Annotated in this window: 41 protein-coding genes (2 of these 41 only partly in view); 16 read left to right on the top strand and 25 right to left on the bottom strand. The window is 60.2% G+C overall.

What is annotated here, in order from left to right; genetic code table 11:
- The 3 genes from ACZZ0A_RS12070 to ACZZ0A_RS12060 all read left to right on the top strand — a co-directional run.
- Positions 1–93, top strand: the 3' end of a protein-coding gene (locus tag ACZZ0A_RS12070) for a nitrite/sulfite reductase (RefSeq protein WP_007919004.1). Its footprint begins 1581 nt before the window's first position; 93 of the gene's 1674 nt are visible here — the last part of the coding sequence; its start codon lies off the left edge, out of view; it ends in the stop codon at positions 91–93.
- Complete coding sequence (locus ACZZ0A_RS12065; RefSeq protein ID WP_463543150.1) at positions 90–569, top strand: DUF934 domain-containing protein; 480 nt, start codon at positions 90–92, stop codon at positions 567–569. Before ACZZ0A_RS12070 ends, ACZZ0A_RS12065 begins: the two co-directional genes overlap by 4 nt.
- A gap of 220 nt (positions 570–789) precedes the next feature.
- A complete protein-coding gene (locus ACZZ0A_RS12060; RefSeq protein WP_123375399.1) occupies positions 790–1764 on the top strand; it encodes a hypothetical protein in 975 nt (324 codons plus the stop codon).
- Positions 1765–2109: 345 nt separating this feature from the next.
- Here ACZZ0A_RS12060 and ACZZ0A_RS12055 read toward each other — a convergent pair whose 3' ends face one another.
- Complete coding sequence (locus tag ACZZ0A_RS12055; RefSeq protein ID WP_463543149.1) at positions 2110–4470, bottom strand: tetratricopeptide repeat protein; 2361 nt, start codon at positions 4468–4470, stop codon at positions 2110–2112.
- Between the two features lie 212 nt (positions 4471–4682).
- Here ACZZ0A_RS12055 and ACZZ0A_RS12050 point away from each other — a divergent pair, with 212 nt between their 5' ends.
- Positions 4683–5357 carry a DUF3313 domain-containing protein gene (locus ACZZ0A_RS12050; protein WP_038368954.1) on the top strand — a complete coding sequence of 225 codons (675 nt, stop codon included), beginning with the start codon at positions 4683–4685 and terminating at the stop codon, positions 5355–5357.
- A gap of 49 nt (positions 5358–5406) precedes the next feature.
- Here ACZZ0A_RS12050 and ACZZ0A_RS12045 read toward each other — a convergent pair whose 3' ends face one another.
- The 14 genes from ACZZ0A_RS12045 to ACZZ0A_RS11980 all read right to left on the bottom strand — a co-directional run bounded on the left by ACZZ0A_RS12045 (position 5407) and on the right by ACZZ0A_RS11980 (position 21974).
- Positions 5407–6405 (bottom strand): DUF3829 domain-containing protein, encoded by a 999-nt coding sequence (locus tag ACZZ0A_RS12045; RefSeq protein ID WP_463543148.1) that lies wholly within the window; start codon positions 6403–6405, stop codon positions 5407–5409.
- The gene (locus ACZZ0A_RS12040; protein ID WP_463543147.1) at positions 6402–8021 is read right to left on the bottom strand and encodes a J domain-containing protein; all 1620 of its coding nucleotides are present in this window, start codon (positions 8019–8021) and stop codon (positions 6402–6404) included. The genes ACZZ0A_RS12045 and ACZZ0A_RS12040 overlap by 4 nt, the downstream gene beginning before the upstream one ends.
- 100 nt (positions 8022–8121) lie before the next feature.
- A complete protein-coding gene (locus ACZZ0A_RS12035; RefSeq protein WP_463543146.1) occupies positions 8122–10626 on the bottom strand; it encodes a fused MFS/spermidine synthase in 2505 nt (834 codons plus the stop codon).
- A 183-nt stretch (positions 10627–10809) separates the two neighbouring features.
- Positions 10810–12390 (bottom strand): arylsulfatase, encoded by a 1581-nt coding sequence (locus ACZZ0A_RS12030; protein ID WP_007914401.1) that lies wholly within the window; start codon positions 12388–12390, stop codon positions 10810–10812.
- Between the two features lie 70 nt (positions 12391–12460).
- Positions 12461–13483, bottom strand: coding sequence for an HAD family hydrolase (locus ACZZ0A_RS12025; RefSeq protein WP_273915467.1), 1023 nt, complete (start codon positions 13481–13483; stop codon positions 12461–12463).
- Positions 13480–14922 carry a BatD family protein gene (locus ACZZ0A_RS12020; RefSeq protein ID WP_463543145.1) on the bottom strand — a complete coding sequence of 481 codons (1443 nt, stop codon included), beginning with the start codon at positions 14920–14922 and terminating at the stop codon, positions 13480–13482. Before ACZZ0A_RS12020 ends, ACZZ0A_RS12025 begins: the two co-directional genes overlap by 4 nt.
- Entirely contained in the window at positions 14919–16499 is a 1581-nt protein-coding gene (locus ACZZ0A_RS12015; RefSeq protein ID WP_463543144.1) for a VWA domain-containing protein, read from the bottom strand. Before ACZZ0A_RS12015 ends, ACZZ0A_RS12020 begins: the two co-directional genes overlap by 4 nt.
- A 1-nt stretch (position 16500) precedes the next feature.
- Positions 16501–17493 (bottom strand): vWA domain-containing protein, encoded by a 993-nt coding sequence (locus tag ACZZ0A_RS12010; protein WP_414894327.1) that lies wholly within the window; start codon positions 17491–17493, stop codon positions 16501–16503.
- Positions 17480–18082 carry a DUF4381 domain-containing protein gene (locus ACZZ0A_RS12005; RefSeq protein WP_463543143.1) on the bottom strand — a complete coding sequence of 201 codons (603 nt, stop codon included), beginning with the start codon at positions 18080–18082 and terminating at the stop codon, positions 17480–17482. Before ACZZ0A_RS12005 ends, ACZZ0A_RS12010 begins: the two co-directional genes overlap by 14 nt.
- Positions 18079–19014: a DUF58 domain-containing protein gene (locus ACZZ0A_RS12000; RefSeq protein ID WP_007914387.1), complete on the bottom strand. Its 936-nt coding sequence runs from the start codon at positions 19012–19014 to the stop codon at positions 18079–18081. Before ACZZ0A_RS12000 ends, ACZZ0A_RS12005 begins: the two co-directional genes overlap by 4 nt.
- Positions 19011–19991, bottom strand: a complete 981-nt coding sequence (locus ACZZ0A_RS11995; RefSeq protein ID WP_463543142.1) for an AAA family ATPase — start codon at positions 19989–19991, stop codon at positions 19011–19013. The genes ACZZ0A_RS12000 and ACZZ0A_RS11995 overlap by 4 nt, the downstream gene beginning before the upstream one ends.
- A gap of 23 nt (positions 19992–20014) precedes the next feature.
- Entirely contained in the window at positions 20015–20965 is a 951-nt protein-coding gene (locus tag ACZZ0A_RS11990; protein WP_095112059.1) for a SphA family protein, read from the bottom strand.
- 12 nt (positions 20966–20977) lie between these two features.
- A complete protein-coding gene (locus ACZZ0A_RS11985; protein WP_463543141.1) occupies positions 20978–21175 on the bottom strand; it encodes a hypothetical protein in 198 nt (65 codons plus the stop codon).
- 10 nt (positions 21176–21185) lie between these two features.
- The gene (locus tag ACZZ0A_RS11980) at positions 21186–21974 is read right to left on the bottom strand and encodes a hypothetical protein (protein ID WP_095112199.1); all 789 of its coding nucleotides are present in this window, start codon (positions 21972–21974) and stop codon (positions 21186–21188) included.
- 650 nt (positions 21975–22624) lie between these two features.
- Between ACZZ0A_RS11980 and ACZZ0A_RS11975 the strand changes: the two genes are divergently transcribed.
- Positions 22625–22993 carry a DUF6124 family protein gene (locus ACZZ0A_RS11975; RefSeq protein ID WP_007914378.1) on the top strand — a complete coding sequence of 123 codons (369 nt, stop codon included), beginning with the start codon at positions 22625–22627 and terminating at the stop codon, positions 22991–22993.
- A 92-nt stretch (positions 22994–23085) separates the two neighbouring features.
- On the opposite strand, the gene ACZZ0A_RS11970 is transcribed toward ACZZ0A_RS11975, so the two are convergent.
- Positions 23086–23511, bottom strand: coding sequence for a YciI family protein (locus tag ACZZ0A_RS11970; protein ID WP_463543140.1), 426 nt, complete (start codon positions 23509–23511; stop codon positions 23086–23088).
- A 342-nt stretch (positions 23512–23853) separates the two neighbouring features.
- On the opposite strand from ACZZ0A_RS11970, the gene tpx reads away from it, so the two are divergent.
- The 7 genes from tpx (at position 23854) to ACZZ0A_RS11935 (ending at position 36974) form a co-directional block, all read left to right on the top strand.
- On the top strand, positions 23854–24354 hold the full coding sequence (gene tpx, locus ACZZ0A_RS11965) for a thiol peroxidase (RefSeq protein ID WP_007955056.1): 501 nt from the start codon (positions 23854–23856) through the stop codon (positions 24352–24354).
- 175 nt (positions 24355–24529) lie between these two features.
- Positions 24530–25837: an MdtA/MuxA family multidrug efflux RND transporter periplasmic adaptor subunit gene (locus ACZZ0A_RS11960; RefSeq protein WP_463543139.1), complete on the top strand. Its 1308-nt coding sequence runs from the start codon at positions 24530–24532 to the stop codon at positions 25835–25837.
- The gene (locus tag ACZZ0A_RS11955; protein ID WP_463543138.1) at positions 25834–28935 is read left to right on the top strand and encodes an MdtB/MuxB family multidrug efflux RND transporter permease subunit; all 3102 of its coding nucleotides are present in this window, start codon (positions 25834–25836) and stop codon (positions 28933–28935) included. The genes ACZZ0A_RS11960 and ACZZ0A_RS11955 overlap by 4 nt, the downstream gene beginning before the upstream one ends.
- 145 nt (positions 28936–29080) lie before the next feature.
- Positions 29081–32188: an efflux RND transporter permease subunit gene (locus ACZZ0A_RS11950; protein ID WP_007914366.1), complete on the top strand. Its 3108-nt coding sequence runs from the start codon at positions 29081–29083 to the stop codon at positions 32186–32188.
- Entirely contained in the window at positions 32185–33657 is a 1473-nt protein-coding gene (locus ACZZ0A_RS11945) for an efflux transporter outer membrane subunit (protein ID WP_123375383.1), read from the top strand. Before ACZZ0A_RS11950 ends, ACZZ0A_RS11945 begins: the two co-directional genes overlap by 4 nt.
- A gap of 300 nt (positions 33658–33957) precedes the next feature.
- Entirely contained in the window at positions 33958–36039 is a 2082-nt protein-coding gene (locus tag ACZZ0A_RS11940) for a putative bifunctional diguanylate cyclase/phosphodiesterase (RefSeq protein WP_095112067.1), read from the top strand.
- A gap of 188 nt (positions 36040–36227) precedes the next feature.
- The gene (locus tag ACZZ0A_RS11935; protein WP_463543137.1) at positions 36228–36974 is read left to right on the top strand and encodes an SDR family oxidoreductase; all 747 of its coding nucleotides are present in this window, start codon (positions 36228–36230) and stop codon (positions 36972–36974) included.
- Positions 36975–37123: 149 nt separating this feature from the next.
- Here the strand turns inward: ACZZ0A_RS11935 and mapR are convergent, their stop codons facing one another.
- From mapR to ACZZ0A_RS11920, 3 genes are all read right to left on the bottom strand, one after another.
- Positions 37124–38533 (bottom strand): GntR family transcriptional regulator MpaR, encoded by a 1410-nt coding sequence (gene mapR, locus ACZZ0A_RS11930; protein WP_007919188.1) that lies wholly within the window; start codon positions 38531–38533, stop codon positions 37124–37126.
- Between the two features lie 381 nt (positions 38534–38914).
- Positions 38915–40345 carry a cytochrome c oxidase accessory protein CcoG gene (gene ccoG, locus ACZZ0A_RS11925; RefSeq protein WP_463543136.1) on the bottom strand — a complete coding sequence of 477 codons (1431 nt, stop codon included), beginning with the start codon at positions 40343–40345 and terminating at the stop codon, positions 38915–38917.
- Positions 40346–40540: 195 nt separating this feature from the next.
- Entirely contained in the window at positions 40541–40789 is a 249-nt protein-coding gene (locus ACZZ0A_RS11920) for a DUF3203 family protein (protein WP_007919185.1), read from the bottom strand.
- A gap of 123 nt (positions 40790–40912) precedes the next feature.
- Here ACZZ0A_RS11920 and ACZZ0A_RS11915 point away from each other — a divergent pair, with 123 nt between their 5' ends.
- Entirely contained in the window at positions 40913–41425 is a 513-nt protein-coding gene (locus ACZZ0A_RS11915; protein ID WP_007919183.1) for an MgtC/SapB family protein, read from the top strand.
- Between the two features lie 136 nt (positions 41426–41561).
- Here the strand turns inward: ACZZ0A_RS11915 and ACZZ0A_RS11910 are convergent, their stop codons facing one another.
- Positions 41562–41720: a hypothetical protein gene (locus tag ACZZ0A_RS11910; protein ID WP_003224520.1), complete on the bottom strand. Its 159-nt coding sequence runs from the start codon at positions 41718–41720 to the stop codon at positions 41562–41564.
- A 217-nt stretch (positions 41721–41937) separates the two neighbouring features.
- Between ACZZ0A_RS11910 and ACZZ0A_RS11905 the strand changes: the two genes are divergently transcribed.
- From ACZZ0A_RS11905 to glgB, 3 genes are all read left to right on the top strand, one after another.
- Positions 41938–43935, top strand: a complete 1998-nt coding sequence (locus tag ACZZ0A_RS11905; protein ID WP_463543135.1) for an alpha-1,4-glucan--maltose-1-phosphate maltosyltransferase — start codon at positions 41938–41940, stop codon at positions 43933–43935.
- Positions 43936–44097: 162 nt separating this feature from the next.
- Entirely contained in the window at positions 44098–47439 is a 3342-nt protein-coding gene (treS, locus tag ACZZ0A_RS11900; RefSeq protein ID WP_463543134.1) for a maltose alpha-D-glucosyltransferase, read from the top strand.
- Positions 47440–47441: 2 nt separating this feature from the next.
- Positions 47442–49673, top strand: a complete 2232-nt coding sequence (gene glgB, locus ACZZ0A_RS11895) for a 1,4-alpha-glucan branching protein GlgB (RefSeq protein ID WP_007919177.1) — start codon at positions 47442–47444, stop codon at positions 49671–49673.
- Positions 49674–49795: 122 nt separating this feature from the next.
- On the opposite strand, the gene ACZZ0A_RS11890 is transcribed toward glgB, so the two are convergent.
- The 5 genes from ACZZ0A_RS11890 to ACZZ0A_RS11870 form a co-directional block, all read right to left on the bottom strand.
- Positions 49796–50863 carry an autotransporter domain-containing protein gene (locus tag ACZZ0A_RS11890; RefSeq protein ID WP_414916291.1) on the bottom strand — a complete coding sequence of 356 codons (1068 nt, stop codon included), beginning with the start codon at positions 50861–50863 and terminating at the stop codon, positions 49796–49798.
- 389 nt (positions 50864–51252) lie between these two features.
- Complete coding sequence (locus ACZZ0A_RS11885) at positions 51253–52035, bottom strand: endonuclease/exonuclease/phosphatase family protein (RefSeq protein WP_122661320.1); 783 nt, start codon at positions 52033–52035, stop codon at positions 51253–51255.
- A 375-nt stretch (positions 52036–52410) separates the two neighbouring features.
- On the bottom strand, positions 52411–56109 hold the full coding sequence (locus tag ACZZ0A_RS11880) for a carbohydrate binding domain-containing protein (protein WP_463543133.1): 3699 nt from the start codon (positions 56107–56109) through the stop codon (positions 52411–52413).
- A 359-nt stretch (positions 56110–56468) separates the two neighbouring features.
- Positions 56469–57227: a PIG-L deacetylase family protein gene (locus tag ACZZ0A_RS11875; protein ID WP_007918172.1), complete on the bottom strand. Its 759-nt coding sequence runs from the start codon at positions 57225–57227 to the stop codon at positions 56469–56471.
- A 156-nt stretch (positions 57228–57383) separates the two neighbouring features.
- A protein-coding gene (locus tag ACZZ0A_RS11870; RefSeq protein WP_007918170.1) for a glycosyltransferase family 2 protein crosses the window boundary here: on the bottom strand, positions 57384–57671 show its final stretch. 399 nt of this gene lie beyond the right edge of the window; only the last 288 of its 687 coding nucleotides appear in the window; the start codon falls outside the window, past its right edge — the gene reads right to left on this strand; its stop codon occupies positions 57384–57386.

Here is a 57671-nt window from a genome sequence, read left to right as displayed (position 1 = left end):
CACGAGGAATTGTTTGTCGACACCGTGGCAAGGATTGGCCTGGAGCCGTTCAAGGAGCGGGTCTATCCGAAAACGCTGGAGGCCGCGGTATGAACAATCTGTTGCGGCTGGAGCAGGGCGTGGCGCGAATAGTCACGGATGACCCATGGACGCTGGTGCGTGAGCCATCGACGCCAAGGCCGGCAGGTTTGCTGATGTTGCCGCTGGCACACTGGCTGGAGTCGCCGTCGACTCACGCGGTGTGGCTCGGCCCGGACGATGAAGTCGAAAGCCTGGTGCCGTGGCTGGGTTCGTTGCCGCTGATCGCGCTGGACTTTCCGAGTTTTCGCGATGGCCGTGCTTACAGCCAGGCGTATCTGCTGCGCAGTCGTTTCGGCTGGGCAGGGGAGTTGCGCGCGATTGGCGACGTGTTGCGTGATCAGCTCAGCCATATGCGCCAGTGTGGTTTTGACAGTTTTGCGGTGCGTCAGGACAAATCGGCTGAGGATGCGCTGAAAGGATTGGTTGGCATGAGCGTGTTGTATGGGCGCTCAGTCATCGAACCGCGTCCGCTCTTTCGTCGGCGTTGACGGTTAAAAAAGATCGCAGCCTTCGGCAGCTCCTACATGAGGTCACTGTAGGAGCTGCCGAAGGCTGCGATCTTTTGATCTTGCTTCTGCCACCGGGGAAACCCCTACAACCCTCACTCGTTGGGCATTTTCCCTTGGGTCGATGCTGGCCTTTTGGTAGAGTCGCCGTCGCCAGCGGGTTTTCGGCTGGACGATGGAACCGAAGAAGGGAGTCTGATCAGTGAGTCCGGGCAAAAAAATCCTCGGCCTCACAGCGTTGCTTTTGATGGTGACGCTGTGGGCCAGTTACTTTTACGTATTCAAGGAAAACCGCAGCGGCCAGCTCGGCGGCGTCGGCGAAAGCACCGCGTGGTGCGGCACGCCACCGTCCACGGAAGCGGCGTTGCTGGGCAAGGACCAACTGACCTTGCGCGTCACCAACAACCTGCGCGGCGAGTTCATGCTCAGTGGCTCCCTGGTGGTTTCGGAACGCACCTTCAACCGTTACGACCTCAGCCGCAACGAACTGCGTCTGCGTCTGGAACCGTTGCAGTGGTCCTATGGTGTCACGCCGATCTTCCTTGAACAGGTCAAGGTGCAGCCGCTGAGCCGCAACCTGTCGGCCACCAACAAGAGCGCCTACGCCGAACTCGAACCGCGCCCGATCGGCGTACAGGGTCAGGTCACCGAATTCCCTTTCGACACTTATCGCTACGGCTACAAACCGGTGCTTTATTACCTCAAGGGCAGCGAACGCATCGACCTGCGCTTCAAGAACATCACCACGCTGATGGAGATGTCCAATACCTTCACACCGATTCAGAAATACAACCGCGTAGACTACATCAACGAGAACAACTCGATGATCCGCGACGACGATTACAAGGCTTACGGCCCGCATGAGTGTGCGTTCAGCGTCGAGCGCAAAGGTTCGTTCAAGGTTGTCGTGTTGTTGCTGCTGTTGGTGTTGTGCCTGCCGTTGCTGCTGGTGTTCTACCGTAACGAGCCGGGGATCGACTTCCTTGCCACGCTGTTGGGCGCGGCGATCGTGCGGGTGTTGCTGATCGGGCCGGTACAGGATTTTCAGCTGTACAACATTGATTTCCTGTTGGGCGCGGCGATTTTGTTGGTGGGCACGGTGTCGTTGATCAAGGCGATGCACATCAATAGCCGGCGGGAGATGGCTTTGCGCAGTGGTGAGACTTCGTCCTGGTAATGGCGTGAACCCTGAAAAGCCCCTCACCCTAACCCTCTCCCAGAGGGAGAGGGGACTGACCGAGGTGTCTGTCGTCCTGCACCGACGTGAAAGACCGAGTCGATTATGGATTCAAAGCGAATCGGTCACGTCGGTGCATCTCTTGAATCTCCCCCAATCGGTCCCCTTTCCCAGAGGGAGAGGGGACTGACCGAGTTGTCTGGCGAGCGATACCGACGTGACAGACCGAGTCGATTATGGATTCAAAGCGAATCGGTCACGTCGGTGTATCTCTTGAATATCCCCCAATCGGTCCCCTCTACCTCTGGGAGAGGGTTAGGGTGAGGGAAGCCAATCTCCAGCCAATCACTTAAGCGCCGGATCCCCCATATTCATCCTCTTCCACCCCTGCAACAGCACCTGCGCCTTCGGCTCTTGCCCGCTGTCGAGATACCACTGAATCAGCGACAACCGTGCGTTGCGGTTCGCCGGTTGTACCTTGAGCAAACCTTCCAGCACCGCGCACGCCTCATCGACCTTGCCGCTTTCATGCAGCGCCACCGCCAGCACATAACCGTACTGCGCGTTCTGCGGCTCCAGTTGCGCAGCTTTTTTCAGCGGTGACATGGCTTCGGTGGTCTTGCCGGCGCGGATCAGCGACAAGCCACGGGTGTGCTGCAACAGTGCGGCGTCCGGATGCTGCTTGAGGCTGTCATCCAACAGCGTCTGCGCCTCCTGGCCACGGCCATTGGCCTCCAGCCATTGCACCAGCGTCACCAACGCCGGATAGAAATCCGGGTCGCGCTTGAGTGCCGAGCGCAGCAGACCTTCGACTTGCGAACCACGGCCATTGGCCTGATACAGCATCGCCAGATTCAGATTGGCCTCGGCACGTTCCAGCAGGCTTTTCTGCACTGCTTCGTACTCGGCAATCGCAGCCTCCCAATTGGCTTGCGCCGCGCCAAGACCATTGTTGCGCGCAACACTCAACAGATCCCGCGCAGCCACAATGCGCACGGCTTTCACTGGATCACCCAGTAGCGGCGACAACAATGGCGCACGCTCCGGTGGCGGCAGGAATGCACTGATCGCTCGCGCAGCGCTTTCACGTACTTGCGGCGCCGGATTCTTCAAGTCCTGGGTGGCCAGTTTCAGTGCCTGTTCGCTCGGGTACAGCGGCAATTCAGCGAGCAACGTCGCCCGTTGAATCGCTGGCAAATTGCTGCGCTGCAACTGCTCATATAGCGCATCCGCGGCGCCCGGCTGGCCGTTGCGGATCAACCACAGGCTTTCGTCATAACGCGGTGCCAGCGGCGCGGTAGAGGCGCTCCATAACTTGAACTGCGCGGTGACCTTGTCGCCAGCCTTGCCTTGATGGCAGGTCAGGCAGGCGTCCGGGGTGCCGAGCTTCTGCGCCCGTTCCGGGTTGGGAATGCTGAAGCTGTGGTCATGCCTGAAGTCATTGCCCATGTAGAACTTGCCGGGCATGTGACAATCGACGCACTGCGAACCGGGCTGGCCCATGGTGTGGCGCGTATGCTCGATGGAATCGTAGTTCTTCGCTTGCAGGCCTTTGCCGTCGACACCTTCGATTGAAGTCTTGCCAGCGGTGTTATGGCATTGCAGGCACACCGCGTTGCCCGGTGCCTTCAGCTCGTTGCTGTGCGGGTTGTGGCAGTTGCTGCAACGCACACCCTTGTCGAACATTTTGCTTTGCAGGAACGAGCCATGTTCGAACACCTCATCCTTGATCTTGCCGTCCAGCGCATACAGTTCGCGGGTGAGGGTGCTCGGCAGGTAGTCGTCCATCAGCCGCTTGCCGACGGTGTAGCCATCGCCCAACGGCGCTCGACGTGCATGGCAGCGGGCGCAGGTTTCGATCTCGACGGTGGCGTTCTTGTCCTTGAGGTCGACGTCAAACCCCTGATGAATCAGGTCGGTTTTTTTCTGCGTCCACTCCAGGTGATTCGAGGCCGGGCCGTGGCAAGCCTGGCAACCGACACCGAGGCTGTTCCACTGACTGTTGAAGGTGTTGCTGGCCGCATCAAAATTGCGCTTGAAGCCGGTGGTGTGGCACTCGACGCACATGAAGTTGGCATTCTGGCTCGGCTTGCTCCAATGCAGCGGATTCTTGAAGTTGACGCCTTGGCCGGCATAGAGATGAAACCAGCGATGTTTCTCGGTATCCCAGGCCACGCCGAGCGCCTGCAAACGACCTTCGCCGACTTCGATCAGGTATTGCTGCAGCGGCGCGATGCCGAAGGTGTAGGCGACTTTGAAGTCGGCGTTCTTGCCGTCGATGCCGGGCGTATTGACCCAGAATTCATCGCCCTTGCGCGAGAAACGCGTGGTCTCGTTTTCGCCTTTGAAGGTGACGTTGTTGAAGTCGCCGAGCATCGTCTCAGCGTTCGCCGGCTGCATCGCCAATTGGTGATGTGAACCTTGCCAGTCCTTGACCTGTTCGCTGTGGCAGCCCTGGCATTGTTGTTCATCGACCATCGTCGCCGGTTTGCTCGCCACAACTGGTTGTGGCTTGGCAGCCGGGGCGACGGGGGCGCTGATCGGCGCGGGTTTCAACGGCGCCGGAGCAGGGCTGAACAGAAACCAGCCGATGCCCGCGACGGCGGCGAGCAGTACAGCGATGGTGATCGGGAACAGGTATTTTGAAATGGAAGGTTGCGTCGAATCAGGGTCAGGTTGTGCTGTTTTATTTTTATGCTTGGGCATTGCGACTTCCGTAGTCCAGGTGCATTTGCCGTCTGGCGTGCGTTCAAGCTCGATGCAGCTTTGCCGGATCATCGGCGTCTGTCAAATGACCCTTGTGATCCGTCGCGCAGGTTTGTGTGAATTTTGTGCTTTGCAATCGCAATTACTGAGGTTTTAGCTATACCTGTAACTCCCCCAGGCAAAGTTTTCGGCCTTCTGACAGGAGTTACAGCATGAAGCTAGCAGTGATGATGGGCACTCTGTGTTTTGCCACTCTCGCAGTGGTGGGTTGTTCCAGCAAAACCGTCGACCCGAAAGAGTACTCCGGCTTCCTCAAAGACTACAGCCAGCTCAAGGAGGCCAAATCGCCGTCCGGTGCCGAGGTCATGCGCTGGATCGATCCGAAGGTCGACATCAAGAAATTCACCAGTGTGTATATCGAGCCGACCCAGCTGTACCCGAAACCGCAACCGACCGCGAAGATCTCCCAGCAGACCCTCAATGGCATCACTTCCTACTACGATCAGGCGCTCAAGCGTGAGATCGGCAAAGACCTGCCGTTGGCCACCGGCCCAGGCCCGGGCGTGATTGTGGTGCGTGCGGCGATCACCGCCGTGAGCAGCAAGACTGAAGGCCTGCACGCCTATGAGGTGATTCCGATTGCTCTGGTCGCCGCTGCGGTCAGCACCGCCAGCGGTATTCGCGATCAGGAAACTACCCTGGCCACCGAAGCGGTGTTCCTCGATGGTGCGAATAACAAGGTCGTCGCGCAAGTGGTGCGCAAAGGCACCGGCAAACCGTTGGAAAATGACTCGCAGGCGATGACGGCGAATGACGTCAAACCGGTGATCGATGGCTGGGCTTCGGACATGCGTCAGTCGTATCTTAAGCTTAAGGCTGCCAAATAAGTGTGCCCGGCCGGATTGTCCGCGAGGACGGTCCGGCCGGTGCAACTCCTCAGAAGTTGGCGCGTGCCCGGCGGTTGTAGTGGCTGAGCAGGGCGTCGTAACCACGGGTGACGGCGTAGTAGTCGTCGCTCAAACGTTGCGGTTCGGCGTGTTCCTGCCAGTCTTTGTGCAGGGTGTTCAGCGCGTCGAGATAGTGCTGCGCGGGCTCGCTGATGTATTCCCACAGTTCCTTTGCGTCATCATCCTTGGTGCGGAATCCGCGCTCGCCGGTGCGAATGAAAGGCTCGCGGCGAGACCATGCCTGTTGCAGGCTGGCGGTGGTGTCCGCCACGGTTTGCGGTGTCAGCGTTTGGTGCTTCATCCCGTCTTCCAACTGCTCCAGCGTATTTCGGGCCTGAATCATGTAGGCCAGCAGCGACCAGTGGATCTCCTTGCCCATGCGCGCATCCAGCCGTTTCAGTTGTTCGCTGCGCTGGGCCATATCCAGCGCAAGAAGGTCTTTTCTCAAGGCCGCCGACGTTTGGAGGTAGTCAGCGATGGCGCTCAGGTACCGCTCCCGGTAGCCCCCTGACGGATTCGGGAACACGGAAACGAAGCTGGCACTTCTATCGAATCGTGAGGGCATCGATACTGTTGCCACGCCCTGCAGCGCTTTCGCATAGTCACGGGCGCGGTGCGAGAGTCCCGGCTGATAGCCCAGAAGATCGAGCTTCAGGTTCATGTTGGAAAGACAGACATCCTTCTGGATGTCCTGCACGATGCGCGCATCGCTGTCTTCAAAGTCTCGTGGCTCGGGTACCCAATTGGCGGCGGAATAATCCTTTGGCGGTTCCGGGTGTTTGTATTGCTCGTAGGCCACCTGCCAATGCACGTCGACTCGGTTGATGCAGGTGATGATCGGGCTTAGTGCGTTGGCCTGAGCAGTGACGGGCGCGTCGCGATTGTCCAGCCACAGGTCGAGTTGCAGGAACGGCGTGGTTGCCCCCGACAACCCCATCACCAGCAGTGCGATCAGTAGACCACTGACAAACATCATTCTCGAACTCATGGTTTTGCCTCCGCGCCATACCATTGCTCACGGGTAGCGGGTGCACCGCAGCCAGTCGCCGTGGCGGGCAGACGACTGCACAAACGCTCGGCCCAGGGTTGCAGTCCCTGATTGCGGGTCACCGTGTCTTTGCTGGCGATCACATTGAGCACGCCGAGTAAGATCACCAGGGCGACAACGCCGAGTACCGCCAGGCAAATCTTCAGCAGTGGATTGCGTTGCTCCCAGGACACGTGCGGTTCGATCTGACGCCGCCGGACCAGGCCGACCACCGCCAGCGTCGTTGCATAGACCACCCCGCCGACAGGACCGAATAGCCAAGTGAGTCCGGCGACCATCAGCGCACAGGGAATCAGGTCGCGAAGTACCCCGAATGGCGCCACGATCCCCGGACACAGCCGCTCGCTTAGCCAGTCATCCAGCAGCCAATAACGGTGCGCCAGATCGTGGGCCAGCCAATTGAGGCCGGCGGCAATTACGCCAAACACCACGATCGACACCATGAAAATATTGAACAAACCGGTGACGCGCAGCCCCAGCGGGATGAAATGGCTAAACGCACCGATCAGACAGGCCAGCACCACGCCAACGTAGGTCGGCCATTCGCCGCGTTTCAGCTCCCAGTCGCGCCAGAAGAACGCGGTGCCACCGGGCAACTCTGCGCAGACCTTCTGATGATTGGCGTACAGCGCCGAACTCAAATGTCGGCAATGCTCCCAATCTTTCTCACGCAGGCGCCGGGCCAGTGCACGCCGCTGGCTGAACGGGGCGCTGCCGAGCAACAGGCGGGCGGCGCGGTGTTCGGCGGTGGCGGGCGGCTCTTCGGCGAGTTGACGTTGCTGCGCGATAAACAGCGGTGCCTCGTAGCGAGCGGTCAGCCGCTTCCATTCATCTTTCGGGCAAAGGTTGGCCGGGCCGGAGTGCCAGCCCTGGCCAACGCACACCTGTTCGAAAATAGCGGAGGACCAGTATTCGCTGTCCAGCAGCAATCGACTCAGGTACAGGTTGAACCACTGCCGATGCACTTCAGCGTCGAGCCAGAGGTATTGCGCGGACTGTGCGTAGGCCTGCAAAAAGGCTTCGCCGTCTTCGCGTTCGAGGGCATCACGCAGCGGTCGAGTCATGCGATCACGCTGCTGATCGAGCAACAGTTCGATCGACTCTTCATCCAGTTCCAGCCGTTGCCAGGCACTGAACCAGTGATAGGTCTGCACCGCCCAATCGACCATCGGCGCCGACGTGTCAGGATGCTCGATGCAATGCTGCAGCAAGGTTTCTTCGAGAATATGCGCACAACCCTGCTCAACGGCGAGGGCATGGCGCTGTTGCAATTGCGCAAGGCTGGTGCCGTGCAGCGAGCGCGTCGCCTGTTGCAAGGCATCGACTTCGACCACGGTCAGGCCGGTCAAATCCCAGCTGTCGTCCGGCGCTTCGTTGTCTTCGTGGACCTGCGCCCATTCCTTGTAATTCAGGGCTTGCTCATAGGCGTCACGCAGGCGCTGGAAGCCCTCAGCGTCTTCGTCCGGGCGGGTCTGTTTGAGCAGGGCGGCGTATTGGCGTTTGATACTGCGCGTATCGGCGTCGGCGGTAAGGCCAAGCACGGTCCAGCAACTCATTGCGTGTGCAACTCCATGAAAACCTTCGACGCGACCCAGTGATGGCACTTTGATTTTGCGCACCCTACCTGTTTCGCGTCGAAAAGTCCTCAGCCGTCACTTATTTGCCGACGAACCAGCGGAAATACGGGTTGCCGCCATCACCGCGCATCACCTCGCCGATATCCCGTGCCCAGGCATCGCGGTCGCCGTCATAGGCATGCAGGCTGGCGCGATAGAACTGCATCAAGCGCTGGCGATGGCTTTCCATGCGTTCATTGAATCCGGCATCGGCATTCACCAGTGGCGGCGCCTGATACAGGTCCAACAGTGCCGGCAACACGCGCGTGATTTCTTTGCTGCGCACCCACGGCGCGTACTCGATGCGCGGTTGATCGTCGGTCACCGCAGGTGCATCGGCGGCAAAGCGTTCAAGCCCGGCGCGATCGGTGACCCAGGTCGCGAGCAGGGCAGCGGCCGAGCCGATACCGACATCCTGCAAGGTGCTACGCACGCTGTCCTGCTGGAAACGCGCGGTAATTTTTGCGACGTCCATTTCCATCGGCTGCAGCGAACCGACCAGCAGCATCTCGTGGAATTCGCTGGTCCACAGCGAGGCATACGGGAACACATCAAGGAAGCTGCGCACCAGCGAACGCGAGTCGTCGATGTTCTGCGTCGGCAACGGCAGCCACTGCGCGACGATGCCTTTGTGCTCCAGGCGACTCGCCGCCAACTGATAGAAATCCCGCGAATACAGATTGACCACACCGGCCGCAGAGGGCGGTGGCGGTTCGAGGGTGATCAGGTCGTAGGTTTGTGCGCTGCGTAGCAGTTCCTGGCGCCCGTCGCGCAGACGCACATCGACGCCGGGATCGCTGGCGGCGTTGAAGTTGCCCTTGAACAACGGCGCGGCTTTGACCACTGACGGCAGCAACTCGGCGACCACCCGATGTTCCAGCCCCGGGTAGCGCAGCAGGGCGCCAGCAGTGATGCCGGTGCCGAAACCGATCACCAGTGTCGAGCGTGGCTCACCGTTGTGAATCAACAGCGGCAGCAAGGCTTGCACGCGCATGTAGCGCAGTGAAGGCATGGCGTCACCAGTGTTCGACACGCCTTGGATATACAAACGATGAAAGGTGTTATCGCCGCGACCTTGAGCAACCACGGCCACGGTGCCACCGCGGCCTTCTTCGTAGAACGACAGAGTGCCATTGCGCGCACCGGGTAACAGGCTGGCGAGTTTGTCGACCGGGGTAAACACGGCAAATGCAACCGAGACCAGACCGAGGGCAACCACGGCCTGACGCCGGCCTTTCTTCACGTGATGACCTCTGCGTACGGCAAAATAGCCGATGCCGGCGGCGATAATCGCCAGCAGGCCCAAGGTGCGCACCAGCCCCAGCAGCGGGATCAACAGGAAGCCGCAGAGCATCACCCCGACGATTCCGCCGAGGGTATTGAAAGCGACCACGGCACCCACATCCCGACCTACGCGTTCATGGCCGACACTCAAACGCAGTGCCAGCGGAAACGCCGCGCCAAGCAGCAGCGTCGGTACAAAGACAATGCTCAACGCTGCCACCGCAAAGCGTGCACTCATGCCGGCCAACTCACTGGCGCCCAGGCTCAACAGCCAGATTTCCGCCTGACTCTGCGCGATCACCAGCCAGCGTCCGAGCAGGGCGATTTCCAGTAGCGCGACCAGCCCGGCACCGGCAATCAGCAAACCGAACACGCCCCACGGATCACGGATACGCTCGACCCGGCGCGCGAGCAGGGCGCTGCCGATAAACAGCCCGGTCAGATAGGTCGCCAGCACCACGGCAAATGCGTAGGTGCGGGTGCTCATGAACTGCACGATCGATTGCGACCAGACCACTTCATAACCGAGCGCCACGCCACCGGCGATGGAGTACAGCCACAGCGCGGTTCGATCCGGGGCTTTTTCCGCGTGGTGTTTGACGGTGGTGGTCAGGGGCGCCGGATGCTGCCGGGCCAGCCATAACGCACCGATGGCTGCCAGCAGATTGAGCATCGCCGCGAACAAGGCACTGCCACGCACACCAAGGCTGGCGATCAACACGAACGCGGCGAGGAGGGTGCCGACAATCGCCCCCAAGGTATTCGCCGCATACAACTGACCGCCGGCCTTGCCCGGATCGGCGGCGAGCGAACGCACCAGCACCGGCAGGGTGCCGCCCATCAACACCGCCGGCAGGCCGACCAATGCGAACGGCAATATCCACGCGATCAGGCCGACATGCTCTTGCAGCCAGGCAAACGGACTGGCCGCCAGGCTCATGGCCACGGTCGCGCCGACGCCGAGAATCGCCACCAGCACTTCCAGCCCGGCATACAGCAACACCGGCTGCTGCAAGCGATCGGCCCAGCGCCCGAACAGCCAGCCACCGATAGCCAAGCCTGCGAAAAACGCACTGATACCGGTGGTGATCGCATACACCTCGACGCCGACCACCAGCGACAGTTGCTTGATCCACAGCACCTGATAGACCAGCGCCGCCGCGCCGGAGATGCACAGCAGCAGGGCGGGGAACAGCAGCGCGGGAGCGGCGGTATGCGAGGCGGGTATGGCCGACGGCTTGCTGGCGATACGTGAGGACATGCGGAGGCCTTAATTCAGAAGTGATTGTGACGGTGCTGGCCCCTTCGCGAGCAGGCTCCCACACTGGACCTGTGGCCACCACAAATCCCCTGTGGGAGCGAGCCTGCTCGCGAAGAAGCCGACACGGTCCCAAGTCAAAAAAAGGGCCGCCCGCCGGTGACGGCGAGCGGCAGTCGAGCGGTGTTACTGTGCAGCTTTCTGCTTCTCGGCGATCTTGGCATCAACTGCCTGCCGGATCTGGTCAATGCTGAAGCTTGCAGGGCGCTGACTTGGTGGATATTCGATGAAGGTCTGCAGGAACTCGGCTGCCTTCATCACGGCCACTTCGGTCAGGAAGACGTTTTTCGTCGCCCAGTCATAGTATTGATCGGAAACGATGTCCGCACGTTCGTACGGGTCCATGCGCAGGTTGAAGATCTTCGGTACACGCAGGCACACGAAAGGTTCGCTCCAGACTTTGAACCCACCCGGCGCTCGCTGTTCGCAGAACACTGCCTTCAGGTTGTCGTAGCGCATGGAAACCAGCACGCCGTCATCGTTGAAGTAGTAGAACTCTTTACGCTCGCCCTTGGGTTGTTGGCCGGTGAGGTAGGGCAACTGGTTATAACCGTCCAGATGCACCTTGAAGCTGGTGCCGCCGGAAACCGGTGACCAGCCCTTGAGCAGCTTGTCTTTGACGCCCGTGTCGCCAGCAGCGGCCAGCAGGGTCGGGAACCAGTCCAGGCCGGAGAACATCTCGTTGGAGACCTCGCCTGCCTTGATCTTGCCCGGCCAGCGGACGATTGCCGGAACCCGATACGCGCCTTCCCAGTTGGAGTTCTTCTCGTTACGGAACGGCGTCGTCGCCGCGTCCGGCCAGGAGAACTGGTTCGGGCCGTTGTCGGTGGTATAGACGACGATGGTGTTGTCGGTGATTTTCAGGTCATCGAGGGTTTTCAACAGTTTGCCGACGTCACCGTCATGTTCAATCATGCCGTCCGCATACTCATTGCCGGCCATGCCGCTTTGGCCGCGCATCGATTCACGCACGTGGGTGAACAAGTGCATGCGCGTGGTGTTCATCCAGACGAAGAACGGTTTGTCCGCCTTGGCCTGTTTCTCAATGAACGCTTGTGCAGCCGCCGTGGTTTCGTCGTCGATGGTTTCCATGCGCTTGGTCGTCAAGGCGCCGGTGTCTTCGATCTTGCCATCAGCGAAGCTGTGAATCACACCGCGCGGAGTGAAGGCCTTGGTGAACTCCTGATTGTCCTTGGGCCAGTTGGGACGCTCTGGCTCTTCCTCTGCGTTGAGGTGATACAGGTTGCCGAAAAACTCGTCGAAACCGTGGTTGGTCGGCAAGTATTCGTCGCGGTCACCGAGGTGGTTCTTGCCGAACTGGCCGGTGGCGTAACCCTGCGATTTCAGCGCCTGGGCGATGGTAATGTCGCGCTTTTGCAGGCCGACCGTGGCACCGGGAAGGCCGACTTTCGACAAGCCAGTACGCAGCGGTGTCTGCCCTGTGATGAACGAGGATCGACCGGCGGTGCAGCTGTTCTCCGCATAGTAGTCGGTGAACATCATGCCTTCTTTGGCGATGCGGTCGATGTTCGGGGTCTTGTAGCCCACCACCCCCATCGAATAGGCGCTGATATTGGTCTGGCCGATGTCATCGCCGAAGATTACGAGAATGTTGGGTTTCTCAGCCGCTGTGGCAGTTGCCGACAGCGCCATGACCGAAGTCGCCACCAGGGCGAGTTTCGGTAGCCACTTGCGTATGCGAGTCATATGACTAGCTCCTTTTCGCGGGGGTCGTTTATTGCGACTAACGTTTATTGCAGTCCTGCATCACGCTTTCTTATTGCACCTGCCCGGTGACCGCAGGCTCGAACGGGTAGATCCGACGCCACTCCGACGCCATGTCAACCACGGTCCAGCCACGGGAATTTGCTTCATCGAGGGCTTTGTCGAGCCGGCCGATATCGGATTGACGGTCATAGGCCCATTCGCGCTTGGCGTCGGTGTGGTGCACCAGGCCCATGAAGCGTTTACCGGAACCGGCGGCGGTCCACTGCAGCATCTGCAGGTCGCCGTCGGAATTGCCGAAGGCGAGGATCGGCCGTTTGCCGATCACCGCATCAATGCTTTCCGGTTTGCCGGGGCCGTCGTCGTTGTGCGCCAGTTTCGCTGTGCGCACGATCGAGGCCTTGCCGTCCTTGTACTGAAATGACGTGATGAAGGTGGTGCCGATCACCTGTTCCGGCGGGATGCCGTAGACCTTCTCGGCGAAGGCGCGCATGAACCCGGTGTCGCCGCCGGAGACGATGTAGGTCTTGAAGTCCTGTTTGCGCAGGTAGTCGAGCATTTCCAGCATCGGCTGGAAGATCATCTCGGTGTACGGCTTGCCGGTTTTCGGATGGCGCGCCTGACTGAGCCAGGTTTTGGCGTAGTCATCGAAGGCTTCGGTGGTCATGCCGGTGTGGGTCGCCCCGACGATTTTCAGCAGGCCCTCCATGCCGGAAGCGGCCAGCGCCTTGTGATCGTTTTCCAGCACGGCTTTGAACGGCTGGGTAGTCTTCCACTCCGGATGCTGCGCGGCGTTGCGCTTGACCTCATCGAAGGCAAACAGCAATTCGAAATAGGCCGGTTGTTCGCTCCATAACGTACCGTCGTTGTCGAACACGGCGATGCGGTCGCCCGGTTTGACGAAGTCCTTGCTGGTCTGGTCGGTCACCGCCTGCACGAATTCGATAATGTTCTTCTTCGCCGGGCCGTCATTCCACGACGGCAGCGGCTCGCTGGCCTGAGCCAGCAATGGCAGGGCGAGGCCAAACAACAGGGCGAGTCCGAAACGTTGGCGTTGCCGTAGCGCAGTCGTCATGGGAAATCCTTCTCGTGAACGGGGTTGAGCGGGCGCAGGGCCGAGGCCGGTTTCGCCTGCTGCTGTTCGGCCTGACTGTGAAGCGTAGTCAATGATTCGCGCAGTTGAACGAGTGTTTGCTCGGTGCTTGGCTGACGACCGTAAATCCCGCGTAATAGGCCTTGCAGGCGCGGGCCGGCATCGACCAGTTTCAGCCCCAGCCGACTGCGGCGCAGCCACAGGTACAGCGCGCTCAATTGAGGAGGGCAGGCTTGCAGTTGTGCGTTGACTTGCTGCCAGGCGAAGTCAGGGGATTGCTGCCATGCCCGTTGTTGCGCCTGGCGGCGTACTTGCCACTGTTGCCGGGCGCGGTTAAACGCTGGACGCAACAGATAAGCGGCACCGACGACCGCCACGATCAGGGTCAGCCACCACAGCCAGCGTGTAGAGAAGTGCAGGCGATTCTGGCCGAGTTGCTTGAGGTCTTCGCTGATCGAAAAGACCGCTTTGTAAGGCGTGCCGGCTGCTGCTTCGAACGTCACCGCCGGCACTTGCGCGGTGCGCGATTGGCGAGTGCCGGCGTCCCACCATTTCACCTCGATGGCCGGCAACGTGTGCGAGCCGGCCTTGTCGATGCGGTAGCTGACGCTGTCGATGCGCTGACCGCCGAGGATGTCACCGCGACCGTCGTCCAGAGCGGTGACTTGCGGGGTTTTCGCATAGCGGCTCAGACCGGGAACATCACCGAGCATTGGAATCGGCAGGGCCATGGCCAGTGCGCCGTCCGCTTGCAGGGTCAGTTGGCGGGTGATGCTGTCGCCGACTTTCAACGGCGTCGCCGAGTGGGTGATGCTCTGAGTGAAACGCAAACCGTTGGCCACCAGCGGTGTTTCCCCGGGTTTGAAGCCGGGCGGCTGGGCCGCGCTGAACTGCACCGGTTGGCTCTGCGCACTGATTTCTGTCGTGGCCTGACCGGGTGTGGCGCGCACGGTCAGCGCCGGAATGTCGAAGCTGCGCGCGACGTTCGGGGTAATCAGGTAGCTGTAGCGCAAACCGCTGAAGGCCTGACCGTCGATGGTTTGATTGAGATGCTGCGCCTGACCGTCCGGCGGCATTACCAGGGCGCCGTCGAGCTTCAGGTCGGGCAGGGTGGCGGCGCTGGTGAACCAGGTGTCGGTGAGGACGTCGATTTGCAGCTCGACCAGACCGCCAACCATGGCGCCTTCGGCGGGTTGCAGGTGGGCCTGGACTTTGAGTTGGGGTTCGGCGGCGAAAGCATTGAGGCTGAGCAGACTTGCCAGGAACCAGAAGCTGATTCTTGCGATGATCAATCTGGCCCCATCGCTGGCAAGCCAGCTCCCACAGGGTTTTATGGTGTTCACAAAATCGGTGATAACACCGGAGTTCCCTGTGGGAGCTGGCTTGCCAGCGATAGGGCCAGCAGGGTTTGGACGCTTCATGGCCTGGCTCCCTGCTGATCCTGCAAGCTGAACTTTTGCTTGAGAAACTTCGCCGGCGATGTGGTCAGGTTCTGCAGCCACAAAGCATCGGACGCAGCCTGCTCGGTCTCGACCTTTTTGCTCTGACCCTTACCCGGCGCCTTGTCGAATTTCACCTCATCGGGCTTGGTCTCCGGGGCGTTTTTCTCGGCGCTTTCGGTGTCCTTGAGCAGCGCTTGCGCCAGCGCCAGATTGGCCGTGGCTTCGGGGAACTGCGGTTGCAGCTTCAAGGCCTGGGTATACGCGGCGATGGCCTCATCGAACTTGAAGCGGCGCACGTAAATATTGCCCAGATAGAAATACGCCTGCGGCGTGTCGAGCCGCGCGAAGGTCGCCAGGGCGAGGTCGTAATCGGCCGCGTGATACGCCGCGACACCTTTCCAGTACGGGTCGACAAACAGCGCGGCAGCCTGCGGCAAATGCTCATGTTCGAACGCCCAGCGACCTTGCTGGTCGCGGGTGAAAAACGCATCGGTCAGGGCGTTGGCCTGCGCCGGTGCTGCTGGCCAGCCCAAGCCAATCGCCAGTGCCAGCGCGGGCATCCAGTTGACGCTCCAGCCCTTGCGCACATTGCACAGCGCCAACAGCAACAACGGCCAGCACAGCCAGTAACCGGCGTCTTTCCAGTGCAATTCGCGCTGCTCGGCGCTGGCCCTCTGAAAATGCTGCTGCGCGTGCAACTCGATCCAGTCCAGATCATCGTCATTGACGCTCAGGCTGCCCAGTGGCGCATCGAGAGCGGAGGCCAATTGCTTGATTGCTGCCGGATCGAAACCGCCCAGTGCCGGGCGCCCGTTGGCATCGGTGCGCGGCTGGCCGTTGGCCTCATGAATGATGCCGCCGTCCTCATTGCCAACGGCCAATACCAGCACTTGTAATGGACTGTCGCCCACACGCTTGTCGAGGCCGTCGAGTTCTGCGGTGTCAGCGCCGTCAGTGATCAGCAGCAGGCTGCCGGGTGTTTTTTCGGCATTGAGCAAGCGTTTCGCCTGATCGATCACCGCGCCGACGTCTTTGCCCGGTTTGTCGATCAACCCGCTGCCCAAGGCTTGAATGAAGGTGTCGAGCAGCGCCGGATCGTCGGTCGGTGGCAACACCAGATGGGCGCTGCCGGCGTAGGCGATCAGTGCGGTGCGAGCGCCGGCGCGGCGCTGGATCAGATCGTGCAGTTTGTGTTTCGCCGCTTCCAGTCGGCTCGGCTGCACATCGCTGGCGTCCATCGATGGCGACAGATCCACGGCAACAATCAGCGGCGCACGATTTTCAAGGAAGTCCGGCCGATCCTGTTCCCAGGTCGGTCCGGCGGCGGCGACGGCGCCGAGGATCAACAGTGCGCACAGCAGGTGCACCGGGCGCAGGCGCTGATGGTCCTGCGGAGTCACCAGCAGATGCGGCAACAAGTGCTCGGCGATATTGCCGCGCAGCCGTCGTTGCAGGTCGCGACCACGCCGCCAGAGCAGCGGCAGCACGGCACCGAACAGTGCGAGCAGCAGCCATAGGGGGCGGAGGAAATGGAAGTCGCTGAGGTTGATCTCCATCTCAGGCCTCCTGCCGCTGACGGGCAAACGCCAGACGCACACGCAGCAGCGCGCCAAGGTGATACAGCCCCAACAGCGCAACCGCCGCGCCCAGCGGCCAGTAGAACAACTCGCGTTGTGGTTGATGGCTGAGGGTTTTCACCTGGTGTGGCGTGAGACGATCGAGGGTGCTGTAGACCTGATCCAGCGCGTTGCGGTCTTCGGCGCGGAAGAACTGGCCGCCAGTGGTTTTGGCGATCTGTTCCAGCGCCGACAAGTTGACCTTGGCTTCACCGGACGCGCTCGGGTCACCGATGCCGATGGTGTGAATGATCACGCCTTTGTTGGCGGCCATTTCAGCGGCGTGATCCGGGGTGATCGCGCTGCTGGTGTCGTTGCCGTCGGTAAGCAGGATCAGCACTTTTTCCTGCTCGTGGGCCTTGTCCAGCAGCTTCAGGCTCAAACCGATCGCGTCACCGATCGCCGTATTGGGGCCGGCCATGCCGATACCGGTGTCGGCCAGCAGCAGCGAGAGGCTGGCGTGATCGAGGGTCAGCGGCGCCTGCGGGTAGGCGCCGGTGCCAAACACGATCAGACCGAGGCGGTCGTCCTTGCGCTTGTCGATAAAGCCCTGCACCACGTCTTTGACGGCAGCGAGGCGGTTGATTTTTGCGCCGCTGGCGTTGGTGAAGTCTTCGGTTTCCATTGACTGCGAGAGGTCGATGGCAAGCATCAGGTCGCGTACCGGTTGTTGCCGTTCGATGGGCTTTTCCACGAAAACCGGGCGTGCGGCGGCCAGCAGAATCAAGGCCCAGACCAGAACATTCAGCAGCAGTTGCCAGTGATTGCGGCGGTTGCCGACGATGCCCGGGGCCTCACCGACCGCGCGGCTCATGGCTGCGAAAAACGGCACACGCACGGCACTGCGGGCCTCGTTGTAGGCGGGCAGATAGCGGTAAGCCAGCCAAGGTAATGGCAGCAGAAGCAACAGCCAGGGGTAATCAAGCTGCCACATGGTGATGCTCCATCCAGTATTGGCAGATATCGAACAGCGCCTGCCGTTGAGGCGCGGGCAGGGCGCGCAAGGTGTCGTCGGGGGCGTAGGCGAGTTGTGCGAGTTGTTCGCTGAAATCGGCCGGGAGCGGCTTTTTGCAGTGGCGCTGCAAGAAAAATTGCCAATCCTCCCGACCAAGCGCCGCAGGACCCTGTGGGAGCTGGCTTGCCAGCGATGGCGTCCTGTCCGTCGATACAGATGTTGGATGTGATGGCCCCATCGCTGGCAAGCCAGCTCCCACAGGGTTTGCATTCCAGCGAGTAGGCTTGTGCATCGGCATCGAGAGCGCCACACGTTTGAGCAGTTCCGGCAATTCACGCAAGGCATTCAAGTCATCACTGCGGCTGCGCAACTGCGCCAGACGCGCCAGGCCTTCGCGCCGATAAGCGTCTCTGCGCCATTGCACATAGCGCCGAATGCCGATCAACAACGCGGCCAATATGAGCAGGGCGAGCAACACCCACCAACCCCACGTCTGCGGCGCATAACTGACCGGCTCGGGCAGGCCCAGCTCTTTAAGCTGTTCAATGCTCGGGATATTCGGGTTCATCGCCGTGCCCCGGCACTTTTGCCCAGCTCGGCGCGCAGTTGTGCGTGCGCCTCTTCGGCGGTACTGAACATCATCAACGGCACCTGACTGCGGCGCAGCAAAGTGGCGACGTCTTTCAGCCGGCCGCTGAGAAAATCCCCCAGCGGTTGGTGCACGTTGCGTTTTTCCACCGCCAGTTCCACCTGCAATTCGCCTTGGGTAACCAGCAGGCGACCATTGCTCGGCAGCTTCATCGCCAGCGGGTCGTAGACCTGCAGCGCAATCACATCGTTGTGCGCCGACAATTGCCGCATCAGTTGCAAGGTTCGTTCACCGGCCCCGGCGAAGTCGCTGACGATGCAGATCAAATGGTCGTGCCCGGCCAGGGCGAGGCAGCGTTGCAAGACCTTGTCCAACTGGTCTTCGTCTTCGGCGTCGGGGTTGGCCGCGCTGAGTGCCTGATTCTGCTCGGCGATACGGCTGAGCAAGGCTTCGACGCGTTTGCGGCTGCGCAGCGGCGCAATGCTGTCGATTCGCTGATCGTTGAACACCAGCCCGCCGACCCGATCGCCGGCGTTGAACACCATCCACGCCGCCAGTGCCGCGAGTTCGGCGCCGAGGGCCGATTTGAAGCTGCGCTGCGAGCCGAAGAACATCGACATGCGCTGATCGACGACGATCAACGCCGGGCGGTCGCGCTCTTCGGTGAAGGTACGCACCACCGGTTTGCCGGTGCGCAGCGAGGCGCGCCAGTCGAGGTGACGCAAATCATCGCCCGGCTGATAGCGACGCAGCTCATCGAAATTCAAGCCACGCCCACGCAGGCGCGAAGCATGGTTGCCGGCGAGGATGCTGCCCCGCGGCTGTCGTGCGAGAAAACTCAGGTCACGGGCCTTGAACTCCAGCGCCATCAATTGCGCGAGAGAGACGTAGACCAGACCTTCGTCGTTCATGCCGGAATCGCCACTTTGTCGAGAATCCGGTCGAGCACCTGATCGGCACTGACGCCGTCGGCCACCGCGTCGTAGCTCAATTGCAGGCGATGGCGCAGCACCGGATGCACCACCGCGCGCACGTTGTCCGGCGAGACAAAGTCCTGACCTTGCAGCCACGCATCGGCGCGGGCGCAACGGTCCAGGCCAATGCCGCCGCGAGGACTGGCACCGATGGCAATCCAGCGTGCGAGGTCTTCGTCGTAATCGGCGGGGTGACGGGTGGCGTTGATCAGGTCGATCAGGTAGCTGTCGATGGCCGGAGAGACATGTACCGCGCTGACTTCTTTGCGCGCGGCGAAGATCACCTCCTGCGGCAGGCTGAAACCTTTGGCTGACGTGGTGCTCGCGCCTTGGGCGAACTCTTCGTTGCGCAGCAGGCGCAGCACCTGGCTTTCGTTTTCGGCACTCGGGTAGTCGAGCAGGACTTTCATCAGGAAACGGTCCATCTGCGCTTCCGGCAGCGGATAGGTTCCTTCCTGTTCGATCGGGTTTTGCGTTGCCACCACGATGAACAGTTCCGGCAGCGCATGACTGTTACCGGCCACCGTAATCTGGCGTTCCTCCATGGCTTCGAGCAACGCCGCCTGCACCTTGGCCGGGGCGCGGTTGATCTCGTCCGCAAGAATCAGGTTGCCGAACAGCGGCCCCGGCTGAAAGCGGATTTCATTTTTGCCTTCGACCTGATGCAGCACCTCGGCGCCAGTGATGTCCGACGGCAGCAGATCCGGGGTGAACTGGATGCGGCTCATCTTCGCGTCGAGGTGTTTGGCCAGTGCTTTGACCGTGCGGGTCTTGGCCAGCCCCGGCAGACTTTCCAGCAGCAAGTGACCGTTGGCCAACAGGCCGAGGAGGATCTGGCGGATCACCTGATCCTGACCGAGTACGGCTTCGGCGATACTGGCTTGCAGGGCGTTGAGGTCGGTAAGCGCAGTCATGGGGGCAGTCCTTTGTGTCCGGTCTAGAAAAAGGCCAGGGTCAGGTTGACGCTGAAGCCGTTGCCTTCAGGGCGGTTCTTGGTGTCGAACTCCGGTACCCAGCGCGCACTGATATTGGCTTGGGCGTCGGCGAATTTACCGGTCCAGCCCACGACTGGGCCGGCGCCTACAGAGCGTCCGCGATAACCATTGAAGGTGTCGGCGGTCTGGCCTTTGTCATCGGTGAGTTGCTGGATGTAGCCGGCCGCAATACCCGCGCTCCAGCCATCGCCAAAACCATGGGTCCACAGTGCGTCGAGGGTGAAGATGTTGCCGTTGCGATAGTCGGTGGCGTCGTTCTCGGTATAGAACTCAAGACCGCTGGACAGCGTGAGTTCGCCGCCCTTGCCATCCAGATGCGTGAACGCCACCGTTGGCATGAAGGTGTAGTTGTTCTGTCCCGGGTTGGCCAGACGATCCTTGTTGTAGGCGCCGGTTGGCACGTAGATCGGCAGCGAAAACGAGATGTGGTTGAGCTCATCGAAGTGATAGCCGGCGGCAATCGGCGTGATCAAGGCGTCGGCGAATTGCGTGCCGGAATCGCTGTCCCCCAGGGTGCGCCCACGCGGGCCGGTGATGCTGGCTTTGATGTCGGTGTATTGCACCGGCACACCGATTGCCGAGGCGTAATTCCATGGGCCTTTGCCGGTGTCCCAGACGTGGGTGAAGTTGCCCATGGTGTAGGAGACTTTCATGTCGATCCCGCCGCTGACTGCGCCGGAAATCGGTGCACCGTCACTGCCCTTGAGCGAGCCGTCGTACCAGATGCTGGTGAGCGACATGACCCAACCCGGCTCGGGTGGGACGATCCCGGCGTTGGAAAACACCTGCTGGCCGGTGATCGGGCGACCGACGCCGCCCTCCGCTGCGTAAAGCAGAGGACTGCCGATCATGCACAGCGCCAACAGCGGGCGCACAACGTTGGGCTTGATCATTGATGACTCCGCTTATTGGTTTGAATTGATCGTATTGAGCAACGGCATTTTCCATTCACCACTGGCGACTTCCGGTTTCGGTATATCAAGGCGAACAATCCCCTGTGCCGAGCCGTTGGGTGTCGGCGGGCAGTTGGGCTGGGCGCCGACGCCACAGCTGACAAACATGGTCATCAGGCCGTATCCGGTGGCTTTGAAAACAGCGTGCATGGCGTTTTCCTTATTTGCCGAATGTCACATTGATACCCGTGTACACAACGAACTGCGGCAGCCCGTCGCCCTTGCGGTCGACCGTCCACTGCGGCTCGACGAAAGCGTTGAGGATGTTGCTGCCGGACTTCCAGGCTTTGCCAACACCCAGACCGAGCGGGATGTAGTGGGTGTCGTTTTTCAGGTCGAAAGTCCAGGTGCCGGTGGAGCGCAGGTACCAGCCTTTTTCCAGGTTATGGATGATGAACGGCTGCATGGTTGCGCTCTCGACGTGCGGGCGATCGTTGTCACCGGCAAACGAACTCTGGTACTGCACCAGCGCGCCGAGCAGTCCGCGCGGCGAGGCGTCGATGGCCACGGCGGCGAGGCCACCTTGCCATTTGCCGGTACCGAGTTCGTCCTGTTCGGCGGTCGGCGCAGTGATCAACGGGCCAATGCCCAATTGCACGCCTTCGGTTTTCAGAATGAAGATATCGAACAGGTTCAGATCGCCGATGCCGGTGCTGTAACCGTTGTGCGGATCGGGGCGGGTGCTGATCGGTAGCGTGGCGCGGACCAGTTGCGGCACGCCGATGAAATCGTTGGGCGCAATCGGCAGGGTGCCGCGCAGCAACACGTCATTGCTGTGCGCATTGCTGTCGTAGAGTTTCGGAGTGTAGTAGTCCTGCAGATTGGCGCCGGGCGCCACGTTCAACGGGTTGTTGCTTTTGTTCGAGTCCTCGGCGTTATCCGCCTGCACGCCACACGCAGCCGCCAGCGCACTGGCCAGAAAAAGAGTCTTCCCCACTCGATTGAACATCATCCCCGATTCCCTGGTGGCTTCTGGATACTCGGCACTTCTCGGCCGTTACGGCGTAATCCCTTTCTTATCAAGCCTGTAGGACACGTCTGAATGACGCTAGCAGCTAATCGGGAGTTAGCCAGCCGAATGGATTAATTCTTTGGTTTTGTGTACGGGTTCACAGGTGATTGTGTACCAACTATTCCATTGCTTACGGTGTAGGAGCTGTCGAGTGAAACGAGGCTGCGATCTTTTGATCTTGGTTTTGTGGATCAAAATCAGAGAATCGTCCGGTCGCGGTTTGAGCTCTCGGCAACTCCTACCCATACGTATTTCAATTCGGGATGTTTAAAGGTTGTTTTGATTTCGCGGAACGTTCCCACAAGGTTTTCAGGTTGTCCGTCGGACGTCGGGTCTCTAGCCTGTGTTCGTCGCTGCCAAATCAGCGACCGGGACTGGAAACCCCGACGGGTATTAGTGGCGCGTACACGCCTTTCATAACGTATCCTTGCGCACTTCAAATGTGTGCACTCCGTTATGGCGGCTGTGCGCGGGAGACCTTCGGGTCGACCGGGTCGCCGCTGCCCGGGTTTCCAACCTGCGTACAGCTGCCACCTCTTCGTCCGGAAACCGAATGGGACAGCTCCAACTTTCAGCGGAGTTACACCATGAAAAAACCAACACCCAACCCCCCAGAAGCAGAAGCCGACACTACATCCCCCTACGCCTCGGTCGACAGTAAAAAGCTCCACGAAGCCGCCGACCGCGCCCTCGATTTCTACCTCAACCCCTCCGCCCACATCATGTCCAGCGCCAACGAGCCGGAACCCATGTACCTCGCCAATCCCAGGTACAACACCGAATCCCTGCTAGCCAACGCCAGCGAAACCCTCGGCTCGGCCAGCGAAATGCTGATCAACTTCGCCGCCTCGCTGGAAACCTCGCAGCGCAAGACCGCATTGGGCATCGCACAGGTCGTCATGCTGGGCGAACTGGCCGTCAACCAAGCCCTCGATCACGTCGAACTCAATGACTGATCTCTGTTGAATGATCGTTCCCACGCAGAGCGTGGGAACGATCAGAATCAAAAGATCGCAGCCTTCGGCAGCTCCTACATGTGATGTCCGGTTTAGCTGTTTTTCTTGGCCTGTTCGCGGACGCGTTCTTCTTGCGCACGCGCTTCGGGGGTGAACTCGGCGCCGAAGTCTTCTGCGGAGAATATCTGGCGGATTTCGATATCGGACTCGCTCGGCATTGGGTTAGGGCAGCGCTTGACCCATTCGATGGCTTCTTCTTTCGACTTCACTTCCCAGATCCAGTAACCCGCCACCAATTCTTTGGTCTCGATGAACGGCCCGTCGATGACCGTGCGTTTGTCACCGGAGAAATGCACGCGAGCGCCTTTGCTGCTCGGATGCAGGCCATCGCAATCGATCAGGATGCCGGCCTTGACCAGTTCTTCGTTGAAGTTGCCCATGGCGGTGATCAGTTCTTCGCTGGGCATGATGCCGGCTTCCGAATCGGCGTTGGCTTTTACAAGGATCATGAAGCGCATGGCGTTTACTCCGTGGATTGTGGGGATTCGTTGTTTAGTCGAACGAGCCACACTTGAATCGACAGGGTCTCTGGTAAAAGTGCGGAGAATTTTTCACACCGCAGATCTCATTGTAGGAGTGAGCCTGCTCGCGATGGCGGTGGGTCATATACGCAGATGTTGACTGACAGACCGCTATCGCGAGCAGGCTCACTCCTACAGGGGAATGGTTGTGGTTTTGTATACAATTTTTCGCGCAGGCACCCAACAATTTCTAAACAGGGCATAGGTCGTCGGACAATTTCGTGGTTAACTTCGGCCTCTTGCATGCTTTCCAATCAAAACATCAGAAGGACTCAAGTCATGGCTCAAGTCACCCTTAAAGGCAATCCGGTTCAAGTCAACGGCCAGTTGCCACAAGCCGGTTCCAAGGCGCCAGCCTTTTCTCTGGTTGCCGGCAATCTGTCCGACGTCACCCTGAAAGACTTTGCCGGCAAGCGCAAAGTGCTGAACATCTTCCCAAGCGTTGACACCCCGACCTGCGCCACCTCGGTGCGCAAGTTCAACGCTCAGGCCAACGACATCAGCAACACCGTGGTGCTGTGCATCTCGGCTGACCTGCCGTTCGCTCAAGCACGCTTCTGCGGCGCCGAAGGTCTGGAAAACGTACAGAACCTGTCGACCCTGCGCGGTGCCGAGTTCATCGAGAACTACGGCGTGGCCATTGCTGACGGCCCGCTGAAAGGCCTGACCGCTCGTGCTGTCGTGGTTCTGGACGAAAACGACAACGTCCTGCACAGCGAACTGGTCAAGGAAATCGCCGAAGAGCCTAACTACGAAGCGGCACTGTCCGTTCTGAAATAAGCGCTTTTACAATTGTTAACGGCCTGGCCCTGTCCAGGCCGTTTTCATTTGTGTATCAGTGTTTTGCCTCACACCTTGAAACGTAAGGTGTAAGTAAATTGCCGGTAAAGCTGCTTTGCTAATTCCCCATCAGTGCTTATCGTTCAGCCTCCCGTAATAGAAGCCCACGCGCCCAATGGTTAATGACTCCATGCAATCGTCCCCCCGTAACTCCCGTCGCTGGCTGATCAGCCTGCTGGTCTTGTTGGTGATCGCCGTTCTGTGCTGGAAATTCTGGCCCGCCGGTTCAGCCCACAAGGAGGGCGCTGACAAGGCTGCGGCCGGGCACACCGGGCGTTCGGGGATGATGCGGCCGGGCTTCGGTGGTGGTAGCGGGCCAATCCCGGTACGCGTGGCGCCAGCAGTCACCGGCGACTTCCCGCTGTACTACAAGGCGCTGGGCACGGTGACCGCTCTCAACACCATCAATGTGCGTAGCCGGGTGGGCGGCGAATTGGTCAAGATCAATTTCGAAGAAGGGCAGATGGTCAAGGCCGGAGACCTGCTGGCCGAGATCGACCCGCGCCCGTACCAGAACGCCTTGCTGCAGGCCGAAGGCACCCTGCTGCAGAATCAGGCGCAACTGAAAAACGCTCAGGTCGATGTCGAGCGTTATCGCGGTCTGTACAAAGAGGACAGCATCGCCAAACAGACGCTGGACACCGCCGAAGCGCTGGTCGGTCAGTATCTCGGTACGGTCAAGACCAATCAGGCCGCGGTCAACGACGCCAAGCTCAATCTCGAATTCACCAAAATCCGCGCACCGATTGCCGGGCGTGTCGGTCTGCGTCAGGTTGACGTCGGCAACCTTGTCACCGCCAACGACACCACGTTCCTCGCCGTGATCACCCAGACCCAACCGATCAGCGTCGCCTTCACCTTGCCGGAAAACAGCCTCGAAACCGTGCTCGCCCGTTATCGCAGCGGCGCCAAACTGCCGGCTGAAGCGTGGGATCGCGGCGACACCAAACTGCAAGCCACCGGCGTTCTGCAAAGCCTCGACAACCAGATCGACGTCGCCACTGGCACCCTGAAGTTCAAGGCCCGCTACGAAAACCGCGATCAGGCGTTGTTCCCCAACCAGTTCGTCAACGTTCACTTGCTGGCTGACACACTCAAAGGCGTGGTGCTGGCACCGTCAGCGGCTATCCAGTTCGGTACCAACGGCACGTTCGTCTATGCGCTGGACGGCGACAAGAAAGTCACCATCCGCCAATTGAAGATTGGCGCCAGTGATGGCGAAAACACCGTGGTCACCGAAGGCCTGGCTGCCGGTGATCGCGTGGTGCTGGAAGGCACCGACCGCCTCAAGGAAGGCAGCGAAGTGGAAGTGGTCAACGACAGCAATCAAGTGCCGACCACGCCGACCGAACACCTGCAAGGCAAATCTGCCGCCACCCCGACTGACGCTGCTGTTTCCGACAAGGCCAAGAAGGGCGCATGAACATTTCGCGGCTGTTCATCCTCCGACCGGTAGCCACCACCCTGAGCATGCTGGCCATTGTGCTGGCCGGCCTGATTGCTTATCGCTTGCTGCCCGTTTCTGCACTGCCACAAGTCGATTACCCGACCATCCGCGTCATGACCCTGTATCCCGGCGCCAGCCCGGATGTGATGACCAGTGCCGTGACGGCGCCGCTCGAACGCCAGTTCGGGCAGATGCCGGGCCTGACGCAAATGGCCTCGACCAGCTCCGGCGGTGCGTCGGTGCTGACGTTGCGTTTCAGCCTCGACATCAACATGGACGTTGCCGAGCAGCAGGTGCAAGCCGCCATCAACGCCGCGACCAATCTGCTGCCAACCGATTTGCCGGCACCGCCGGTGTACAACAAGGTCAACCCGGCGGACACCCCGGTGCTGACCCTGGCGATTACCTCGAAAACCATGCTGTTACCCAAGCTCAATGACCTGGTCGATACGCGCATGGCGCAGAAAATCGCCCAGATCAGCGGCGTCGGCATGGTCAGCATTGCCGGCGGTCAGCGTCAGGCCGTACGCATCAAGGTCAACCCTGAGGCGCTGGCGGCCAACAGCCTGAACCTGTCCGACGTGCGCACCTTGATCAGTGCCTCCAACGTCAACCAGCCGAAGGGCAACTTCGACGGTCCGACCCGCGTGTCAATGCTCGATGCCAACGACCAACTGACCTCGCCCGAGGACTACGCCAATCTGATTCTCGCCTACAAGAACGGCGCGCCGTTACGGCTCAAGGACGTGGCGGAAATCGTCGATGGCGCCGAGAACGAGCGTCTCGCGGCGTGGGCCAACAAGAATCAGGCCGTGCTGCTGAACATCCAGCGTCAGCCGGGTGCCAACGTCATTGAGGTGGTCGACCGCATCAAGGCGTTGCTGCCGAGCATCACCGACAACCTGCCGGCCGGCCTTGATGTCACCGTGCTGACCGACCGTACGCAAACCATTCGCGCCTCGGTCACTGATGTGCAACACGAATTGCTCATCGCCATCGCCCTGGTAGTAATGGTGACGTTCCTGTTCCTGCGCCGCGCCAGTGCGACGATCATTCCGTCGGTGGCCGTACCGCTGTCGCTGATCGGCACCTTTGGCGTGATGTATCTGGCCGGGTTCTCGGTGAACAACCTGACCCTGATGGCCCTGACCATTGCCACCGGTTTTGTGGTCGACGATGCGATCGTCATGCTGGAGAACATTTCGCGCTTCATCGAAGAAGGCGACAGCCCGATGCAGGCCGCGCTCAAAGGCGCCAAGCAGATTGGCTTCACCCTGATTTCCCTGACCCTGTCGCTGATCGCAGTACTGATTCCGCTGTTGTTCATGGCCGACGTGGTGGGGCGCTTGTTCCGCGAATTCGCCATCACTCTGGCTGTGGCAATCCTGATTTCACTGGTGGTCTCGCTGACCCTGACGCCGATGATGTGCGCGCGCTTGCTCAAGCGTGAGCCAGAAGCACATGAGCAGGGCCGTTTCTACCGCGCCAGCGGTGCAGTCATCGATTGGATGATCGCCGAGTATGGTCGGATGCTGCGCTGGGTGCTCAAGCATCAGCCGCTGACCTTGCTGGTGGCTATCGGCACGCTGGCGTTGACCGTGTTTCTGTACATGGTGGTGCCGAAGGGCTTCTTTCCGGTGCAGGACACCGGGGTGATTCAGGGTATTTCCGAGGCACCGCAGTCGATTTCCTTCGCGGCGATGGGCGAGCGTCAACAAGAGCTGGCGAAGATCATTCTCGAAGATCCGGCCGTACAGAGCCTGTCGTCCTACATCGGTGTCGACGGCGATAACGCCACGCTCAACAGCGGCCGCTTGCTGATCAACCTCAAGCCTCACGGTGAGCGCGATCTGAGCGCCACAGAAGTGATTGCGCGCCTGCAACCGCAGCTGGACAAACTGGTTGGCATCCGTCTGTTCATGCAACCGGTGCAGGATCTGACCATCGAGGACCGCGTCAGCCGCACGCAATACCAGTTCAGCATGTCTTCGCCGGATTCCGAACTGCTCAGCCAGTGGAGCGGCCGCCTGGTCGAAGCGCTGGCCCAGCGTCCGGAACTGACGGACGTCGCCAGTGATTTGCAGGACAAGGGTTTGCAGGTCTATCTGGTGATCGACCGCGATGCCGCCTCACGCCTGGGCGTTTCGGTGGCGAACATCACCGATGCGCTGTACGACGCCTTCGGGCAGCGACAGATCTCGACCATTTACACCCAGGCCAGCCAGTACCGCGTGGTGCTGCAGGCCCAGGCCGGGGAGAAGATCGGCCCGCAGGCGCTGGACCAGATTCACGTCAAGACCACCGATGGCGCACAGGTGCGTCTGTCGAGTCTCGCCCATGTCGAAGAGCGGCAGGCGCAACTGGCGATCACCCATATCGGCCAGTTCCCGGCGGTGATGATGTCGTTCAACCTGGCGCCCGGAGTGGCGTTGGGGCATGCGGTCGACATCATCGAGCAGGTACAGAAAGACATCGGCATGCCCGTCGGCGTGCAGACCCAGTTCCAGGGTGCAGCGGAAGCTTTCCAGGCGTCATTGTCGAGCACTTTGCTGCTGATTCTGGCGGCAGTGGTGACCATGTACATCGTGCTGGGCGTGCTGTACGAGAGCTACATTCACCCGATCACCATTCTTTCGACCTTGCCATCGGCGGCGGTCGGCGCCTTGCTGGCGTTGCTGCTCAGCGGCAATGACCTGGGCATGATCGCGATCATCGGTATCATTCTGCTGATCGGTATCGTGAAAAAGAACGCGATCATGATGATCGACTTCGCCCTCGATGCTGAACGCACCCAAGGCATGGCGCCGGAACAGGCGATTTATCAGGCGGCGCTGCTGCGCTTCCGGCCAATCCTCATGACCACGCTGGCGGCGCTGTTCGGTGCGGTGCCGTTGATGCTCGCCACCGGCTCCGGGGCTGAATTGCGTCAGCCGCTGGGTCTGGTGATGGTTGGCGGTCTGCTGGTGAGCCAGGTGCTGACGCTGTTCACCACGCCGGTGATCTACCTGTATTTCGACCGTCTTGGCCGGCGCTTTGGCAAGACCAATGCCGACACTGAAGAGGTGTCGGTATGACTACTGTCCGTACACATAACCCCTGTAGGCCTTCGCCTGCTCGCGATGAGGCCGGCACTTGCGACATCAATGTAAACAGACACACCGCTATCGCGAGCAGGCTCACTCCTACAGGGGATTGGTGTGACGTTGGGGATTGCGTTCGATGAACCTCTCCGGTCCTTTCATCAAACGCCCGGTGGCGACGATGCTGTTGAGCCTGGCAATCATGCTGCTCGGCGGCGTCAGCTTCGGCCTGCTGCCAGTGGCGCCGCTGCCGCAAATGGACTTCCCGGTGATCGTCGTGCAGGCCAGCCTGCCCGGTGCCAGCCCGGAGGTCATGGCATCCACCGTGGCGACGCCGCTGGAGCGCTCGTTCGGCGCGATCGCCGGCGTCAACACCATGAGCAGCCGTTCCAGTCAGGGCTCGACCCGGGTCATTCTGCAATTTGATCTCGACCGCGACATCAACGGCGCGGCGCGGGAAGTGCAGGCGGCGATCAACGCTTCGCGCAACCTGTTGCCGAGCGGGATGCGCAGCATGCCGACCTACAAGAAGGTCAACCCGTCGCAGGCGCCGATCATGGTGTTGTCGCTGACGTCGGACGTGCTGGAAAAAGGCCAGCTCTACGATTTGGCTTCGACCATTTTGTCCCAGAGCCTTTCACAGGTGCAGGGCGTCGGCGAAGTACAGATCGGCGGCAGTTCGCTGCCGGCGGTGCGTATCGAACTCGAACCGCAGGCGCTGAATCAGTACGGTGTAGCGCTCGACGATGTGCGCAAGACCATCGCCGATGCCAACGTGCGCCGGCCGAAGGGTTCGGTCGAAGACGGCCAGCGTTTGTGGCAGATCCAGGCCAATGATCAGCTGGAAAAAGCCAAGGATTACGAATCACTGATCATCCACTATGCCGATGGCGCAGCGCTGCGCCTCAAGGACGTGGCCAAGGTCAGTGATGGCGTCGAAGACCGCTACAACAGCGGCTTCTTCAACGATGACGCCGCCGTGCTGCTGGTGATCAACCGCCAGGCCGGCGCCAACATCATCGAGACGGTCAACGAGATCAAGGCGCAACTGCCGGCCCTGCAAGCGGTGTTGCCCGCCAGCGTGAAGCTGAATCTGGCCATGGACCGCTCGCCGGTGATCAAAGCCACCCTGCATGAAGCCGAGATGACCTTGCTGATTGCCGTGGCGCTGGTGATTCTGGTGGTGTTTCTGTTCCTCGGTAACTTCCGCGCCTCGCTGATTCCGACGTTGGCCGTGCCGGTGTCGCTGGTCGGCACCTTTGCGGTGATGTACCTCTACGGTTTCTCGCTGAACAACCTGTCGCTGATGGCGCTGATTCTGGCCACCGGTCTGGTGGTGGACGACGCCATCGTGGTGCTGGAGAACATTTCCCGGCACATCGACGAAGGCGTCAAACCGATGCAGGCCGCGTACCTCGGGGCCAAGGAAGTCGGGTTTACCTTGCTGTCGATGAACGTCTCGCTGGTGGCGGTGTTCCTCTCGATCCTGTTTATGGGCGGGATCGTCGAGAGCCTGTTTCGCGAGTTTTCCATCACCCTGGCCGCAGCCATCGTCGTGTCGCTGGTGGTTTCCCTGACGCTGACGCCGATGCTCTGCGCCCGTTGGCTGAAGCCGCACACACCCGGCCAGGAAAACCGCCTGCAACGCTGGAGCCGTCGCACCAACGACTGGATGGTCGGCAAATACGCCAGCAGCCTCGACTGGGTTTTGCGCCACCGGCGCCTGACGTTGCTCAGCTTGCTGATCACCGTCGGCGTCAACGTTGCGCTGTACGTGGTGGTGCCGAAAACCTTCATGCCACAGCAGGACACCGGCCAATTGATCGGTTTCGTACGCGGCGACGACGGCCTGTCGTTCAGCGTGATGCAGCCGAAAATGGAAATTTTCCGCCGCGCCGTGCTCAAGGACGAAGCGGTGGAAAGTGTCGCCGGGTTCATTGGCGGCAGCAACGGCACCAATAACGCCTTCATGCTGGTGCGTCTGAAGCCAATCAAGGAGCGCCAGCTCAACGCGCAGAAAGTCATCGAGCGCCTGCGCAAGGAAATGCCCAAGGTCCCCGGTGCGCAACTGATGCTGATGGCCGATCAGGATCTGCAATTTGGCGGCGGCCGCGAACAGACCACGTCGCAGTACAGCTACATCCTGCAAAGTGGTGATCTGGGCGAGTTGCGCAAGTGGTATCCAAAAGTGGTTACCGCGTTAAGGGCCTTGCCGGAACTGACGGCGATTGACGCCCGAGAGGGAGCGGGTGCCCAGCAAGTGACGTTGATCGTCGACCGCGATCAGGCCAAGCGCCTGGGGATCGACATGGACATGGTTACTTCGGTATTGAACAACGCCTACAGCCAGCGGCAGATTTCGACGATCTACGACAGCCTCAATCAGTATCAGGTGGTCATGGAGGTCAATCCGAAATACGCCCAGGACCCGGTGACGCTCAAGCAGGTGCAGGTGATCACCGCTGACGGTGCGCGGGTGCCGCTGTCGACGTTCGCTCATTACGAAAACAGCCTGGAAGACGACCGCGTCAGCCACGAAGGCCAGTTCGCCTCCGAAGACATTTCCTTCGACATGGCCGAAGGCGTGACGGTGGAGCAGGGCAGTGCTGCGATCGAGCGGGCGATTGCCAAGCTCGGCCTGCCGGAAGACGTCATCGCAAAAATGGCCGGCACCGCCGACGCCTTCGCCGCGACGCAAAAGAGCCAGCCGTTCATGATTCTCGGCGCGTTGCTGGCGGTGTATCTGGTGTTGGGTGTGCTGTATGAAAGCTACATTCATCCGCTGACGATTCTGTCGACCCTGCCGTCGGCCGGTGTCGGCGCGTTGCTGTCGATCTATGCGCTGGGCGGCGAGTTCAGCCTGATCTCGTTGCTTGGGTTGTTCCTGCTGATTGGCGTGGTGAAGAAAAACGCCATTCTGATGATCGACCTCGCGCTGCAACTGGAACGGCATCAGGGCTTGTCGCCGCTGGAATCGATCCGCAGCGCCTGTCTGCAACGCTTGCGGCCGATTCTGATGACCACCCTGGCGGCGATTCTCGGTGCCTTGCCGTTGCTGCTGGGCCGGGCCGAAGGCGCGGAAATGCGCCAGCCGCTGGGCCTGACCATCATCGGCGGGCTGATTTTCAGCCAGGTGCTGACGCTTTACACCACCCCGGTGGTTTACCTCTATCTTGACAAGCTGCGCCATCGTTTCAACAAATGGCGTGGCGTGCGCACTGACGCCGCTCTGGAAACTCCGCTATGACTGACCGTTCGCTTTTCAATCTGGCCACCGTTCGCGGCTCGCGTCTGCTGAGCCTGTCGCTGTGCGTGGCGATGCTCAGTGCCTGCGCCGTCGGCCCGGACTACCAACGGCCGCAAACTGCGGAAATCGCCCAGTACAAGGAGGCCGAGGGCTGGACTCAGGCCAACCCGAGCGATTCACTGGCCCGAGGGGCCTGGTGGGAGTTGTATGGCGATCAGCAGCTCAACGGCTTGATCGAGAAACTCAACAATTCCAACCAGACCGTCGCGCAGTCGGAAGCCCAGTACCGTCAGGCTCAGGCGTTGGTGCGCAGTGCCCGTGGCGCGTTTTATCCGAAAGTAGACTTGAGCCTCGGCAAGACCCGCTCCAGTCAGGGCACTGGCAGCAGCAGTTCGAGTCTGAGCAGTTCTTCCAGCGGTATCCGCGACACCTATAACGCCGAACTTGGCGTCAGTTGGGAAGCGGACGTGTGGGGCAAGCTGCGCCGTGGACTGGAAGCCGATGAGGCCAGCGCCCAGGCCAGTTTTGCCGATTTGGCTGCGATGCGCCTGAGTCAGCAATCGGAGCTGGTGCAGAACTACCTGCAACTGCGCGTGATCGATCAGCAGAAACGCCTGCTCGAAGCCACGGTCGCCGCCTACGAACGCTCGTTGAAGATGACCCAGAACCAGTACCGCGCAGGGGTTTCCGGGCGCGATGCGGTGGCGCAGGCACAGACACAACTGAAAAGCACCCAGGCCGATCTGGTTGACCTGATCTGGCAGCGCGCGCAATTCGAAAATGCGATTGCTGTGCTGACCGGACAGGCCCCGGCGGATTTCAACATTGCCGAAGTGCAGACCATTCCAAAGCTGCCGCAAGTGCCGTTGAGCCTGCCCTCGCAGTTGCTCGAGCGGCGCCCGGACATCGCTTCGGCAGAGCGTTCGGTGATTGCCGCCAACGCCAACATCGGCGTGGCCAAAGCGGCGTATTACCCAGATCTGAGCTTGAGTCTGAGCGGCGGCTACAGCAGCAGTACTTCGCAGAACCTGGTCAGCCTGCCCAACCGTTTCTGGTCGGTGGGGCCGAAACTGGCGCTGCCGCTGTTTGACGGTGGCATTCGTTCGGCGGAAGTCGACCGCACCGAGGCGGTGTATGACCAGACCGTGGCCAAGTACCGTCAGACCGTGCTCGACGGTTTCCGCGAAGTTGAAAACTATCTGGTGCAGCTCAAGGTGTATGAAGACGAAGCGGCGGTGCGCCAGGAGGCGCTCGATGCGGCGCGCGACTCCCTGCGCCTGACGGAGAACCAGTACAAGGCCGGGCTGATTGCATACATCGACGTCGTGGTGGTGCAAGCCACGGCGCTGAGCAATGAGCGCAGCGTGCTGAATATTCTGCAGAGTCGCTTGATCGCCAGCGTGCAACTGATTGCGGCGCTGGGCGGTGGTTGGGATGGGCAGCTGGATGTGAGCGATAACACCCGCTGAAGGTTGGCTTCACTGATCATTCCCACGCTCTGCGTGGGAATGCAGCCCGGGACGCTCCGCGTCCCATCCAGAGCCGAACGCAGAGCGTCCGCAGAGGCATTCCCACGCAGAGCGTGGGAACGATCGGGTAAAGCTGTGACGCCGCGCCAGAGCCTCGTCGGACGATCGAACAAGCGTTTCATCGGCTTGATGGCCAATTGCTCACTTTGTCAGTGCGTTCTTCTGTGCAATCAGTACAATCGCCGCCTTTGCCCGACCGAGAACGGACGCAATCCGCGTTGGGTGGCCACGAGAATTCCCATGCTCATCGGTAGTTATTCCTCCACGCTGGTTTTCATTTCGTTGTGTGTGGCGATTCTCGCTTCCTACACCGCGCTCGACCTTACCGGTCGCATTGCCACGGCCAAGGGCCGGGCGGTGCATTTCTGGACCGCCGGCGGTGCGTTTGCCATGGGCATCGGCGTCTGGTCGATGCATTTCATTGGCATGCTGGCCTTCAAACTGCCGATCGACCTGGGCTATGACATCGCCCTGACCGCGCTGTCGCTGCTCATCGCCGTGTTGTCCTGTGGATTCGCCTTATGGTTGGTCAGTCAGCCGAAACTGCCGATTCTGCAACTGGCGTTCGGCGCGCTGATCATGGGCAGCGGCATCAGTGCCATGCACTACACCGGCATGGCGGCGATGCGCATGACGCCGGGGATCGATTACGATCCGACGTTGTTTGGCGCTTCGCTGCTGATTGCCGTCGGCGCCTCGGCGGCGGCACTGTGGATCGCTTTCCGCCTGCGTCAGCATTCGCCTTATGTGCGACTGATTCGGGGCGGGGCGGCGATCATCATGGGCATCGCCATTGTCGGCATGCATTACACCGGCATGGCCGCCGCGCAGTTTCCTGATGGCAGTTTCTGTGGTGCCACCGTCAATGGCTTGAAGGGCAATGGCCTCGACAGCCTGGTGTTGATCACCACGCTGGCGGTGCTGTCGATTGCCTTGCTGACCTCGATTCTCGACGCGCGCCTCGAAGCGCGTACCGCTGATCTCGCGCACTCGCTGACCGTGGCCAACCGCGAACTTACGCAACTGGCCCTGCACGACACCCTGACCGGCCTGCCGAACCGCATGCTGCTGGATGACCGGATCAATCAGGCGATGAAAAAGGTCCATGAGCAGGGTGGCTGTTTTGCTTTGATGTTCATCGATCTGGACGGCTTCAAACCGGTCAACGATGCGTTCGGTCACCATATGGGCGACCAGTTATTGCGGGAAGTGGGCTTGCGTCTGCGTGAAGACTTGCGCGGTCCGGACACACTGGCGCGAATCGGCGGCGATGAATTCGTGCTGCTGGTGCGTCTGACCGAACCCGATGACGCACTGGGACTGGCGGCACGTCAGGTCGGCCTGATCGCGCAATCATTCCGCGTCGCCGAACATGATTTGCAGATATCCGCCAGCGTCGGCATCGCCCTGTACCCGGGGAATGGCCAGACCGCGCAGGAACTGCTGATGAACGCCGACGCGGCGATGTACCACGCCAAGGGCGGCGGCAAGAACGGTTACAGCTTTTTCGACGCGTCGATGAACAACAACGCGCGCAAGCAGTTGCAGTTGTTGCAGGACCTGCGCGCAGCGCTGGAGCACAGCCAGTTCAGTTTGCATTACCAGCCGAAGTTCGACGCCGCCAACGGCCGTCCGGTCGGGGCTGAGGCGTTGCTGCGTTGGCAGCATCCGATTCACGGCATGCTGATGCCGGACAAGTTCATCGAACTGGCGGAGAAATCCGGGCTGATCATTCCGATCGGTGAATGGGTGCTCAATGAAGCCTGTCGGCAAATGCGCGAGTGGTACGTGCTCGGTTACACCGATTGGCGTATCGCGGTGAACCTGTCGGCGCTGCAGTTCTGCCACGCCGGACTGGTGCGCAGCGTGGCCAAGGCGTTGGCCACGCATCACTTGCCGGCGAACAGCCTGACGCTGGAAATCACCGAGACCACGGCCATGAGCGATGCCGATGCGAGCATGACGGTGTTGCAGGAGTTGTCGGACATGGGCGTCGATCTGTCGATCGATGACTTCGGCACGGGTTATTCCAGCCTGATGTACCTCAAGCGTTTGCCGGCCAACGAGCTGAAGATCGATCGTGGCTTTGTGCGCGATCTGGAGCATGACAGTGACGATGCCGCGATTGTTTCGGCGATTGTCGCATTGGGCCAGGCGCTCGGTTTGCGCATTGTCGCTGAAGGTGTTGAAACCGGTGTGCAGCAGGCGTTTCTGACTGAGCTGGGATGTGATTCGTTGCAGGGTTATCTGTTGGGGCATCCGATGCCGGCGGACAGATTCATGCAGGATATTGCGCGCGGCAAGCCGGTGGCGGCGGTCTGATCGACCGCGCTATCGTTCTTCGCGAGCAGGCTTGCTCCCACAGGGACAGCGTGGTGCACGAATGCAGTCTGGGAGCGAGCCTGCTCGCGAAGGCGTCCGGCCAGACACAACAGACCTCATGCAAAACCCGCCAATGGCGGTTATTCTTCCCCCGACTGTTACGTGTGCATTGGGGGAGAAAGGCCAGCATGGATAAAGTCATTGTGATCACTGGTGGCGGGCGCGGGATTGGCGCCGCCACGGCGCTGTTGGCTGCCGAGCAAGGCTATCGGATCTGCATCAACTATGAGCAAGACGAGCAGGCTGCGCAAAGCGTGCTGGAGCAAGTCCGTGCATTGGGCGCACACGCCATCGCCGTGCGCGCTGACGTCAGCATCGAAGACGAAGTGATCGCGCTGTTCCAGCGGGTCGACAGCGAATTGGGCCGTGTCACTGCGCTGGTGAACAACGCCGGTACCGTCGGACACAAATCGCGGGTCGATGAAATGTCCGAATTCCGCATTCTGAAAATCATGAAAACCAACGTTCTGGCGCCGATCCTCTGCGCCAAGCACGCGATTCTGCGCATGTCGCCCAAGCACGGCGGGCAGGGCGGCAGTATCATCAACGTGTCGTCAGTGGCTTCACGCCTTGGTTCGCCCAACGAGTACGTCGATTACGCGGCCTCAAAAGGTGCGCTCGACACCTTCACCATCGGCTTGTCCAAGGAAGTCGCGGGCGAAGGGATTCGGGTCAACGCGGTGCGCCCGGGTTACATCTACACCGATTTCCACGCGCTGAGCGGCGATCCGGATCGGGTCAGCAAGCTGGAGTCGGCGATTCCGATGGCCCGTGGCGGACGGCCGGATGAGGTGGCGGAGGCGATTGTCTGGTTGTTGTCGGATAAGGCTTCTTATGCGACCGGGACGTTTGTTGATTTGGGTGGCGGGCGCTGATCGTTGGGATTTGTGTTGCCTGATCCGGCCCCATCGCTGGCAAGCCAGCTCCCACAGGTTTCAGTGTCGTACACAACATACGCGGTGACATAGAACACTGTGGGAGCTGGCTTGCCGGCGATGGGGCCAGTGCAGTCAGCAACAATCTGTCAGAACGACCGCACAATCCGCCCCAACGTCTCCATCGCCTTTTCCGAGTCTTCAGTCCACGGACTGCCATAGTTCAACCGAATACAATTCCTGAACCGCTGCGTCGGCGAGAAAATCGGCCCCGGCGCAATGCTGATGCCTTGCGCCAGTGCCATCTGAAACAACTTCAACGAATCCATCTGCGGCGGCAATTCCAGCCACAAAAAGTAGCCGCCCGCCGGTTGGCTGACCCGCGTCTGCGCCGGGAAATAGCGGGCGATCGCCGCAAGCATCGCGCTCTGCTGTTCTTCCAGCGCATAACGCAATTTGCGCAAATGCCGGTCGTAGCCGCCGTGTTGCAGATAGTCGGCAATCGCCGCTTGCGCGGGCATTGAGGCGCACAGTGAAGTCATCAGTTTCAACCGTTCGATTTTCTGCGCGTAGCGCCCGGCGGCGACCCAGCCGATGCGGTAACCCGGGGCCAGGCTTTTGGCGAACGAACCGCAGTGCATCACCAGGCCCTCAGTATCGAAGGCCTTGGCTGGTTTCGGTGCCTGCTGGCCGTAATAGAGTTCGGCGTAGACATCATCTTCGATCAGCGGCACCTGATGGCGGCGCAGCAGTTCGACCAATTCCTGTTTCTTCGCCTCGGGCATGGTCGCGCCCATCGGGTTCTGGAAGCTGGTCATGCACCAGCAGGCCTTGATCGGGTGGCGTTCCAGGGTTTGCGCGAGCACGCCGAGGTCGATGCCATCGCGCGGGTGCACGGGGATTTCCACAGCTTTGAGTTTCAAGCGCTCGAGGACTTGCAGGCTGGCGTAGAACGCCGGCGCTTCGATGGCGACCAGATCGCCCGGTTCGGTGACGGCTTGCAGGCACAGGTTCAGCGCTTCGAGCGCGCCGTTGGTGATCAGCAACTCTTCCATCGGCAGCATCAGGCCGCCGACCATGTAGCGCAGGGCGATCTGCCGGCGCAGTTGCGGGTTGCCCGGCGACATGTCGGTGACGACCATGCGCGGATCCATCTCGCGGGCGGCACTGGCCAGCGAGCGCGACAGGCGTTGCAGCGGGAACAGCGTCGGGCTGGGGAACGCTGAGCCGAAGGGCACGGTGCTCGGGTCCTTGATCGAATCGAGTACCGAGAACACCAGTTCACTGACGTCGACTTCGGTGGAGTCGTTGACGTGGCTACTGATCACCGGCTCGGAAAACGGGCTTGGCGCGTGAGTGTTGACGAAGTAGCCGGAGCGCGGTCGGGCGCGGATCAAGCCACGGCGTTCAAGAAGGTAATAGGCCTGGAATACCGTGGACGGGCTGACGCCGTAGGTCTGGCTGGCGTAACGCACCGAAGGCACGCGCTGGCCGGGGCCGAGGACGCCGGAGCGGATCAGTTCAGCGATGTCGTCGGCGAATTTTTCGTAGCGTTTCATCGAGGAGCCTTGGTGCTGGTTGATGATGAGGTGTGTCAGGGGAACTGCCCCTCACCCTAGCCCTCTCCCAGAGGGAGAGGGGACTGATCGGGGGATGCTTGTGAACTACACCGACCTGAAAGTACTTCGCTGAATCCATAATCGACTCGGCCTGAAAGTGCTTTGCTGAATCCCAATCGACTCGGTCTGAAAGCGTTTTGCTGAATCCCAATCGACTCGGTCTGAAAGTGCTTTGCTGAATCCCAATCGACTCGGTCTGAAAGCGTTTTGCTGAATCCATAATCGACTCGGTCTGTCAGGTCGATGTATAGCGACAGACACCTCGGTCGGCCCCCTCTCCCCCTGGGAGAGGGCTGGGGTGAGGGAGCGGATTCTAACGGCTCAGCGATTCATCGGCGCAACAAACCTGCTCTTCGCCACGCTATAAACCTCAGGCTCATCACTGTCGGCAATCTTGAAGCTCAAGGTCTGCGAACTGCTGGCCGGGCGCTCCGTGGTCATCGCCACCGACACCGGCACATCGACAATTTCCCCCGGTGCCAGGCTCAGCTCAGTCTTGCCTTGCAACTGGAAGCCGTCGCCGTCGACCAGGCTGAGGTTGTAGTCCTGACGTTGCTGGGTCTTGTTGATGACTTTGAGGGTGTAGATGTTTTCGATCTGGCCCTGACCGTTTTCACGGAACAAGCCGCGATCCTTGGTCACGTCCAGCGAGACCATCGGCCGTTCGACCAGCGCCAATGCCAATGCGCCGATCATCGCCACCAGCACCACGGTGTAACCGATCAAACGCGGACGCAGCAGGTGAGTCTTGCCACCCTGCAATTCGCGCTCGGAACTGTAGCGGATCAAACCACGCGGGTAGTTCATCTTGTCCATGATCGAGTCACAGGCGTCTATGCACGCCGCGCAACCGATGCATTCCATCTGCAGGCCATCGCGGATGTCGATGCCGGTCGGGCAGACCTGCACACACAACTGACAGTCGATGCAATCACCCAGACCGGCTTCAAGCGGTTTAACGTCGCGTTTACGCGGGCCACGGTTTTCGCCACGGGCCACGTCGTAGGAAATCGCCAGGGTGTCTTTGTCGAACATCACGCTCTGGAACCGCGCATACGGACACATGTGCATGCACACCGCCTCGCGCAGCCAACCGGCGTTGATGTAGGTGGCAGCGGTGAAGAACAGCACCCAGAACAGGCTGACGCCGCCGATTTGCAGGGTCAGCAACTCTTCGGCCAGTGGCCGGATCGGCGTGAAGTAACCGACGAAGGTCAGGCCGGTGAGCACGCTGATCGCCAGCCACAAGGTGTGTTTGGCGGCGCGCCGCGCCAGTTTGTTCAGGCTCCATGGTGCGGCTTGCAGTTTGATCCGCTGGTTGCGCTCGCCTTCGGTGATCTTCTCGCACCACATGAAGATCCATGTCCACGAACTCTGCGGGCAGGTGTAGCCGCACCAGACCCGGCCGGCAAACACGGTAATGGCGAACAAACCGAAGGCGGCGATGATCAACAGCGCCGAGAGCAGGATGAAATCCTGCGGCCAGAACGTCGCGCCGAAGATGTGGAATTTGCTTTCGGAAAGATCCCAGAGCACCGCCTGACGGCCGCCCCAGTTCAGCCACACGGTGCCGAAAAACAGCACGAACAGAAATCCCGCGCCGCTCATGCGCAGGGTGCGGAACAGGCCGGTGAAGCTGCGGGTGTGGATCTGGTTGTCGCTGGACTTGGCCGTCGCCTTCATTGGGCGTGCGGGCACCTTCTTTATAGTCGGGGATGCTTCTACGGTTCGGACGGGGATTTGTTCGCTCATGGTTATTCGCTCATCAGCCTCCATCAGGCCAGCGCACTATGAGCGTCGATCTGTTTGCATAACAGACTCAGGTATTTCAATAAAAAGCGGATCAGATGAGATTTTGGATAACGTCTGCGACAACTTGAAGCAGCGCGCAGGCAAAGGCGCAAACGCCTATCGCAGACGTTTGCGCGGGGTGTTGATCGAAGTCAGTCAAATCACCGAATCACTCTCGTCGGCTTTCAGGTGTTTGCGCCCGTCTTTGGCGCCTGCGACGGTCAAGGCGTCAGCCTCTGCCTCTGTGATGTAAACGCGCCGGCCTTCTATTTCCACGAATGACATGGATTTTTCGCTATCTGTCATGACTTCCAGAGTGTCGCAAATGCGAATTTCCTCGCCGTGTTCGACGGCGAAAAAACACACTTTTTGTTCGGGGTTGGATTCATCGACTCGAAGAGGCATGGGAGCAGTCCTTTTTTCAGGGAGGTCTGCAAGGTTAGGGCGCGCGCGTTGCCGATCGTTCTGCGCAACTGATTAATGGTCGCCGCTGTCCATCGTTTACCGACTAATAACAAGGACTGCACGATGAACGCGTGGTGGCATGAAGTGTGGGAAACCCTGCAAGCGGAATTCGCCGACGTTGGCGATGCTTCGCAATTGACGCGGATTACCGTTCGCCTGCTGATGGCGGCGGTGCTGGGCGGGATTCTGGGGTTTGAGCGCGAGCACAAGGGCAAGGCTGCCGGGGTGCGCACGCACATGCTGGTAGCGCTTGGGGCCGCGCTGTTTGTGCTGGTGCCGCAAACGTCAGGGGCGGAGTCGGATGCGATGAGCCGGGTGGTGCAGGGGGTGATCGCCGGGATCGGCTTTCTCGGTGCCGGGACTATCCTGAAAAACAAGGAAGGCGATGAAGGCCATGTCAAAGGCCTGACCACGGCTGCCGGGCTGTGGATGACCGCGGCCATTGGTGTCGCGGCCGGATTGGGCAGGGAGGCAACGGCGCTGCTCAGTACCTTTCTGGCGCTGGGGATTTTCAGCGTGATGCCGCGCATCGTGAAGCTCTTCGAAAAGGACGAGGAAAAAACTGATGACCACTGATCATTCCTGCGCCGGATGATCGTTGCCACCCTCTGCGTGGAAACGCCTCAATGGACGCTATGCGTCCGCTTTGGGACGCGGAGCGTCCCGGGCTGCATTCCCACGCGGAGCGTGGGAACGATCAGTTAACGATCAATCAGACGATGACGGGTGGCATCGTCGTCGGTGGTTCTTCTTTGGGCGGCGGTGTGGTTCCCGGTGGTTCCTGCTCGGGAATCGGCTGCGGCTCGGTCTCGGGAAGAGTGGGTTTGTCGATGTTCGGATCAGGCGTTTCGGCCGGGATCGGGATGTTCATCTGATGACCTCCGTGTGGCACATGGCGTGAGAAGTGCTTAAGTGGATTGACCACCTCGTGGCGAATTCGATCCGCTTTTCTGACACGGCAATTTCATCTGAACTTTTCCCGGCGCCGGTCGCTCGGAACCTAAGTGAGTTCATTGCGGGGCAGGCGCAGCGTTGCGAACACTGACCCGGCACAAGAGCGTCCTTGGGGCGTTAAGGAGAGATGCTCAATGACGGCTGAAAAACCTTCTGAATTAAGCTACAACCCGCACATGCCGCTGTCGCAGGCCTTGCTGCTGCCGCGAATTGCCATTGAAAACACCATGCCGACCCTCGATGGCGGGCAGTTCGCCGTGAAGTCGATTGCCGACCGTGAAATTGTGGTCACCAGCAAAGTGTTTGCCGACGGTCACGACAAACTCGCCGTGCGCATTCGCTGGCGCGAGGAAGGCGAGGAGACCTGGCAGACCGAGGTCATGGCTGATCAGGGCAACAATGGCTGGCAAGGCCAGTTCCGCCCTGAGCATCAAGGGCGTTTCCTCTATTGTATCGAAGCGTGGATCGACCATTTCGCCAGTTTCCAATATGAACTGGAGAAGAAACACAGCGCCGCTGTGCCTGTTTCGCTGGAGTTGCAGGAAGGCCGAACCATGGTGCAACAGGCCGCCGAACGCAGCGAAGGCCAGCTCAGCGAACAGCTCGCCGCGTTGCACCACGAGTTGTCCGGGCTGCTCGAAACCGAGCAGGTCGCGTTGTTCCTGCACTCGCGCAGTGCGCAATTGATGGCTGAGGCCGATCATCGCGCCTATCTGAGCGTCAGTCCGGAATTCCCGGTGGACGTCGAACGCGAACTGGCCGAATTTGCCAGTTGGTATGAACTGTTTCCGCGCTCGATCACCGACGATCCCCACCGTCACGGCACCTTCAATGACGTGCACGCGCGTTTGCCGATGATTCAGGACATGGGTTTCGACGTGCTGTATTTCACGCCGATCCATCCGATTGGCCGCGCCCATCGCAAGGGCCGCAACAACTCCCTGACCGCCGGCCCCGATGATCCGGGCAGTCCTTATGCCATCGGCAGTGAGGAGGGCGGCCACGAGGCCATTCACTCGCAACTCGGCACCCGCGAAGACTTCCGCCGACTGGTGGCCGCTGCCGCCGATCACGGCCTGGAAATCGCCCTCGATTTTGCCATTCAGTGTTCCCAGGATCACCCGTGGCTCAAACAGCATCCGGGCTGGTTCAACTGGCGTCCCGACGGCACGATCAAATACGCGGAAAACCCGCCGAAGAAATATCAGGACATCGTCAACGTCGACTTCTATGCGCCGGACGCGATTCCGAGCCTGTGGGTCGAGTTGCGCGACATCGTCATCGGTTGGGTCGAGGAGGGCGTGAAGATCTTTCGCGTCGACAATCCGCACACCAAACCGCTGCCGTTCTGGCAATGGCTGATCGCTGATGTGCGGGCGCTGTACCCGGAAGTGATCTTCCTCGCCGAAGCCTTCACCACGCCAGCGATGATGGCGCGGCTGGGCAAGGTCGGTTACACCCAGAGCTACACCTACTTCACTTGGCGCAACAGCAAGGCTGAGCTGGCGACCTATTTCACTGAGCTGAATGAATCGCCGTGGCGCGAATGCTACCGGCCGAACTTCTTCGTCAACACGCCAGACATCAACCCGGCGTTCCTCCACGAATCCGGGCGTCCGGGATTTTTGATTCGTGCGGCGCTGGCAACCATGGGCTCGGGCTTGTGGGGGATGTATTCGGGGTTCGAACTGTGCGAATCGGCTCCGGTGCCGGGCAAAGAAGAATACCTCGACTCGGAGAAGTACGAGATCCGCGTCCGCGACTTTACAGCGCCCGGCAACATCATTGCCGAGATCGCCCAACTCAACCGTATCCGCCGGCAGAACCCGGCGCTGCACACGCATCTGGGCCTGAAGGTCTACAACGCCTGGAACGACAACATTCTGTATTTCGGCAAGCGCAGCTTCGACGGCAGCAATTTCATTCTGGTCGCGGTCAGCCTCGATCCGCACAACGTGCAGGAGGCGAATTTCGAACTGCCGCTGTGGGAAATGGGCTTGCCCGATGACGCGACGACACACGGCGAAGACTTGATGAACGGGCATCGCTGGGACTGGCATGGCAAATACCAGTTCATGCGGATTGACCCGGCGTATCAGCCGTTTGGCATCTGGCGAATCACCGCTACGTAATGATCGTTCCCACGTCGAGGCGTCGAACCGTCTGCGTGGGAACGCATCCCGGGACGCTCCGCGTCCCAGAAACTGACGCAGAGCGTCCATGGCGGCATTCCCACGCGGAGCGGGGGAACGATCATCGTGGGACGCTTTTAAAGCATTCAGCAGGAGTTTCACATGGCGAAGAAACCCAAGGCAGCCACCTTTATCAAAGACCCGCTCTGGTACAAGGACGCGGTGATCTATCAAGTTCACGTCAAATCGTTTTTCGACTCCAACAATGACGGGATCGGCGACTTTCCCGGCCTGATCGCCAAACTCGATTACATCGCCGACCTCGGCGTCAATACTATCTGGCTATTGCCGTTCTACCCCTCGCCACGTCGCGATGACGGCTACGACATCGCCGAATACCGCGGCGTGCACAGCGATTACGGGACCATGGCCGATGCCAAGCGTTTTATCGCCGAAGCGCACAAGCGCGGCTTGCGGGTGATTACCGAGCTGGTCATCAACCACACCTCGGACCAGCACCCGTGGTTCCAGCGTGCGCGCAAGGCCAAGCCCGGCTCGGCGGCGCGGGATTTCTATGTGTGGTCGGATGACGATCAGAAATACGACGGCACGCGGATCATTTTCCTCGACACGGAAAAATCCAACTGGACCTGGGACCCGGTTGCCGGCCAGTACTTCTGGCACCGTTTCTATTCGCACCAGCCGGACCTGAATTTCGACAACCCGCAAGTGATGAAAGCCGTGCTCTCGGTGATGCGTTACTGGCTGGACATGGGCATCGACGGCCTGCGCCTCGACGCGATCCCGTACCTGATCGAGCGCGACGGCACCAACAACGAAAACCTGCCCGAAACCCACGACGTCCTCAAGCAGATCCGCGCCGAGATCGACGCCAATTACCCCGACCGCATGCTGCTCGCCGAGGCCAATCAATGGCCGGAAGACACGCAGCTGTACTTCGGTGATACCGATGCCGCAGGCCTCAACGGTGACGAATGCCACATGGCGTTTCACTTCCCGTTGATGCCGCGCATGTACATGGCGCTGGCCCAGGAAGATCGCTTCCCGATCACCGATATTCTGCGCCAGACCCCGGAAATTCCCGCCAATTGCCAATGGGCGATCTTCCTGCGCAACCACGATGAACTGACGCTGGAAATGGTCACCGACAAAGAACGCGACTATCTGTGGAATTACTACGCGGCTGACCGTCGCGCGCGGATCAACCTCGGCATCCGCCGTCGTTTGGCACCATTGATGGAGCGTGATCGCCGTCGCATTGAATTGCTCAACAGCCTGCTGCTGTCGATGCCGGGCACGCCGACCCTGTATTACGGTGACGAGATCGGCATGGGCGACAACATCTACCTCGGCGACCGCGACGGTGTGCGTACGCCGATGCAGTGGTCGATCGACCGCAATGGCGGTTTCTCCCGCGCCGACCCAGCGAGTCTGGTGCTGCCGCCGATCATGGACCCGCAATATGGCTATCTGTCGGTCAACGTCGAAACCCAGTCTGGCGATCCGCATTCGCTGCTGAACTGGACCCGCCGTCTGCTCGCGGTGCGCAAGCAGTCCAAGGCGTTCGGCCGTGGCTCGTTGAAAATGCTCTCACCGAACAACCGCCGTGTACTGGCCTACACCCGCGAATTCACCGATGCCGATGGCAAGCACGAAATTATTCTGTGCGTGGCCAACGTTTCGCGCAGTGCGCAAGCGGTGGAGCTGGACCTGTCGGCCTACGTCGGCATGGTGCCAGTGGAGATGCTCGGCGGTAACGCGTTCCCGCCGATTGGCCAGTTGAATTTCCTCCTGACCCTGGCGCCGTACGGTTTCTACTGGTTCGCCCTGGCGGCAGAAAACCAGATGCCGAGTTGGCACGTGGAACCGGCGCAAAGCCTGCCGGACTTCACCACACTGGTGTTGAAAAAACGCATGGAAGAACTGCTCGAAGCGCCGTCGCGTACGACGCTGGAGCAAAGCATTCTGCCGAGCTGGCTGCAGAACCGCCGCTGGTTCGCCGGCAAGGACGCCGCCATCGAAAAAGTACATCTGGCTTATGGCGTGCGTTTCGGCGATGCGCAGCATCCGGTGCTGCTCAGCGAAATCGAAGTCACCAGCGGTGGGCAGACCAGTCGTTATCAACTGCCGTTCGGTTTCATTTCCGAGGATCAGGTCGGCCCGGCGTTGCCGCAGCAATTGGCCTTGTCCCGTGTACGCCGTGTACGACAGGTTGGTCTGATCACCGACGCGTTCAGTCTTGAAGCATTTGTTCGTGCAGTGCTGCAAGGTATGCAGAACAACACCGTGCTGGAGTCGAGCGAGGGCGAGATCCGCTTTGCGCCGACGCCGCATCTGGAAAAACTCGGCCTCGGTGCCGAGTCGGAAGTGCGTTATCTGTCCGCCGAGCAATCGAACAGTTCGGTGGTGATCGGCAACAGCCTGGTGCTCAAGCTGATACGTAAAGTCGCTTCTGGCGTACACCCGGAACTGGAGATGAGCGCTTACCTGACCGAGGCCGGATTTGCCAATATCTCTCCGCTGCTCGGCTCGGTGATTCGCCGCGACGCCCAGGGCGAAGACAACCTGTTGATGATCGCCCAAGGCTACCTGAGCAATCAGGGCGATGCCTGGGAGTGGACGCAGAACAACCTCGAACGGGCGCTGCGTGATGAGCTGGCCGATGCCATGTCCGAGCAGGAACAGCATTACAACGCCCTCGGCGAGTTGAAGGATTTTGCCGGCATGCTCGGTCAGCGTCTGGGCGAAATGCATCAAATGCTTGCCGCGCCTACCGACAATCCCGACTTCGCCCCGCAGGTGTCGACGGTCAAGGATATGCAGGCTACGGGCAAGGATGTCGTGGCGCAGGTCGAGCACGCCTTGAAACTGCTCAAGCAGCATCAGGGCGAACTCAATGCGGCGGATCAGAAACTGGTCAAACGTCTCATCGACGAGAAGAAAACCATCCTCGCGCATGTGCAGGATCTGGCGAAAAAAGCCGTCGGCGGTTTACGCATTCGCGTCCACGGTGATCTGCATTTGGGCCAGGTGCTGGTGATCAAGGGCGATGCCTACCTGATCGACTTCGAGGGTGAACCGGCGCGGCCATTGAGCGAGCGTCGTGGCAAACACAGTCCGTACAAGGATGTCAGCGGCGTGCTGCGCTCGTTCGATTATGCGGCGGCGATGACCATCAACGTGCACAACGTTGACCACAGCGCTGAGTCTGAAACCGCGCGGCGTCTGGTCGCCGAGCGATATCTGCATGAGGCCCGTGAGGCATTTGTTCAGGCATATCGCCGTGCGGCAGCTAGTCTTGATCATGCTTGGCAAGATCCTGAAGGTGCCGACGCCGCGCTGGCGTTGTTCGGCCTGGAGAAGGCGGCCTATGAAGTGGCCTATGAAGCCGAAAATCGCCCCACGTGGCTGCCCGTGCCGTTGCACGGTTTGTATGGGTTATTGACGGGGCTTAAACCCTTTTCCGATCTTGGTGGAGAGTAGTCATGAGTTTCTCGAACAAGGAACAGGGTGCGGTTAAAGAAACATTGCTGCCCTCGGCGAAAGATATCGACGCCTTGGTGCGCGCTGAACATCACGACCCTTTTTCCATTCTTGGCCCGCACGGCGATGGCGCTGGCGGGCAGTTCATTCGCGCTTATCTACCGGGTGCGTTGAGTGTCGTGGTGCTGGACAAGGACAGCGGTGAAGAACGCGGTCCGTTGGAACAGACCGAAACGCCGGGGTTGTTTGTCGGCCATTTCGATCAGGCGCGGCCGTATCAGCTGCGCACACGTTGGGCGGGCGGCGAGCAGGTCGCCGAGGATCCGTACAGCTTCGGCCAGTTACTCGGTGAAATGGATTTGTACCTGTTTGCCGAGGGTAATCACCGTGACCTCAGTGCGTGCCTCGGCGCGCAACTGAAAACCGTTGATGGCGTCGACGGTGTGCGTTTCGCCGTGTGGGCGCCGAATGCCCGACGCGTGTCGGTGGTTGGTGATTTCAACGTCTGGGACGGACGTCGGCATCCAATGCGCCTGCGTCATCCGTCCGGAGTCTGGGAGTTGTTCATCCCGCGCCTGCAAGCGGGCGAGTTGTACAAATACGAGATTCTCGGTGCCCACGGCATTCTGCCGCTCAAGGCCGACCCGATGGCGCTGGCCACCAGCCTGCCGCCGGACACCGCTTCGAAAGTCGCCGAGCCGCTGCAAATCGACTGGCAGGATCAGGACTGGATGAGCAGCCGTCGTGACCGCCAGAAACACTCGGCGCCGCTGTCGATCTATGAACTGCACGCCGGTTCCTGGCAATGTGAGCTGGACGATCTGGGCGAAGTGGCCCGTCAGTACACCTGGCCGGAACTGGCCGAACGGCTGATTCCGTATGTCAAAGAACTGGGTTTCACTCATATCGAGCTGATGCCAATCATGGAGCACCCGTTTGGTGGTTCTTGGGGTTATCAGTTGCTCTCGCAATTTGCACCGAGCGCGCGTTATGGCACGCCGGCGCAGTTTGCCGAATTCGTCGACGCCTGCCACCGGGCCGAGATCGGTGTGATTCTCGACTGGGTACCGGCGCATTTCCCTACCGATACCCACGGTCTGGCGCAGTTCGACGGCACCGCACTGTACGAGTACGGCAACCCGCTGGAAGGCTTCCATCAGGACTGGGACACGCTGATCTACAACCTCGGGCGCACCGAGGTGCATGGCTACATGCTGGCCTCGGGGCTGCACTGGTTGAAGCATTTCCATATCGACGGCTTGCGTGTCGATGCGGTGGCGTCGATGTTGTACCGCGACTATTCGCGCAAGGCGGGCGAATGGGTACCCAACCGCCATGGCGGCCGGGAAAATCTGGAGGCCATCGACTTCCTCCGGCATTTGAACGATGTGGTCGAACTGGAAGCGCCGGGCGCGCTGGTGATCGCCGAAGAGTCCACCGCGTGGCCCGGTGTCAGTCAAAGCACGCAGCAGGGCGGTCTGGGTTTCGCCTACAAATGGAACATGGGCTGGATGCACGATTCGCTGCATTACATTCAGCAGGATCCGGTCTATCGCGCCCATCATCACAACGAGTTGAGTTTTGGTCTGGTCTACGCCTGGTCCGAGCGTTTCATCCTGCCGATCTCCCACGACGAAGTGGTGCACGGCAAGCATTCGCTGATCGACAAGATGCCCGGTGACCGCTGGCAGAAATTCGCCAACCTGCGTGCCTACCTGAGCTTCATGTGGACCCACCCGGGCAAGAAGCTGTTGTTCATGGGCTGCGAGTTTGGCCAGTGGCGCGAGTGGAATCACGATCAGCAACTGGACTGGTATCTGCTGCAGTACTCCGAACACAAAGGCGTGCAGAAACTGGTTGGCGATCTCAATCGGCTGTATCGCGAAGAACCGGCACTGCACGATCAGGACGACGCGCCGCAGGGCTTCCAGTGGTTGATCGGTGATGATGCGATCAACAGCGTGTATGCGTGGTTGCGCTGGAGCAAGGACGGTAAACCGGTGCTGGTGGTGGCCAACTTCACGCCGGTGCCACGTCAGGCTTATCGCGTCGGCGTGCCGTTTGCCGGGCGCTGGGCAGAATTGCTCAATAGCGATGCCGACACCTATGCCGGTTCCAATTACGGCAATGGCGGTGGGGCGTTTACCGAGGAAGTGCCGAGCCATGGCCAGTCATTGTCGCTGGAACTGAATCTGCCGCCGCTGGCGGTGTTGATCCTCAAGCCAGAGGGCTGATCCGAGACCGCGTCGCTGCCGTCGCGAGCAGGCTCACTCCTACACTTGGAATGCGTTCCCTTGTAGGAGTGAGCCTGCTCGCGATGGCGTCAGCACAAACACTATCGCCGCCAGGCCAAACGCTACCAACGCATCCGCACCCCAAGGCTGCCAATGATCCCGTTCAAATCATTGTCATCGACATCACTGCTGTAATCCGCACTCACGTACAGACTCACCGCCGGCGTCACCCGTGCCACCAGACCTAATCCCAGTTCGACGGTGGATGACTTGCGGCTGCTGCTGATCTTGTCGACCTGATCCAGCGTCACCGTGCTGCCGGTGTAGACGGTGTGCCACAGGTTGGTGCGCACATAAGGTTCGACCGGCAAGCCATTCAAATCGTAACTGCCTTTCAAACGTGCACCGACGCGACCGCTCCACGCTGTCAGATCGGTGGAAGAAGCATTGCCCGAGCCTGCGTACGGCGTGTCGAGGGTGATGCGTTGATTGATCAATTGCGCCTGCGGTTCGACCACCCAGTTGTCACTCAGCCCTATCGGAAAACCGCCTTCCACCGAGAAGGTCATTGCGCTGCCTTCGGTGGCTTGCCTGGCGCCTTGGCCGTTGCGACTGAAACCACTGACCCGGCCACCGCTGGCCGACAGATCAACGTGCCAGCCTTGCGCACCGGTGAGGCTGTAATAAGCACCGAGGCTCTGGCCTTGCAGATTGAGGGTGTCACTGTTCGGATCGGCCAACGCGCGACTGGTGAGCACGCCGTTGCCATTGGCTTGAATCTGGTTGACGCCGCCGATCAGGCCGATGGTCTGGGTATGGCTGCTCCCTTTCACGGTCAATACGGCTGGCCCTTTGAAGTCGCCGCTGCCGGGCATCGCGTAGCCTGATGACAGCACATCGGTTTGCGCCTGCCGGGCGCTTCTGCCGTACAACTCATCCCAGGCGGACGGTGCGAAGTCTTCGGTAATCAAGCGTGTGCCCTGCAGATCGGGCCGTGGGCTGAAGCGTTGCGGTCCGGGGGTGATGACGGTGGCAGGCAAGGTCATTACGGGCACATCCGCGCGATACCACGGTGTGGTTTCATCCGCCGCAGAACCGGCCTGCGCCTCCATGGATGAGCACAGCAAGATAGAACTCGACACTGTGCATAAAGTGATTTTGATCTCGTGTGGGCTGATTGAAGTTCTCATGGAGGTCTACCTTGCAGGCGCATGCATTCTCTCTGTGTGGCGTCTCTCCTACCCCGAACGAGGGGCGACCGAATGGAGCGGGGCGAGCCCTGACCGCTCGATTTTGCGAGTGTCCGAAGGCTCGTCCCGGGTAGTGATTCCGGGGGTAGTAAGGTAGAGATAAGAAGAGTCGAGCGCGCCCGTCAAGAAATTGAACGATGAGCGGTAGTGGTAAAACGGGCTTTGCAAGCGTTTGTTTTTCTGCACATAACTAAGTGGTTGTTTGCATGGATAAACGCAGTATAAGCCTCGCGTCAGGGGCATTCAGTTACCGACAGAAGGTCTGTCGGTAACTTTCAACCAACGAACGAGCTGCCTTATTGTGTCCTGCATTACTGTCACTATTGCGGCTACAGGTGCACTTCGACGGCCAGCGGTAGATGATCGGACAGATGCGTCCACGGCTTGTTACCGAGGATCTGTGGGTCATGACTGCTGGCATTGCGCAGGTAGATCCGGTCCAGCCGCAACAGCGGAAAGCGTGCCGGATAGGTCTTGGCCGGGCGCCCGTGATGGCGCTCGAACGCTTCGTGCAGATAGTCGCGACGGGCGAGGGCGACATTGCCCTGAAGCTGCCAGTCGTTGAAATCGCCGGCAATGATCACCGGAGCGTCATCGGGCAGGGATTCGAGCAACTGGCAGAGCAGTTGCAACTGCAATTGCCGATGGCTTTCGAGCAGACTCAAATGCACGCAGATCGCGTGGACCTCAGCGTGCCCCGGTACGTCGAGCACACAATGCAGCAGGCCACGGCGTTCGGGCCCGGTGATCGACACATCAAGGTTGCGGTACTCACGGATCGGGTATTTCGACAGCAGCGCATTACCATGATGGCCGTCGGGGTAGACGGCGTTGCGCCCGTAGGCGAAATCGCTCCACATGCTGTCGGCGAGAAACTCGTATTGCGAAGTTTGCGGCCATTCGTTGTAACGGCTCGAATGCCGCTCGTGTTCACCCACCACTTCCTGCAGAAACACCAGATCGGCCGAAGTGCTGCGCACCGCTTCGCGCAGTTCCGGCAGGATAAATCGCCGGTTGAGCGCCGTGAAGCCCTTGTGCGTGTTGACCGTCAGCACTCTGAGACGATGGATGACGGGCGCGTCGACTACATGACGCTCGGGATCGCTGGACACGGTTACTCCTGTGAATGCTGAGTGCCTGTTCATGCGACTGACAGCTGGGGCCGGCAGTTCCTTGCGAATCAATAATCTTGCCTGCGTTCGCTAGGCTGCGGGAGTCGCAGAAACGCCGCCCCTTCAAAATCAAAAGAGTGCTGCTTTTGGTCGTTCGATCTCGGTATCAAGGTTCAGATCGCTCCCCGGAGTTTGTACTGCAAGGGATACCTTACGAGCGGTGAGTCAAATACTCGGCACAAGATGAAACCTGATAAGCGCCGCGTCCCTTTGGTTCGCGGCATTTATCTTGATGGCCAGGGCTTACCGGACCCGTTCAGATGTCAGTGTTTGAATCACTCACGTTAGCTTGGCGAGAATGGTCGGTTGCGTGACTCAAATGAGCACGATTTCAATGTCATCAATCTCATAGTCGTTGCCAATACCTGTTGCGACGTTGCTGTAGACGTCAACCGTGATGGAGCTGGTTGTTGGGGTAAAAGTGCCTGAGAGGGTGATCCAGTTGGTTAGAGAACTGATTTGGGTAGGGCCGGCAACGAGGCTGCCAGCGGCTCGGATCGAGAGTGATGGCGTCGCGGATGCACCTTCATACCGGATAGCCTTAATACTGAAACGATATTGGTAACGCGGCTGCAGATTGGAGAGTGTCTTTTGAATAATCACCCCGTTCGACTTACCTGTGTAGGTGTAGTTATGGAATCTCCAGTTGCCACCCACATTTCGTAACTGCAAGTCCCGCGGATCTACACCAGGTCCACCGACCCAGCCGTTCCAGTTCTGATTGGCAAAATCGGTGAAATCTCTTTTCAAACCTGAGGTGGCGGTAAAGGCCCGCACCGCCGATTCCGGTTGTGCACCGTAGAGTGCTTTGGCCTTGATAGGGTGAGCGACCGGGCTTAGTCCACTGATCACTCTGCTCCAGTTGCCATCGGCGTCGACCGGCACGTCCGGCGTCAGCGCGGTGTTGCCGTCGTAAAGCCTGACAGTCTGACGTGGACTCGCCGTGCCGGTGACGGTGACGCTGGTATCAAAGGTAATCCCGCCGGGCGCGATTGTGCCTTTGGAGTCGGTGATGTTGCTGATGGCGGGGGTCACGGTTTGCGCGACGGTAAAGCTGCGCACTGCTGACTCCGGTTGTGCACCGTAGAGTGCTTTGGCCTTGATAGGGTGCGCGACTGGACTCAGTCCGCTGATCAATCTGCTCCAGTTGCCATCGGCGTCGACCGGCACGTCCGGCGTCAGCGCGGTGTTGCCGTCGTAAAGCCTGACAGTCTGACGTGGACTGGCCGTGCCGGTGACGGTGACGCTGGTATCAAAGGTAATCCCGCCGGGCGCGATTGTGCCTTTGGAGTCGGTGATGTTGCTGATGGCGGGGGTCACGGTTTGCGCGACGGTAAAGCTGCGCACTGCTGACTCCGGTTGTGCACCGTAGAGTGCTTTGGCCTTGATAGGGTGAACGACCGGGCTTAGTCCACTGATCACTCTGCTCCAGCCGCCATTGGCATCGACTGGCACGACTGGCGTTAGCGCCGTGTTGCCGTCATAGAGCTGCACGGTCTGGCCTTGACTGGCCGTGCCGGTGACGGTGACGCTGGTATCAAAGGTAATCCCGCCGGGCGCGATTGTGCCTTTGGAGTCGGTGATGTTGCTGATGGCGGGGGTCACGGTTTGCGCGACGGTAAAGCTGCGCACCGCCGACTCCGGTTGTGCACCGTAGAGTGCTTTGGCCTTGATAGGGTGCGCGACTGGACTCAGTCCGCTGATCAATCTGCTCCAGTTGCCATCGGCGTCGACCGGCACGTCCGGCGTCAGCGCGGTGTTGCCGTCGTAAAGCCTGACAGTCTGACGTGGACTGGCCTTGCCGGTGACGGTGACGCTGGTATCAAAGGTAATCCCGCCGGGCGCGATTGTGCCTTTGGAGTCGGTGATGTTGCTGATGGCGGGGGTTACGGTTTGCGCGACGGTAAAGCTGCGCACCGCCGACTCCGGTTGTGCACCGTAGAGTGCTTTGGCCTTGATAGGGTGCGCGACCGGGCTTAGTCCACTGATCACTCTGCTCCAGTTGCCATCGGCGTCGACCGGCACGTCCGGCGTCAGCGCGGTGTTGCCGTCGTAGAGCTGCACGGTCTGGTCTTGACTGGCCGTGCCGGTGACGGTGACGCTGGTATCAAAGGTAATCCCGCCGGGCGCGATTGTGCCTTTGGAGTCGGTGATGTCGGTGAGGGTGGGCGATATCCACCCAGCCACCCGTAAATCTAATGCTGCAGAGTATTCATTCCGCTGCGTGGCGGTCCGCCACAATGTATAGAGCACCCTAACGCTATTTCCGATGTTGGCCGTCACGAATTTTACGTCCACCGGAAAACGCACAGGTTGACCTTCGGTCACGGTGGTAATGGGCAGCCAGTCACTGGTGCTGGCGAATGGGTTGGGACTGCGCCAGTAATAAGTAAGAACATCCCCCTTCAGGGTCTTCGCCTCGCTGATCCACACATGCACTCTCTCGAACACCTTGGACGGATCCAGCACATCCCCCGGCGGATCGGCCTCTTCCACTTCGGGGGCCGGCAGTGTCGCGCGGACCTTCCCGACCTTGGCCAGCAACCGCTCGGACTCTCTGATGTCGAGGAGGCCAGGTGCATCGTTCGCGACCACGTAAGAAAGGTCGAGCGTGCCGTTATCAAGCACACTGATGTGCTCGGCGTTGATGTCGAACGTGACCAGGCCTTCCTTGGCTTCGTTGTCGCTGACTATATGGGAAACCTCATGCAGATAGGCGTCGCCGTTGGACTTGATGCCGGTCCATCTCAGGCAGATCAGGTCGCCATTTTTCATCGCGTAGCGTACGTCGACCGTGGCGTAAGGCTGGTCCGGTTCGAGGGTATCGCCGAGCAGTTCGCGGATGCTCGGCTCGGGGAGCATGTTGACGTCGCCTTCTACCCTGGCAAGAGCGCGCCGGGAAGAGATCGGGTCGCCCCCGTCCTTTTTGTAAAGAATATAAGACGCATCGGCGCGCCCTTGGGCGATGGCCCTGATCAACTCATAGGGCACTTCGATTTCCAGCACTGAAGGGACGTTATCGATGTCGCGGGTTTCGCTGCAGATGAGCGGTTCCGCGTTATACGGCGGCGTGCCGATAAAGGTCATTTTCACGCTGTCGCCCACGCCGAAGTACTGGCTGCTGACATGGATCTGAATCGTCACCGGCTGCTTGTTCAAATCCCTGATAGTAATCACGCCGTTGAGGGCTTCCCTGATGATCGGTGCCTCCAGTCGCCAGCCGCCCGCGTCCACGTCGATGTAGGTGCGTTGAGAGTGGCGGTCGGCCCAATTCCCGACTTCGTCAATGATGTCGTATTTGACTACCAGTCTGAGACCGTCGCCGGCGCCGAGAATGGCGTCCTGATCAATCAGGATTTCGATCGGCTGCTGGCCTTCGGCTTGCTCCGGCGTGATGCGGTGCGCAGGAATCAGGTATTCGCCCAGCTGTAAACGCACCTTGTCGTTGCGTGTGCAATACACATAATGAGGGATGGTGGCCAGTACCCCTTTTTTGGCCCATTCGGCGTCTATCACGCCTTGTTCGACCAGTTCGGGTGGCAGTTGCACGATGTTCAGTTCTGAATGGCCGTCCTCGTCATTCGGATGCCTGTCAAAGTTACCCGGCTTGTATAGCTTGACCCATATCCGCAAGGCCACCGAGGGCGGATCGGCTTCGGTCTCGCCTTTGCGTGTCAGCACATAGTGGCAGTTTTCAAGCCACCCCGACTCGACAGGCGTCGGCAGATAAAAGAACACCCGCTGGTTGACTTCGTCGGCCTCCACGAATCGTTCGCGCACTCTCGTGCCGTTGCAATAAATCTCGAGTTTGTCACCCTCGCTCATGGGAGGCAGATAAGGATTGATGACGCACAGCACGCCGTCGGGGTCATCGGTGGCGACCTTGATGCTGATCCCGCCATCGCCATCTTGCACCGGCTCGACCATCCCCGGAATCAGCAGGGGACGCAGCACCGTCAGTGGGTTGTTGCCTTCCGTCAGGGGAGGGAAGCGGAAACGCTTGTGAGAAGGCATCAGGCAAGTCCTCTTGAAGAGCATTCAGGCGCTTTTTGATGACGACCGGTGCGGACAAACTCAGTGCGAGTCGAGGTGGATTCAGGCTTGGGGTCGTTGACAAACACGGCAATGCACTCCGGTCGGGTGATGGAGTGATTGAACCTGTATTGATGGGTTAGCGCACCTGTCAGATCTGACAGGTGCGCACTGAAAATCGACGAACGGCTTAAGAGGGGTGGCACGAATTTCTGGCGGTGAGGTGCGAGAAAATGCACCCGCGCCAGCAGGATGTCAGTCGGCCTTCACGCTGAAGGTTCTGGCGCTTTCATCAACAAGCCCATAGGTATTGCGAGATGTACTCCCTGAACTCGTTGAGTTCAGACAAACACGATTTCATACGGCAAGCGCATCCGCTCCAGGATCACCGGCGGCAGCATCGGCGCAATGCCGATCGCCGGTTCGCCGTTGAGCTGGCTGGCGTAGGCGTGGGTGGCGTGGCTCTTGCGCGCGACGGTCCAGGTGTCGAGGCGCAGTTTGCGCGCGCGCTCCCAAGGGATCAGTTGCTGGTCGCGTTCGGGCCAGTGCCATGCCCAGACCGGTACATCATGGAAGATCGCACCGGCCTGTTCAGCCGCTTGCGCACTGGCCCGGCCCACCGCTTCGTGGTCGTCGTTGCCATCGCCGCGCCAGGTGCTGAACACCACGTCGCCGGGGCGCAGGTAGCGGCCGATGAACTCGGTCACTTGCGCCTGCTGGTCGCACAGGGCGTTATCGGTGAAGCCGCCACGCACCCATTTCAGGCTGTGCATTGGCAGGCCGAGGCGGCGCAGGGCTTCGACGCTTTCCTGTGGGCGAAATACGCTCAGGCGTTTTTCCGACCACTGCCGCGAGCCGGGGTGGCTGGCACTGCCGTCAGTGATCGAGAGCAGTTGCAGCGGATGACCGAGGCTGGACAGTAATTGCAGCAGTCCGCCGCAGGTGACCACTTCATCGCCGGGATGCGGCGCGATGACCACGGCGCGGGCACCATCGGGCACCAGGCTGCGAGTATTGATGACGGGAATGTTGTCCAGTTGTGCGGCGCTGTTCCATATTTGCGCCGGCAGGCTGCTGTCGCTGAGGGATAACGTTTTCATGGTCTGACGTCCTTGTGTTGTCTCGCCCTCAGTCGTGTGCGTGGCAGTGATTGCCAGACGCCACCGACCCGTGAAGGCTGGTTGAATGCCGTGCGACGCTCCGAACCCTGGATTGCCGCGCAGCAGAGTATTGCTCATGAAGCCAGATCCGTCGCGTCACAGATCAATCTGATCCGCTTTTTTTTGCTCCATCTGTGCCAGATTTCGCAGATAGTCACCAAAGCCACCACGAGCACGGCTGTCGAACCGCGCGCTGGTGAGGACTTGCGGGCGATGACTCCAGGCGATGTTGGCACCGTCCCGTTCCAGCTCTCGCACCAACTGCACATCTTCATCGCAGGCCAACGGTTTAAAGCCTCCGGCCCAGCGATAGGCGTCGGCGCTGATGCCCAGATTCGCGCCGTGAATGTGCCGATGGCCATCACAGGCCCGGTAATGCCGGTG

It is taken from the genome of Pseudomonas sp. AC242, from assembly GCF_979258655.1.
Note: the sequence above shows the minus strand (reverse complement) of the source record. Positions and strands in the feature narration are given on the sequence as shown.

What these genes read in the sequence shown, in the direction of transcription:
- ACZZ0A_RS12045 (WP_463543148.1), bottom strand. Translation starts at nt 6,405, where the DNA reads ATGAGTTCGAGAATGATGTTTGTCAGTGGTCTACTGATCGCACTGCTG.
- ACZZ0A_RS11910 (WP_003224520.1), bottom strand. Translation starts at nt 41,720, where the DNA reads ATGAACATCCCGATCCCGGCCGAAACGCCTGATCCGAACATCGACAAA.
- ACZZ0A_RS11935 (WP_463543137.1), top strand. Translation starts at nt 36,228, where the DNA reads ATGGATAAAGTCATTGTGATCACTGGTGGCGGGCGCGGGATTGGCGCC.
- ACZZ0A_RS11915 (WP_007919183.1), top strand. Translation starts at nt 40,913, where the DNA reads ATGAACGCGTGGTGGCATGAAGTGTGGGAAACCCTGCAAGCGGAATTC.
- ACZZ0A_RS11955 (WP_463543138.1), top strand. Translation starts at nt 25,834, where the DNA reads ATGAACATTTCGCGGCTGTTCATCCTCCGACCGGTAGCCACCACCCTG.
- ccoG (WP_463543136.1), bottom strand. Translation starts at nt 40,345, where the DNA reads ATGAGCGAACAAATCCCCGTCCGAACCGTAGAAGCATCCCCGACTATA.
- ACZZ0A_RS12055 (WP_463543149.1), bottom strand. Translation starts at nt 4,470, where the DNA reads ATGCCCAAGCATAAAAATAAAACAGCACAACCTGACCCTGATTCGACG.
- ACZZ0A_RS11905 (WP_463543135.1), top strand. Translation starts at nt 41,938, where the DNA reads ATGACGGCTGAAAAACCTTCTGAATTAAGCTACAACCCGCACATGCCG.
- ACZZ0A_RS12005 (WP_463543143.1), bottom strand. Translation starts at nt 18,082, where the DNA reads ATGAACCCGAATATCCCGAGCATTGAACAGCTTAAAGAGCTGGGCCTG.
- ACZZ0A_RS12020 (WP_463543145.1), bottom strand. Translation starts at nt 14,922, where the DNA reads ATGAAGCGTCCAAACCCTGCTGGCCCTATCGCTGGCAAGCCAGCTCCC.
- ACZZ0A_RS12000 (WP_007914387.1), bottom strand. Translation starts at nt 19,014, where the DNA reads ATGAACGACGAAGGTCTGGTCTACGTCTCTCTCGCGCAATTGATGGCG.
- ACZZ0A_RS11940 (WP_095112067.1), top strand. Translation starts at nt 33,958, where the DNA reads ATGCTCATCGGTAGTTATTCCTCCACGCTGGTTTTCATTTCGTTGTGT.
- ACZZ0A_RS11990 (WP_095112059.1), bottom strand. Translation starts at nt 20,965, where the DNA reads ATGATCAAGCCCAACGTTGTGCGCCCGCTGTTGGCGCTGTGCATGATC.
- ACZZ0A_RS12025 (WP_273915467.1), bottom strand. Translation starts at nt 13,483, where the DNA reads ATGACGACTGCGCTACGGCAACGCCAACGTTTCGGACTCGCCCTGTTG.
- ACZZ0A_RS11980 (WP_095112199.1), bottom strand. Translation starts at nt 21,974, where the DNA reads ATGTTCAATCGAGTGGGGAAGACTCTTTTTCTGGCCAGTGCGCTGGCG.
- ACZZ0A_RS11995 (WP_463543142.1), bottom strand. Translation starts at nt 19,991, where the DNA reads ATGACTGCGCTTACCGACCTCAACGCCCTGCAAGCCAGTATCGCCGAA.
- mapR (WP_007919188.1), bottom strand. Translation starts at nt 38,533, where the DNA reads ATGAAACGCTACGAAAAATTCGCCGACGACATCGCTGAACTGATCCGC.
- ACZZ0A_RS11945 (WP_123375383.1), top strand. Translation starts at nt 32,185, where the DNA reads ATGACTGACCGTTCGCTTTTCAATCTGGCCACCGTTCGCGGCTCGCGT.
- ACZZ0A_RS11975 (WP_007914378.1), top strand. Translation starts at nt 22,625, where the DNA reads ATGAAAAAACCAACACCCAACCCCCCAGAAGCAGAAGCCGACACTACA.
- ACZZ0A_RS12015 (WP_463543144.1), bottom strand. Translation starts at nt 16,499, where the DNA reads ATGGAGATCAACCTCAGCGACTTCCATTTCCTCCGCCCCCTATGGCTG.
- ACZZ0A_RS11920 (WP_007919185.1), bottom strand. Translation starts at nt 40,789, where the DNA reads ATGCCTCTTCGAGTCGATGAATCCAACCCCGAACAAAAAGTGTGTTTT.
- ACZZ0A_RS12035 (WP_463543146.1), bottom strand. Translation starts at nt 10,626, where the DNA reads ATGTCCTCACGTATCGCCAGCAAGCCGTCGGCCATACCCGCCTCGCAT.
- tpx (WP_007955056.1), top strand. Translation starts at nt 23,854, where the DNA reads ATGGCTCAAGTCACCCTTAAAGGCAATCCGGTTCAAGTCAACGGCCAG.
- ACZZ0A_RS12040 (WP_463543147.1), bottom strand. Translation starts at nt 8,021, where the DNA reads ATGAGTTGCTGGACCGTGCTTGGCCTTACCGCCGACGCCGATACGCGC.
- ACZZ0A_RS12050 (WP_038368954.1), top strand. Translation starts at nt 4,683, where the DNA reads ATGAAGCTAGCAGTGATGATGGGCACTCTGTGTTTTGCCACTCTCGCA.
- treS (WP_463543134.1), top strand. Translation starts at nt 44,098, where the DNA reads ATGGCGAAGAAACCCAAGGCAGCCACCTTTATCAAAGACCCGCTCTGG.
- ACZZ0A_RS12030 (WP_007914401.1), bottom strand. Translation starts at nt 12,390, where the DNA reads ATGACTCGCATACGCAAGTGGCTACCGAAACTCGCCCTGGTGGCGACT.
- glgB (WP_007919177.1), top strand. Translation starts at nt 47,442, where the DNA reads ATGAGTTTCTCGAACAAGGAACAGGGTGCGGTTAAAGAAACATTGCTG.
- ACZZ0A_RS12010 (WP_414894327.1), bottom strand. Translation starts at nt 17,493, where the DNA reads ATGTGGCAGCTTGATTACCCCTGGCTGTTGCTTCTGCTGCCATTACCT.
- ACZZ0A_RS11875 (WP_007918172.1), bottom strand. Translation starts at nt 57,227, where the DNA reads ATGAAAACGTTATCCCTCAGCGACAGCAGCCTGCCGGCGCAAATATGG.
- ACZZ0A_RS11970 (WP_463543140.1), bottom strand. Translation starts at nt 23,511, where the DNA reads ATGCGCTTCATGATCCTTGTAAAAGCCAACGCCGATTCGGAAGCCGGC.
- ACZZ0A_RS12065 (WP_463543150.1), top strand. Translation starts at nt 90, where the DNA reads ATGAACAATCTGTTGCGGCTGGAGCAGGGCGTGGCGCGAATAGTCACG.
- ACZZ0A_RS11960 (WP_463543139.1), top strand. Translation starts at nt 24,530, where the DNA reads ATGGTTAATGACTCCATGCAATCGTCCCCCCGTAACTCCCGTCGCTGG.
- ACZZ0A_RS11985 (WP_463543141.1), bottom strand. Translation starts at nt 21,175, where the DNA reads ATGCACGCTGTTTTCAAAGCCACCGGATACGGCCTGATGACCATGTTT.
- ACZZ0A_RS11890 (WP_414916291.1), bottom strand. Translation starts at nt 50,863, where the DNA reads ATGAGAACTTCAATCAGCCCACACGAGATCAAAATCACTTTATGCACA.
- ACZZ0A_RS11880 (WP_463543133.1), bottom strand. Translation starts at nt 56,109, where the DNA reads ATGCCTTCTCACAAGCGTTTCCGCTTCCCTCCCCTGACGGAAGGCAAC.
- ACZZ0A_RS11950 (WP_007914366.1), top strand. Translation starts at nt 29,081, where the DNA reads ATGAACCTCTCCGGTCCTTTCATCAAACGCCCGGTGGCGACGATGCTG.